Annotated in this window: 46 protein-coding genes (2 of these 46 running past the window's edge); 41 read left to right on the top strand and 5 right to left on the bottom strand. The window is 48.3% G+C overall.

Features of this window, described 5'->3' with window-relative positions:
* Both QNN86_RS01420 and QNN86_RS01415 read right to left on the bottom strand, forming a co-directional pair.
* A protein-coding gene (locus tag QNN86_RS01420) for an MdtB/MuxB family multidrug efflux RND transporter permease subunit (protein ID WP_115258087.1) crosses the window boundary here: on the bottom strand, window positions 1–1,276 show its 5' end (the start). The gene continues 1,847 nt to the left of window position 1, outside the view; only the first 1,276 of its 3,123 coding nucleotides appear in the window; it begins with the start codon at window positions 1,274–1,276; the stop codon falls past the left edge of the window.
* On the bottom strand, window positions 1,276–2,523 hold the full coding sequence (locus QNN86_RS01415) for an MdtA/MuxA family multidrug efflux RND transporter periplasmic adaptor subunit (RefSeq protein WP_181617278.1): 1,248 nt from the start codon (window positions 2,521–2,523) through the stop codon (window positions 1,276–1,278). The genes QNN86_RS01420 and QNN86_RS01415 overlap by 1 nt, the downstream gene beginning before the upstream one ends.
* 279 nt (window positions 2,524–2,802) lie before the next feature.
* On the opposite strand from QNN86_RS01415, the gene QNN86_RS01410 reads away from it, so the two are divergent.
* Entirely contained in the window at window positions 2,803–2,862 is a 60-nt protein-coding gene (locus QNN86_RS01410) for a type I toxin-antitoxin system Ibs family toxin (RefSeq protein ID WP_101741518.1), read from the top strand.
* A gap of 99 nt (window positions 2,863–2,961) precedes the next feature.
* Here the strand turns inward: QNN86_RS01410 and yegD are convergent, their stop codons facing one another.
* Window positions 2,962–4,314: a molecular chaperone gene (yegD, locus tag QNN86_RS01405; protein WP_181617277.1), complete on the bottom strand. Its 1,353-nt coding sequence runs from the start codon at window positions 4,312–4,314 to the stop codon at window positions 2,962–2,964.
* 136 nt (window positions 4,315–4,450) lie between these two features.
* Between yegD and alkA the strand changes: the two genes are divergently transcribed.
* The gene (alkA, locus tag QNN86_RS01400) at window positions 4,451–5,320 is read left to right on the top strand and encodes a DNA-3-methyladenine glycosylase 2 (RefSeq protein ID WP_181617276.1); all 870 of its coding nucleotides are present in this window, start codon (window positions 4,451–4,453) and stop codon (window positions 5,318–5,320) included.
* Here the strand turns inward: alkA and QNN86_RS01395 are convergent.
* Window positions 5,288–8,617, bottom strand: a complete 3,330-nt coding sequence (locus tag QNN86_RS01395; protein ID WP_414210524.1) for a diguanylate cyclase — start codon at window positions 8,615–8,617, stop codon at window positions 5,288–5,290. The two genes, alkA and QNN86_RS01395, sit on opposite strands and share 33 nt — an antisense overlap.
* 315 nt (window positions 8,618–8,932) lie before the next feature.
* On the opposite strand from QNN86_RS01395, the gene udk reads away from it, so the two are divergent.
* The 3 genes from udk to asmA all read left to right on the top strand — a co-directional run bounded on the left by udk (window position 8,933) and on the right by asmA (window position 12,126).
* The gene (gene udk, locus QNN86_RS01390; protein ID WP_005128328.1) at window positions 8,933–9,574 is read left to right on the top strand and encodes a uridine kinase; all 642 of its coding nucleotides are present in this window, start codon (window positions 8,933–8,935) and stop codon (window positions 9,572–9,574) included.
* 91 nt (window positions 9,575–9,665) lie between these two features.
* Window positions 9,666–10,247, top strand: coding sequence for a dCTP deaminase (gene dcd, locus QNN86_RS01385; RefSeq protein ID WP_096756576.1), 582 nt, complete (start codon window positions 9,666–9,668; stop codon window positions 10,245–10,247).
* 25 nt (window positions 10,248–10,272) lie between these two features.
* Window positions 10,273–12,126 carry an outer membrane assembly protein AsmA gene (gene asmA, locus QNN86_RS01380; protein WP_181617274.1) on the top strand — a complete coding sequence of 618 codons (1,854 nt, stop codon included), beginning with the start codon at window positions 10,273–10,275 and terminating at the stop codon, window positions 12,124–12,126.
* A 48-nt stretch (window positions 12,127–12,174) separates the two neighbouring features.
* Here the strand turns inward: asmA and QNN86_RS01375 are convergent, their stop codons facing one another.
* Window positions 12,175–13,761 (bottom strand): TerC family protein, encoded by a 1,587-nt coding sequence (locus QNN86_RS01375; protein ID WP_181617273.1) that lies wholly within the window; start codon window positions 13,759–13,761, stop codon window positions 12,175–12,177.
* A 655-nt stretch (window positions 13,762–14,416) separates the two neighbouring features.
* Between QNN86_RS01375 and QNN86_RS01370 the strand changes: the two genes are divergently transcribed.
* The 36 genes from QNN86_RS01370 to QNN86_RS01195 all read left to right on the top strand — a co-directional run.
* Window positions 14,417–15,556: a polysaccharide export protein gene (locus QNN86_RS01370; protein WP_181617272.1), complete on the top strand. Its 1,140-nt coding sequence runs from the start codon at window positions 14,417–14,419 to the stop codon at window positions 15,554–15,556.
* A gap of 5 nt (window positions 15,557–15,561) precedes the next feature.
* On the top strand, window positions 15,562–16,011 hold the full coding sequence (gene wzb / locus QNN86_RS01365; RefSeq protein ID WP_096756580.1) for a low molecular weight protein-tyrosine-phosphatase Wzb: 450 nt from the start codon (window positions 15,562–15,564) through the stop codon (window positions 16,009–16,011).
* Window positions 16,008–18,170: a tyrosine-protein kinase Wzc gene (wzc, locus tag QNN86_RS01360; RefSeq protein WP_181617271.1), complete on the top strand. Its 2,163-nt coding sequence runs from the start codon at window positions 16,008–16,010 to the stop codon at window positions 18,168–18,170. The genes wzb and wzc overlap by 4 nt, the downstream gene beginning before the upstream one ends.
* A 75-nt stretch (window positions 18,171–18,245) precedes the next feature.
* Window positions 18,246–19,088: a colanic acid biosynthesis glycosyltransferase WcaA gene (wcaA, locus tag QNN86_RS01355; protein ID WP_181617270.1), complete on the top strand. Its 843-nt coding sequence runs from the start codon at window positions 18,246–18,248 to the stop codon at window positions 19,086–19,088.
* Between the two features lie 2 nt (window positions 19,089–19,090).
* On the top strand, window positions 19,091–19,579 hold the full coding sequence (wcaB, locus tag QNN86_RS01350; protein ID WP_181617269.1) for a colanic acid biosynthesis acetyltransferase WcaB: 489 nt from the start codon (window positions 19,091–19,093) through the stop codon (window positions 19,577–19,579).
* Window positions 19,576–20,793, top strand: a complete 1,218-nt coding sequence (wcaC, locus tag QNN86_RS01345) for a colanic acid biosynthesis glycosyltransferase WcaC (RefSeq protein ID WP_181617268.1) — start codon at window positions 19,576–19,578, stop codon at window positions 20,791–20,793. Before wcaB ends, wcaC begins: the two co-directional genes overlap by 4 nt.
* Window positions 20,768–21,985 carry a colanic acid polymerase WcaD gene (gene wcaD, locus QNN86_RS01340; protein WP_182269618.1) on the top strand — a complete coding sequence of 406 codons (1,218 nt, stop codon included), beginning with the start codon at window positions 20,768–20,770 and terminating at the stop codon, window positions 21,983–21,985. The genes wcaC and wcaD overlap by 26 nt, the downstream gene beginning before the upstream one ends.
* Before the next feature lie 5 nt (window positions 21,986–21,990).
* The gene (gene wcaE / locus QNN86_RS01335) at window positions 21,991–22,737 is read left to right on the top strand and encodes a colanic acid biosynthesis glycosyltransferase WcaE (protein WP_182269619.1); all 747 of its coding nucleotides are present in this window, start codon (window positions 21,991–21,993) and stop codon (window positions 22,735–22,737) included.
* A 9-nt stretch (window positions 22,738–22,746) separates the two neighbouring features.
* A complete protein-coding gene (wcaF, locus tag QNN86_RS01330) occupies window positions 22,747–23,301 on the top strand; it encodes a colanic acid biosynthesis acetyltransferase WcaF (RefSeq protein ID WP_096756587.1) in 555 nt (184 codons plus the stop codon).
* 24 nt (window positions 23,302–23,325) lie between these two features.
* Window positions 23,326–24,447: a GDP-mannose 4,6-dehydratase gene (gmd, locus tag QNN86_RS01325; protein WP_181617264.1), complete on the top strand. Its 1,122-nt coding sequence runs from the start codon at window positions 23,326–23,328 to the stop codon at window positions 24,445–24,447.
* Between the two features lie 2 nt (window positions 24,448–24,449).
* A complete protein-coding gene (fcl, locus tag QNN86_RS01320) occupies window positions 24,450–25,415 on the top strand; it encodes a GDP-L-fucose synthase (protein ID WP_181540670.1) in 966 nt (321 codons plus the stop codon).
* A gap of 2 nt (window positions 25,416–25,417) precedes the next feature.
* Window positions 25,418–25,897 (top strand): GDP-mannose mannosyl hydrolase, encoded by a 480-nt coding sequence (locus QNN86_RS01315; protein ID WP_115258101.1) that lies wholly within the window; start codon window positions 25,418–25,420, stop codon window positions 25,895–25,897.
* On the top strand, window positions 25,894–27,117 hold the full coding sequence (wcaI, locus tag QNN86_RS01310; protein WP_181617263.1) for a colanic acid biosynthesis fucosyltransferase WcaI: 1,224 nt from the start codon (window positions 25,894–25,896) through the stop codon (window positions 27,115–27,117). Before QNN86_RS01315 ends, wcaI begins: the two co-directional genes overlap by 4 nt.
* 3 nt (window positions 27,118–27,120) lie before the next feature.
* Complete coding sequence (gene cpsB, locus QNN86_RS01305) at window positions 27,121–28,557, top strand: mannose-1-phosphate guanyltransferase (RefSeq protein ID WP_181617262.1); 1,437 nt, start codon at window positions 27,121–27,123, stop codon at window positions 28,555–28,557.
* A 149-nt stretch (window positions 28,558–28,706) separates the two neighbouring features.
* The gene (gene cpsG / locus QNN86_RS01300; RefSeq protein WP_181617261.1) at window positions 28,707–30,077 is read left to right on the top strand and encodes a colanic acid biosynthesis phosphomannomutase CpsG; all 1,371 of its coding nucleotides are present in this window, start codon (window positions 28,707–28,709) and stop codon (window positions 30,075–30,077) included.
* Between the two features lie 54 nt (window positions 30,078–30,131).
* Window positions 30,132–31,526, top strand: a complete 1,395-nt coding sequence (wcaJ, locus tag QNN86_RS01295; protein ID WP_181617260.1) for an undecaprenyl-phosphate glucose phosphotransferase — start codon at window positions 30,132–30,134, stop codon at window positions 31,524–31,526.
* A gap of 2 nt (window positions 31,527–31,528) precedes the next feature.
* Window positions 31,529–33,007 (top strand): MOP flippase family protein, encoded by a 1,479-nt coding sequence (locus QNN86_RS01290; protein ID WP_181617259.1) that lies wholly within the window; start codon window positions 31,529–31,531, stop codon window positions 33,005–33,007.
* Window positions 33,008–33,072: 65 nt separating this feature from the next.
* Window positions 33,073–34,353 carry a colanic acid biosynthesis pyruvyl transferase WcaK gene (gene wcaK, locus QNN86_RS01285; protein WP_181619495.1) on the top strand — a complete coding sequence of 427 codons (1,281 nt, stop codon included), beginning with the start codon at window positions 33,073–33,075 and terminating at the stop codon, window positions 34,351–34,353.
* Window positions 34,350–35,570, top strand: coding sequence for a colanic acid biosynthesis glycosyltransferase WcaL (wcaL, locus tag QNN86_RS01280; RefSeq protein ID WP_279277964.1), 1,221 nt, complete (start codon window positions 34,350–34,352; stop codon window positions 35,568–35,570). Before wcaK ends, wcaL begins: the two co-directional genes overlap by 4 nt.
* Before the next feature lie 11 nt (window positions 35,571–35,581).
* On the top strand, window positions 35,582–36,976 hold the full coding sequence (gene wcaM / locus QNN86_RS01275) for a colanic acid biosynthesis protein WcaM (RefSeq protein ID WP_181617257.1): 1,395 nt from the start codon (window positions 35,582–35,584) through the stop codon (window positions 36,974–36,976).
* A 164-nt stretch (window positions 36,977–37,140) separates the two neighbouring features.
* On the top strand, window positions 37,141–38,034 hold the full coding sequence (gene galF, locus QNN86_RS01270; RefSeq protein ID WP_181617256.1) for a GalU regulator GalF: 894 nt from the start codon (window positions 37,141–37,143) through the stop codon (window positions 38,032–38,034).
* Between the two features lie 440 nt (window positions 38,035–38,474).
* Entirely contained in the window at window positions 38,475–39,491 is a 1,017-nt protein-coding gene (gene galE / locus QNN86_RS01265; RefSeq protein WP_181617255.1) for a UDP-glucose 4-epimerase GalE, read from the top strand.
* 33 nt (window positions 39,492–39,524) lie between these two features.
* Entirely contained in the window at window positions 39,525–41,741 is a 2,217-nt protein-coding gene (locus tag QNN86_RS01260) for a glycosyltransferase (protein WP_181617254.1), read from the top strand.
* The gene (wzm, locus tag QNN86_RS01255; protein WP_181617253.1) at window positions 41,738–42,517 is read left to right on the top strand and encodes an O89/O101/O162 family O-antigen export ABC transporter permease subunit; all 780 of its coding nucleotides are present in this window, start codon (window positions 41,738–41,740) and stop codon (window positions 42,515–42,517) included. The genes QNN86_RS01260 and wzm overlap by 4 nt, the downstream gene beginning before the upstream one ends.
* Before the next feature lie 6 nt (window positions 42,518–42,523).
* Window positions 42,524–43,276, top strand: coding sequence for an O89/O101/O162 family O-antigen export ABC transporter ATP-binding subunit (gene wzt, locus QNN86_RS01250; RefSeq protein WP_181617252.1), 753 nt, complete (start codon window positions 42,524–42,526; stop codon window positions 43,274–43,276).
* A 16-nt stretch (window positions 43,277–43,292) separates the two neighbouring features.
* Window positions 43,293–44,372 carry a glycosyltransferase gene (locus tag QNN86_RS01245; protein WP_249417828.1) on the top strand — a complete coding sequence of 360 codons (1,080 nt, stop codon included), beginning with the start codon at window positions 43,293–43,295 and terminating at the stop codon, window positions 44,370–44,372.
* A gap of 9 nt (window positions 44,373–44,381) precedes the next feature.
* Entirely contained in the window at window positions 44,382–45,539 is a 1,158-nt protein-coding gene (locus QNN86_RS01240; RefSeq protein WP_181617251.1) for a glycosyltransferase family 4 protein, read from the top strand.
* 36 nt (window positions 45,540–45,575) lie between these two features.
* A complete protein-coding gene (locus QNN86_RS01235) occupies window positions 45,576–46,715 on the top strand; it encodes a class I SAM-dependent methyltransferase (protein ID WP_181617250.1) in 1,140 nt (379 codons plus the stop codon).
* A gap of 6 nt (window positions 46,716–46,721) precedes the next feature.
* The gene (locus QNN86_RS01230) at window positions 46,722–48,698 is read left to right on the top strand and encodes a glycosyltransferase (protein WP_181617249.1); all 1,977 of its coding nucleotides are present in this window, start codon (window positions 46,722–46,724) and stop codon (window positions 48,696–48,698) included.
* A 128-nt stretch (window positions 48,699–48,826) separates the two neighbouring features.
* On the top strand, window positions 48,827–50,233 hold the full coding sequence (gene gndA / locus QNN86_RS01225; protein ID WP_181617248.1) for an NADP-dependent phosphogluconate dehydrogenase: 1,407 nt from the start codon (window positions 48,827–48,829) through the stop codon (window positions 50,231–50,233).
* A gap of 278 nt (window positions 50,234–50,511) precedes the next feature.
* A complete protein-coding gene (locus tag QNN86_RS01220) occupies window positions 50,512–51,312 on the top strand; it encodes a glycosyltransferase family 2 protein (protein WP_181617247.1) in 801 nt (266 codons plus the stop codon).
* 1 nt (window position 51,313) lies between these two features.
* A complete protein-coding gene (locus QNN86_RS01215) occupies window positions 51,314–52,195 on the top strand; it encodes a lysylphosphatidylglycerol synthase domain-containing protein (protein WP_181617246.1) in 882 nt (293 codons plus the stop codon).
* The gene (locus tag QNN86_RS01210) at window positions 52,195–53,676 is read left to right on the top strand and encodes a hypothetical protein (RefSeq protein WP_414210523.1); all 1,482 of its coding nucleotides are present in this window, start codon (window positions 52,195–52,197) and stop codon (window positions 53,674–53,676) included. The genes QNN86_RS01215 and QNN86_RS01210 overlap by 1 nt, the downstream gene beginning before the upstream one ends.
* A gap of 9 nt (window positions 53,677–53,685) precedes the next feature.
* Window positions 53,686–54,084, top strand: coding sequence for a capsular biosynthesis protein (locus tag QNN86_RS01205; RefSeq protein WP_181617244.1), 399 nt, complete (start codon window positions 53,686–53,688; stop codon window positions 54,082–54,084).
* A 1-nt stretch (window position 54,085) separates the two neighbouring features.
* Window positions 54,086–54,820 carry a glycosyltransferase family 2 protein gene (locus tag QNN86_RS01200; protein WP_181617243.1) on the top strand — a complete coding sequence of 245 codons (735 nt, stop codon included), beginning with the start codon at window positions 54,086–54,088 and terminating at the stop codon, window positions 54,818–54,820.
* 23 nt (window positions 54,821–54,843) lie between these two features.
* Window positions 54,844–57,671, top strand: the 5' portion of a protein-coding gene (locus tag QNN86_RS01195) for a hypothetical protein (RefSeq protein WP_279277967.1). It continues 40 nt past the right edge of the window; the window shows 2,828 of its 2,868 coding nt (coding positions 1–2,828); it begins with the start codon at window positions 54,844–54,846; its stop codon lies beyond the right edge, outside the window.

Below are 57,671 nucleotides of genomic sequence, written 5' to 3'. Positions count from 1 at the left end.
CTTTTTCGATATAGCGCGAAATATTCTCGATAACCACAATCGCGTCATCGACCACAAACCCCGTGGCGATGGTCAGCGCCATCAGCGTCAGGTTATTGATCGAGAAATCGAGGAATACCATTACCGCAAAGGTACCTATCAGCGACAGCGGTACGGCGACCGCGGGAATAATCGTGGCCGGTATATTGCGCAGGAACAGGTAAATGATCATCACCACCAGCGCAATCGCCAGCATCAGTTCAAACTGGGTGTCGGAAACGGAAGCACGAATGTTGGTTGTACGATCCGAAAGCACCGTGACATTGACCGATTTTGGCAGGCTTTCTGTTAGCGCAGGCAGCATCTGGCGAATGCTGTCCGCGGTGGAGATAATGTTCGCACCAGGCTGGCGCTGAACGTTCATCACGATAGCTTGTTGCTTATTGGCCCACGCGCCCAGCCAGCTGTTTTCCGCCCCTTGCTCGACGGTTGCGACATCGCCGAGGCGCACTGGCGCACCGTTTTTATAGGCAATGATTAACTGACGATACTCATCGGCAGACTGCATCTGGTCGTTGGCGGACAGGGTGACGGCGCGCGTTGGGCCATCCAGGCTACCTTTGGCTGAATTGACGTTGGCGCCGGTGATGGCGGTGCGGACGGTTTCGCTGGTCAGCCCTAACGCGGCAATGGCCTGTGCGTTAAGTTTTACGCGCACGGCCGGACGTTGTCCGCCAGACAGTGTCACCAGGCCTACGCCGGAGACCTGGGAAATTTTCTGCGCCACGCGGGTTTCAACCATATCTTCCACCTGCGTCATGGGCATGGCGGTAGAGGTCACCGCCAGCGTCATGATCGGCGGATCCGCCGGGTTCACTTTGCTGTACACCGGTGGGTTGGGCAGATCGCTCGGTAATAAATTGGTGGCGGCATTAATCGCGGCCTGGACTTCCTGTTCGGCGACGTCCAGCGGTAACGTGAGCTGAAACTGCAATGTCACCACGGATGCACCACCGGAGCTTTGTGAGGACATCTGTTTTAGACCCGACATCTGCCCAAACTGGCGCTCAAGCGGAGCAGTCACGGCGGAGGTCATCACATCCGGGCTGGCGCCAGGGTAGAGTGTCACCACCTGAATGGTCGGATAATCCACTTCCGGCAACGCTGCGATGGGCAGGAAGCGATAGCCTATAATCCCGGCGAGTAAAATCGCCACCATCAGCAGCGTGGTGGCAACAGGGCGCAGAATAAACAGGCGGGATGGGCCGCCGGTGTTGTCCGGAGGTAACGCCTGCATCAGGAGCGTGCTCCTTTTTTGCCGTACTCGCGTGCGGTGGCTTTATCGTTTGTGGCCGTGGCGCTATGCGCCTCCACAACGTCAACTTTTGCCCCTTCCGTCAGGCGGTCAATACCGTCGGTGACGACGCGATCGCCCGCCGACAGCCCGGCAGTAATCACCACTTTTTGACTGTCCTGAATGCCCGGTTTGACCAGATGTTTACTGACTTTATTCTCTGTATTCAGCACCCAGACAAAGTGACCTTCATTGCCCATTTGTAAGGCGGCAGTGGGGATCACGATGGCGTTTTGTTCTGTGTCGACCAGCATGCGGGCGTTAACGAACTGGTTCGGAAACAGCGTGTCGTCCTGATTGTTAAAACGGGCTTTTGCTTTAATGGTGCCGGTGGTGGCGTCAATCTGGTTGTCGAGGCTCAGCAGTACGCCTTCGCTGAGTTTCTGCGAATTGGTGCGATCCCAGGCTTCGACCTTCAGCGAGTTGCCCGTTTTTTGCGCCCGTAGCACGGTTGCAATATCGTTTTCTGGCAAGGTGAAGATCAGGTCGATGGGATGGATTTGCGTAATGACGACAATCCCGGTGGTATCACCGCTGGAGATTTGGTTACCCACGTCGACCAGTTTCAGGCCGACACGGCCATCGACAGGGGCGGTGATGCGACTCCAGTCAAGCTGCAACTGGGCGCTGGCGACGCTGGCTTCATCGGCTTTGATCGTCCCTTGCGTTTCGTTCACCAATGCCTGCTGAGCATCCAGTTCCTGACGGGAGACCAGATTGGTTTTCACCAGTTGCTGATAGCGGGCCAGGTCGCGACGGGCATTTGCCAGCGTCGCGGTATCTTTGGCTAACTGTCCCTGCGCCTGGGCAAGGGCGACTTTGAACTGGCTGGGGTCTATTTCAGCCAGCAGGTCGCCGGCTTTGACCTGCTGTCCTTCCTGAAAGTGTAACGCGATGAGCTGACCGTCTACCCGGCTGCGAACCGTGGCGGTATTCGCGGCCGTCACGGTGCCCAACCCCGTCAGGTAGCGCGGAACGGCTTGTTCCGTGGCAGTGGCAACCTGCACGGGGGCTAGCGGACCAGAACGCATTCCACGCCGCCCTGAGCCTGCGGCGTGCTGTGCTTGCCCGGTTGCACCGGGGGCATTCCCCTGAGATTCACTGCGGCTGTGCCAGAACCAAAATGCGGCGATGGCCGCCACGACGGTCACGATTGCTATCACCCAGCGGGATTTGTTACTGCCTTTCATTGTTATAAGTTTCTCATCCTGAAACGTTTCGCGGAATGATACTAGTTTAGCCAGCTAACCAGGGAGAAAGATGGAGGAATTATGAAACACTGTCGGGATTCGTCTGAATGGCGGCGCGGCTTTGCGAGGCGTTACGCAACAATGGGCGGTGAAAATCGCCAATGCGGAAGAGTGCGCTAGAGTGCGGACAAGGCAAAAAGGAGGAAAGCCAGAGATTTCAGCGGGACGCTGGAACGGGAAAGCCCCTCCCGAGGAAGGGGCCAAAATAAGGAAAGGGTTATGATGAAGTACGTCATCATACTGGTGATACTCTTAGTGATTAGCTTCGCGGCTTACTAAGATACCAGAGGGAGGGGTAACCCTCCCTGACCCTCACTCCTGACCATAAGCCACAGTCACAATGATGTCAATACGCACACTTTTCAGCCTGCGAGCCGCTTAGCGGAAAACCACGTCTGCCCAGCGAGCCAGACCGGCAGTCACCGAGCCGAAATCATCGCCACCGGCGATAGGGATCCCCGGCAGCTGTTCGGCGAGCGCTTTTTTGATAAGCGGTGAGCGTGCGCTGCCACCGGTCAAATAAATAACATCCGGTTTTTCCTGGGCATTATCCAGCGCCAGCTGCACCTGCTCCAGAATACGTGCCAGTGGCTGATTGAGCGCCGCCTCCAGCCCCTGTTGACTGATTGCCGTCGCCAGTTCATCGCTGATAAACGGCAGCGCCGCCGTGACGTTAGCCTGTGCGGAAAGCGCAATTTTGCTTTCTTCTGCGCTGCGTACCAGCCGGTAGCTAAGACGCTCGCGCCAGACTTTGAGCAGTAACGCGACTTTGTCTGCTTCACGCGCGTCGCGGATCAGATCGTTTAACAAGCGTCCGTTGGCGGTACTGTAAAAATCACTTTGGGCAGGAACGTCGTTAATGGCGACGGCGTTCCACCACGGCAGAATAGGTAAGGCAATGCCTTTTTCGGTTTCGCCTCCCATGCCGAGTAATGGCATCAGGTGTTTAAAGGCCAGCGCGATGTCCAGATCGTTACCGCCCACGCGACAGCCACTGTGACCTAACAGGCTGGTTTCGCGATCGGCGCGCTGATGCCACTGCGGACCCATCAGCAGCAACGAGCAGTCGGTGGTTCCGCCGCCGATGTCCACCACCAGCACGCGTTTCTCGTTTTGCAGCGTGGCTTCATAATCCAGTCCAGCCGCGACCGGCTCGTACTGGAAGACCACATCCTGAAAACCGGCGCGTTTGGCCGCGCGCTCAAGAATACCTTGTGCCTGGGCGTTGGCGTCGTCGCCGCCTAACCCCTGGAAGTTGATCGGACGACCGATAACGGCCTGGGTTATCGCTTCAGGTAGCTGGTTTTGTGCCTGGTTGCGGATATGCAGCATCATCGCACAGACTAAATCTTCAAACAGCGCGACCTGCTGCGGCTTCAGACCGCTGGCACCCAGAAACGATTTCGGTGATTTAACGAAGTAGACTTCTTCCGGGTCATCAATATATTGGCCCAGTGATGCCAGACCAAACTGCACGCTATTGGCGTTAACATCAATGTCTTCTTCGCGGTTAAAGCGCACCGCACGACGCAGTAATGCCTGCGTTTCGTCATCCGTTGCCGGGACATCATGATGGCGATACAGCCACTCGCTGACCGCTTCACGCGTCGGGGCGCACAGCATGGAGGGCAGCAGCGTGCTGTCATTTTCCATTTTGAGCAATTGAGGCTGCCCGTCACGCATGACGGCCACTGAACAGTTTGCCGTACCGTAGTCAAAACCAATAAACACCGTGAAACTCCCCAGGGCAGTCAAGAAGGGGCGAGACTTTAGCGAAATGTAGTCGTCCCGACAACTGGAATATGAAAGCAAGGCGCATCGTCGGGATAGCGTTTATGCTGTAGTCTGGCAAAAAAAGGACGTGTATATGTTTACTCTGAGCTGGCAATCGCCCTATGACTGGCCCTGGATGCTGGGGTTTCTCGCTGACCGTGCCGTGGATGGGGTAGAAACCGTAGGCATATTGAAGTATGAAAGAAGCCTGGCGATAGGCCAGCATCGTGGGGTGGTGAGCGTTGTCCCGGATCTGGAGGCCAACGAGCTGCAGGTAATGTTAAGCCCGGGACTACAGCCCGTTGCCCGAGAGTGCCTGGCAAAAATGGCGCAGTTGTTCGATCTGAACTGCTGTCCGCAGCACATTGCCAGTGCGTTGGGGAGCCTGGGGGCGGCACGCCCTGGATTGCGTCTACCGGGATCGGTTGATGCGTTCGAGCAGGGCGTTCGCGCGATTTTAGGCCAGTTGGTCAGCGTGGCGATGGCAGCAAAACTGACGGCGAAGGTGGCGCATTTGTACGGTGATAGGCTTGCCGACGCGCCAGATTACGTGTGCTTTCCTACCCCTGAGGCGCTGGCCGCCGCACAACCGCTGGAGCTGAAAGCACTGGGCATGCCGCTTAAACGTGCGGAAGCGCTGATTCACCTTGCCCGGGCGGCGCTGGATGGCATGCTTAAGCCTGTTGCCCCGCCTGATATCGAGCAGGGGGTGAAGCAGTTACAAACGTTTCCAGGCATTGGGCGCTGGACGGCCAATTACTTCGCGCTGCGCGGGTGGCAGGCGAAGGACATTTTTCTTCCCGATGATTACTTGATTAAACAGCGTTTTCCAGGCATGACGCCGGCGCAAATCCGGCGCTACGCAGAGCGCTGGAAGCCCTGGCGTTCCTACGCGCTACTGCATATCTGGTATACGGAAGGCTGGCAACCATCAGTTGATGGCGAAATTGCTGGTGTTGAGTAGCAACTCCAGCGGTTGGGCGTCGGCAATAATATCGCCAAAAATCATATCAATACCGATGCCAGACAGGGCATCCATAATCAGCGGCATGTTTACCGGTCCGGCAATAGTTTTGATATCCAGGCGTTGTGCGTGGCTCTGAATAATGGAAACCCACATTTCATCCGTCAGATTGCCGTGCGCGCTGGCGCTCAGTTCGCTGTCAAGTAACAGGTAATCGGCGACGTGATACTTGAGATTGTCAAAGACCTCTAAATCGCGACCCACCTGGCTTAAAATGATGCGACAACCCGCCTGGCGTAATCGTTGCATGGCGGGCATGGCCTGCGCTGGATGCGTTTTCATCACTTCTCCCGGTACGCTCAGATGCAATAAACGAGGCGGAAGCGGACTGTTTTCCATCAATGCCAGCAGTTCATCAACCAGCACGGGATTGAGCAACCCGGCGGCGGAAAGGGGCAGGGCAACGCTAAGCCCTTTACCGGCAACACCGGAGGCAGAATGCTGGAAAAATTCAGTAAAGACCCGACGGTCGAGGGCATGATTCAGTGCAGGATCGACCAGACCGGCGCGGAAAGCCTGCTCCTCAATGATGTCGCCTTCGCTGCTCCATAAACGCAGCGACACCAGCCAGAAGCTAAAGCTCTCAGGAATACGCGGAGATGCGACGCCGTGGGCGATCATCAACATTGGGTTGTGGGTAATGATATTGCGCTGTTCCTCGGGCGAAGGTATTCCTCGCGCCGCATGCATCTGACTCTGCTGGGATTCATAGACACATACCCGTCCACGCCCGCTATTTTTGGCCGCGTAGCAGGCGATATCCGCCTGGGACATCACCTCGGTGGCGACATGATTTTTGTCATCGATCAGCGTGATCCCGGCGCTGGCGCCAATACGGTGTAAGCGGCCTTCCCATGTAAAGTGGTAATCATTGATGGCGCTAATGACGCGACCCGCGATAAACCGGGAACTTTCGATATTACAATCTGGCAGCAGCAGGCCGAACTCATCGCCGCCAAGACGAGCCAGTACATCGCTGGTGCGCAGCATGCTGAGCATCAGGGAGGATAGTTCACGCAGCAAGGCATCGCCCGCCGCATGGCCGGCGCTATCGTTGACGGCTTTAAAACGATCCAGATCGATAAAGACTAGCGCGTGACGCTGATGGGAGTTGTGTACCGTATGCAGCAATTGTTTCAGATGGTTTTCGAAGCTGACCCGGTTGGCCAGATGCGTAAGGTCATCATGCGATGCGCTGTAACTGAGTTGACGCAACATCTTGCGTGATTCGGTGACATCCTGAATCACCAACACGGAGCCAATGCTACCGCCGTCGAGGGTGCTGAGTGGCGTGATACTGTACTGAATATCGTAACTGGTGCCGTTACGGCAATGCAGGACTACCTCCTGCTCAATGGCCGTGCGCGATATGTCGGCGCTGTAGATATTTTCCATTAGCGGACCGTTATCACCGAAGGTGATGCGCAATACCGTGAGCAACGGGATCCCCAACGCGCTCTCCTGCGACCAGCCGCTCATTTTCTCGGCCACCGGATTCATAAAGGTAACGTTCAGGTCGACGTCGATACAAATCACCGCTTCACCGATGGAATCCAGCGTAATATGCAAACGTTCTTTTTCCTGATACAGCGCCTCGTTGAGTTGCTTCACTTCGGTCATGTCGAGATTGATGCCGAGCAAACGTTCCACTTCGCCGTCTTTATTCAGCACCCGGTTAGCCAGCGAGCGGATATGCCGAATACCGTCTTTGACCGCAATACGGAATTCAAGTTTGAAAGGAACACGTGCCGCCAGTGAATCGCGAATCACGCTTTCGGCATGCTCGCGATCTTCCGGGACCATGCAGTCATACCAGACTTGCCAGCTGGGTTTGATATGTGCGGGAACCTCATAAAGATCGAACATGCGCTTATCCCAGCTGATTACGTCAGGCTGCAATTCCCATTCCCAGATGCCAATGCCGCCTGCTTCATTCGCCAGCGTAATACGTTCCATTAACCGCTTATTGATCCACTCCGTGTGTTTCAGGTCGTTAATGTCCTCAACCTGGGCAATAAAGTAGAGCGGGGTGTTATCGCTATGACGTACCAGTGAAACGGCCAGCAGTGCCCAGACCACCTCGCCTGCACGGGTGTAATAGCGTTTTTCCATTGAATAACTATTGATTTCACCGCGCGACAGCATTTGCAACTGCTCAAGGTCGTTATTCAGATCTTCCGGCCAGGTTAACTGCTGGAAGGTCAGCGAGCGCAGCTCTTCCTGGCTGTAACCCAGAAAATGACACAAGGCTTTATTGGCCTGTAGCCATTGCCCCTCGGTGCCCACCAGCGCCATGCCGATAGCGGAGTATTCCATGGCGTTGCGAAAACGCGTTTCGCTCTCTGAAATGTGTTTACGTTCGGCACGAAACGCGTACATGACCATGGTCATCATGTTTGCCGGTAACAGAATCATCAAAAACGGCAGCCACGGCATGCTGGACATGACAAACGTTTTCGAGGTGGAGAGCAGTGAAGGGTCGGCGGCCAGCATTAGCGAGACCATCATTACGGTGCTGAGGAAAATCAGAAACGCTTCCATGCGCGGCAGACGCACGGCACTCCACATCAGCAAAACGATCACGCAGGTAAACGGCCATGGAAGATACATCATCGACAGCCAGCTGAACGCTAAAGTTACCAGTAGGGTGATGAGCGTTTCCAGCAATAAACGGGGATCGCGGTGACGCAGCAGATAGTGCGGCTTAAACAGCAAACCTAACGGTACCAGCGCGAGCGCGCCGATGGATTCTGAAAGCACCCAAATTAGAAACGTATTTAACGACGTTTCACCTGGAAGCAGCAGCCACATCAAAAAACCGCCCAGCAGCGGCGGGACCACGGCACTACCGAATGCCAGACGCGCCCAGTCGTTAAGATTTTGTAAGGGATTGTACCAGGGCAACAGCCTGCGCAATAACATGGCGCCCGCAACGGCCTCAATAATATTGATGGCAGTGTAGGTGAAATTCAGCGTGTCGGTCGGGAAGAATAACAAAGAGGCACCGATGCTGCCCAGGGAGCATGCCAGCGCGATCCCCGGCCACATCTTTCCTGCATGACGGTAAAAAGCCACCATCATAATTGAGGTCGGGAACCACAGTGGTGCCAGCTGCGTGCCGTAACGGGACAGCTCCAGCGAGAACAACGTAAAGATGAACGCCACCAGACCTAAACTGGCCAGGCGCAGTAGAGGATGCGGTAAGGTAACTAAAACATGTTGGGATGGTTTACTCATTACCGCTTTACCCGAATAGCCGATGTCGCCGTGGCGAAGATGCCGGACGCATCATGTTTAATCTGTGATTATGCTAGTACAAACATTTTACAATTTATACGCCAGCTGCTCATAAAATAACACTCTCAAGCTATTAATTCCTAAGGTGGGTGAATAAATTATGTGCCTGCTTTAAAACTGACCATTTTAATTTGCGACAGGGATTGCATTGGTGCAGCCTGGGCTGGCGTCGCGTCGCTGAAATCCCTATAATTGCCGCGTTTGGCGTTTCGACGCCCCCTTCCTAACATCCAGGTTAATCAGGTCGCTAAATTTATGACTGATCAGTCTCATCAGTGCGTCATTATCGGCATTGCCGGCGCATCGGCTTCCGGCAAGAGTCTTATTGCCAGTACTCTCTATCGCGAATTGCGTGAACAAGTGGGTGACGAACATATTGGCGTTATTCCCGAAGACAGTTATTACAAAGATCAAAGCCATCTGTCGATGGAAGAACGTGTAAAAACGAACTACGACCATCCGAACGCAATGGATCACAGCCTGCTGTTCCAGCATCTGCAAACGCTGAAACGCGGCTCGGCGATTGAATTACCCGTCTACAGCTATGTTGAACACACGCGTACGCAAGAGACCATTCATATTGAACCCAAGAAAGTGATTATCCTCGAAGGCATTTTGCTGCTGACGGATGCACGTTTGCGTGACGAGATGAATTTTTCTATTTTTGTAGATACCCCGCTCGACATTTGTCTGATGCGCCGTATCAAGCGGGACGTCAACGAGCGCGGCCGCTCGATGGATTCGGTGATGGCGCAATACCAGAAAACTGTGCGTCCAATGTTCCTGCAATTTATTGAACCCTCAAAACAATACGCCGATATCATCGTGCCGCGCGGGGGTAAAAACCGCATTGCCATCGATATTCTGAAGGCGAAAATCAGTCAGTTCTTTGAATAAGTTCAGCGAATTGTGTACCGTTCAGTAATAACCTGGTTCACCCTTAACGCACCTGGCGTTAAGGGGTTGAAGCACGAAAGGAGAAAGTGCCATGCGTTTATGTGACCGAGATATTGAAGCCTGGTTGGATGCAGGTCGTCTGTCGATCAATCCACGTCCTCCTGTCGAGCGTATTAATGGCGCAACGGTAGATGTGCGTCTTGGTAATAAATTCCGTACGTTCCGCGGTCATACGGCAGCGTATATCGATTTGAGCGGGCCTAAGGATGAAGTTAGCGCCGCGCTGGATCGCGTGATGAGTGATGAGATTGTCCTTGCCGAAGGCGAAGCATTTTTCCTGCATCCCGGCGAGTTAGCGCTGGCCGTAACCTTTGAATCCGTGACGCTTCCGGCAGATTTGGTTGGCTGGTTAGACGGACGTTCGTCGCTGGCGCGTCTGGGCCTGATGGTTCACGTGACCGCGCATCGCATCGATCCGGGCTGGTCAGGGTGCATTGTGCTGGAATTTTATAACTCCGGAAAATTACCGCTGGCCTTGCGCCCGGGTATGCCGATTGGTGCGCTGAGTTTTGAACCGCTCTCCGGTCCGGCTGCGCGTCCCTACAATCGCCGTCAGGATGCGAAGTATCGCGACCAGCAGGGCGCAGTAGCCAGCCGGATTGATAAAGACTGATTTTTTTCAGCCCTTTGGGGATAGCATGAGACGATTTCTGACGACGCTGATGATTCTCCTGGTCGTGCTGGTGGCCGGTTTCTCTGCGTTAGTAATGTTGGTGAATCCAAATGATTTTCGCGCGTACATGGTGAAGCAGGTTGCTGCCCGCAGCGGATATCAATTGCAACTGGACGGCCCCCTGCGCTGGCACGTCTGGCCCCAACTTAGCATCCTCACCGGACGCATGGTGTTAACGGCTGAAGGGGCCAGCGAACCGCTGGTGCGTGCCGACAATATGCGTCTGGACGTCGCGTTATGGCCGCTGTTGAGCCACCAGCTCAGCGTGAAGCAGGTGATGCTCAAAGGCGCCGTTATTCAGCTGACGCCGCAGACTGAAGCGGTGCGTGGCGAAGATTCGCCCATTGCCCCGAAAGACAATACGTTGCCGGATGTTGCTGAAGATCGCGGATGGTCGTTTGACATTGCGCGCCTGCGCGTTGCTGACAGCGTGCTGGTGTTCCAGCATGAAGACGATGAACAGATTACGGTTCGCGACATTCGCCTGGAAATGGAACAGGACGCTCAGCACCGCGGAACCTTTGACTTCTCTGGTCGCGTAAACCGCGATCAGCGCGATCTGGCGTTAGCCTTTAACGGTAGCGTTGATGCGTCTGACTACCCGCATAACCTGGCGGCCAATATCGAGAAGCTCAGTTGGCAGTTACAGGGCGCCGATTTGCCGCCGCAGGGGATCCAGGGGCAGGGTAAGCTGCAGGTTCAGTGGCAGGAAGAGAATAAACAGCTCGCGTTTAACCAGATTGCGTTGACGGCCAACGATAGCACGCTGGCCGGGCAAGCCCGTGTCTCGCTGTCTGATAAACCGGACTGGGGCGTCGATCTGCGCTTTGGCCTACTCAATCTGGATAACCTGCTGGTGCAACGTGACGCCGCGGCGGCAACGAACGTCGAGGTGCAACAGGGGCAAAGCCAGTCAACGCTCGCGCGACCGGTGATTGCCTCCCAGGTCGATGCCGTGTCGTATCAGGGGCTCAGGGGCTTTGCCGCTGACATTGCGCTACAGGCAGACAAAGTCCTGTGGCGTAACATGGCCTTTGATAACGTTTCAGCCAAAATGGCGAATCAGTCAGGCTTGCTGAGTATCACTGAATTGCAGGGGACGAGTGAGGGTGGGCTGATTTCACTGCCCGGCAAGCTGGATGCCAGAAAGGCGCAGCCTCACGCGCTCTTTCATCCGCGTCTGGAAAACGTCGAAATCGGTACCATCCTGAAAGCCTTTAACTATCCGATTGCGCTTACCGGCAAGCTGTCGCTGGCGGGCGATTTTTCCGGTTCTGATATTGACGCGCAGGCGTTCCGTCACAGCTGGCAAGGGCAGGCCCACGTTGATATGAGCGACACCCGCATGGAAGGGATGAACTTCCAGCAGCTGGTACAGCAGGCCGTTGAGCGCAGCGGCGGCGACGTGAAGTCTCAGCAGAGTCTGGACAACGTGACCCGACTGGATCGTTTTGTCACCGAGCTGTCGCTGGATAACGGCAAGGTGTCGTTGGATGAGATGGAAGGGCTGTCTTCCATGTTAGCGCTTTCCGGTAAAGGGACGCTGGATCTGGTTGAGCAGACGTGTGACACGCAGTTTAACGTGCGTGTGTTGGGCGGCTGGGATGGGGAAAGCAAGCTGATTGACTTCCTGAAAGCCACGCCGGTTCCGCTGCGTATTTATGGGCCATGGCAGGCGTTGAACTATAACCTGCAGGTGGACCAGCTGCTGCGTAAGCATGTACAGGATGAAGCGAAACGTCGGCTGAACGACTGGGCCGATCGCAACAAAGAGTCCCGTAGCGGCAAAGATGTGAAAAAACTGCTGGATAAACTCTGACGGATAATGCCGGATGACGGCGCGATTGCGCCTCATCCGGCACGTTACCTACACTTCGTAATCCATCTCTTCGTCATTATTGTGCAGCGGGATTAACTGGACCTTTTGCACCCGGTGGTTTTCCACCTGCAACGTTTTCAGTCGATAGTCGCCCACCTGCACTTCTTCCCCGGTTTTCGGTATACGCTGCAAATATTCCATCAACAGCCCGGCAATGGTGTGATATTCCCGTTTCTCATCGAGGGGAATCGGGACGTATTGCACCAGATCTTCCAGCGGCATATGCCCGTTAGCCGTCCATGAACCGTCAGCATTTTTCTGAATGTCGTGGCGGGCGTCGATCTCTTCCACTTCATTCGGCAGGTTTCCGGCGATGGTTTCCATCACGTCGCTCAGCGTCACAAGTCCCTCTACGGAACCAAACTCATCCGCCACAAACGCAAAGTGGGTTCGGGCATTACGGAACTGCTCCAGCGCCGGCAGTAGCGGCAGGGTCTCCGGGAATACCAGCGGTTGGCGGATCAAGGCGCGTAGATCGAGCGGTTCGCCGCGCAGCGACTGTTGCAGCAGGTCGATGACGTGCACCACGCCGAGCAGTTCTTCCTGCTCATCTTCTCCGGTGACCACCAGACGCGTGTGCTGGTTTTTCTCCAGCAGGGCGCGGATCTCCGCTTCGGGTGCGTTAAGGTCGATATGCTCAATATCATGGCGCGAGGTCATAATGCTGCTGACGGTGCGCTGATTCAGATTCAGCACACGTTCAATCATCCGGCGCTCCTGCGGGGCAAAAATCTGACCGTCATGATGATCAGCCAGCATGGCTGCTGTTTCAGCATCCAGTTCGGCATCTTCTTTTTGTCCACTCAGCAGACGCATCACCGCCTCAGCGGTACGCTGGCGCAGGGTATGATTGGCTGACAGAAAACGGCGGCGGTTGAAGATGGCCAGCTGATTTAATGCCTCAATCATGACCGAGAAGCCGATAGCCGCGTACAGGTAGCCTTTTGGAATGCGGAAACCAAACCCTTCGGCGACCAGGCTGAAGCCGATCATCAGCAGGAAGCTAAGACACAGAATAACGATGGTAGGGTGGCTGTTGACAAAGCGGGTCAACGACTTGCTGGCCAGCACCATCAGGCTAATGGCAATAATGACGGCGGCCATCATCACGGCCAGATGATCGACCATCCCGACGGCGGTGATCACCGAGTCGAGCGAGAAGATGGCATCCAGCACCACGATTTGTGCGACCACGCCCCAAAACTTCGCACCTTTACGCTGGGTGGGGTTATCGCTGTCTTTCCCCTCCAGCCGCTCATTGAGCTCCATTGTGGCTTTGAACAGCAGGAAGAAGCCCCCGAAGAGCATGATCAGGTCTCGTGCGCTAAAGCTCAGATCCCGAATGCTAAACAGTGGGGTGGTCAGCGTGACCAGCCAGGAGATTGAGGCCAGCAGCAGCAGACGCATCACCATCGCCAGCAGGAGCCCGGTAATACGCGCCTTGTCCCGCTGGGCTGGAGGTAATTTCTCCGCGAGGATGGCAATAAAAACAAGATTATCAATGCCAAGAACAAGTTCGATCACGATTAGCGTGACGAGTCCGGCCCAGATTGACGGATCGGCAATCCATTCCATAGTAAAAATGATACCCATAGTTGTATGACAATTGTCACAATTCGATCATGGATAAAGCCAGCGAAAAATGCAATGCCGGAAACGGATTTCTCTGTTATTGATATCAGGCGGGCACCGGGGAAATAGCCATAATGTTGCTGCAGGAAATAATTCTTTAACGCGACTTATATTTAAGAAATATCGCAGGTGGTCTGTTTTTTATATTAGCACTGTCAATATCAATAAAATCCTAAAAATATTCAAATTTCATTCTTAATATTAATCTTAAAAGCAAGAGGTAGCGGCGTTGTTATCTTGCCTGCTATTCCTTTAGCTGCAACAATTCTTTCCGTATATAACAAGAGGCCTATTTCTTCCTTGCTCCGTGCTGCATTTCCTGATGTGACGCGGAGAAGGGTATGGCGAAAATAAAGGGGAAGGTAAAAATTTAAATTAATCAGTGCATTGGTAGCTAACAAAGCCAGGGGCGGTAGCGTGTCTGGTCGCCTGAAACCCTGCCTGAATTATTGTGTCAACAGACCGCAGATGAATTCAATATTTTTAGGATTGATGCCAGTTAAATTTCGTTTCAATTAACGGCAAGGTAAATGTGAACAGGTGAAACTGCCATTTAGAAAGCACGTGATAATGACTCTGCCAAAGTGATAAATAATCAATGATGAAATCCAAAATTAAATTGATACCCGTCCTGGTGTCGGTGATCCTGATAAACGGTTGTACCGTACTACCGGGCAGCAATATGTCGACGATGGGTAAAGACGTGATTAAACAGCAGGACGCTGATTTCGATCTTGACCGTATGGTGAATGTTTATCCACTGACGCCCCGACTGGTAGAACAATTACGCCCACGGCCGAATGTCGCTCAACCCAATATGTCGCTGGACCAGGAGATTTCCGGATACCAGTATCGCGTTGGCCCGGGCGACGTCCTGAATGTGACCGTCTGGGACCATCCGGAACTGACCACGCCAGCGGGGCAATACCGCAGCTCCAGCGATGCCGGCAACTGGGTTCAGCCCGATGGCACCATGTTTTATCCCTACATTGGCAAAGTCAACGTGTCCGGGAAAACGTTGGCAGAAATCCGCAGTGATATTACCGGGCGCTTAGCGAAGTACATTGCTGACCCGCAGGTGGACGTTAATATCGCCGCTTTCCGCTCGCAGAAGGCTTACGTCTCCGGGCAGGTGAACAAATCCGGCCAGCAGGCCATTACCAACGTACCGTTAACCATTCTCGACGCCATTAATGCCGCTGGCGGCCTGACCGAGGCGGCGGACTGGCGTAACGTCGTGCTGACCCATAACGGTCAGGAGCAGCGAATTTCCCTGCAGGCACTGATGCAAAATGGCGATCTCAGCCAGAACCGACTGCTTTACCCAGGCGACATCCTGTTTGTTCCACGCAACGACGATCTGAAAGTCTTCGTAATGGGGGAAGTGAAGAAACAGAGCACCCTCAAAATGGACTTCAGCGGTATGACGCTAACCGAAGCGTTGGGCAATGCGGAAGGGATCGACCTGACCACCTCCAATGCCAGCGGCATCTTCGTCATTCGACCATTGAAAGGCGAGGGCGCACGCAACGGCAAGATTGCCAATATTTATCAGCTCGATATGTCCGATGCCACCTCTCTGGTGATGGCGACGGAATTCCGCCTTCAGCCTTACGACGTGGTGTATGTCACTACCGCACCGGTCGCCCGCTGGAACCGTTTGATCAATCAGTTGCTGCCGACCATTAGCGGTGTTCGTTATATGACGGATACGGCCAGCGACCTTCACAACTGGTAATCGACATGTTTAACAAAATCTTAGTTGTCTGCGTGGGGAACATTTGCCGTTCCCCAACGGCAGAGCGCCTGTTAAGGCAGTTTCATCCGGCGTTGACGGTCGCCTCTGCAGGTCTCGGGGCGCTGGTGGGCAAGGGAGCCGACCCGTGTGCGGTGAGCGTGGCGCAGGCACATAACCTGTCGCTGGAGAATCATTGTGCGCGGCAAATCTCAGGAAAAATGTGCCGGGATTACGACCTGATCCTCACCATGGAGAAGCGTCACATTACCGCGCTGTGTGATATGGCACCGGAGATGCGCGGCAAGGTGATGCTATTTGGTCACTGGGACAGTGAGCGCGAAATACCTGACCCTTACCGTAAAAGCCAGGATGCGTTTGACGCGGTGTACGCCTTACTTGAACAGTCTGCCCGCCAATGGGCTCAGGCACTGAACGCGGAGCAGGGAAAACAATGACAGAGAACGTAAAACAGTCTGCTGCGTCAGCAACCGGCAATGATGAAATTGATATCGGTCGCCTGGTCGGGACGGTGCTGGAAGCGCGCTGGTGGGTGCTGGGTATTACCGCGGCCTTTACGCTGTGCGCGGCCATTTACACGCTGTTTGCCACGCCTATCTACAGTGCCGATGCGCTGGTGCAGATTGAGCAAAACACCGGCAATTCACTGGTGCAGGATATCGGCTCGGCGTTATCGAATAAACCACCCGCCTCGGAAGCCGAAATTCAGCTGATTAAGTCGCGGCTGGTATTGGGGAAAACGGTGGACGATCTGGATCTGGATATCGCCGTCACCAAGGAGACGTTCCCGCTGTTTGGGGCAGGTTGGGACCGGCTGATGGGCCGCCAGAACGAAACGGTTAACGTGACGACGTTCGCCTTACCAAAGGCAATGAATGAATACACGTTCACCCTTAAGGTACTGAATGATAAAAGTTATCAGCTGGTCAGTGACGGCGGTTTTAGCGCCCAGGGTCAGGTTGGAAAGCCGTTAAACCACGGCGGCGTCACGATGCAGGTCAACGCTATTCATGCTGCTGCTGGCAGCGCCTTTACTGTCAGCAAATATTCCACGCTGGGCATGATAAACGCCCTGCAAAATAACCTCAGCGTGACGGAAACCGGCAAAGACACCGGCGTTTTGAGCCTGACGTTCACCGGCGAGGACCGCGAGCAGATCCGCCAGATCCTCGACAGCATCACCCGTAACTACCTTGAACAAAATATAGTGCGCAAATCCGAAGAGGCCGCCAAAAGCCTGGCATTTTTGGCCAGGCAGTTGCCGGAGGTGCGTAACCGTCTGGACGTTGCCGAAAATAAACTGAACGCCTTTCGTCAGGATAAAGATTCGGTCGATTTACCGCTGGAAGCCAAAGCGGTGCTGGATTCGATGGTTAACATTGACGCCCAGTTGAATGAACTGACGTTCAAGGAGGCGGAAATCTCCAAGCTGTTCACCAAAGCGCATCCGGCTTACCGCACGCTGCTGGAAAAACGTCAGGCGCTGGAAGATGAGAAAGGCAAACTGAACGGCCGGGTTACGGCGATGCCAAAAACGCAGCAGGAAATTGTCCGTTTGACCCGCGATGTGGAGTCCGGTCAGCAGGTCTATATGCAGTTGCTGAACAAGCAGCAGGAGCTGAAGATAACCGAAGCCAGCACGGTAGGGGATGTGCGTATTGTCGACCCGGCCATTGCTCAGCCCGGCGTGCTGAAGCCGAAAACTGCGCTGATTATTCTCGGCAGTATTCTGCTAGGCCTGATGCTGTCGGTGGTCGGCGTGCTGCTGCGTTCGCTGTTCAACCGCGGAATCGAAAGCCCGCAGGCGCTGGAAGAACAGGGAATCAACGTATATGCCAGTATTCCGCTGTCGGAATGGCAAAAAGCGCGTGATAACGTGCAGACCATTAAAGGCATCAAACGATACAAGCAAAGCCAATTACTCGCGGTGGGGAACCCCACGGATCTGGCGATAGAAGCGGTGCGCAGCCTGCGCACCAGCCTGCACTTCGCCATGATGCAGGCGCGCAATAATGTGCTGATGCTCACTGGCGTCAGCCCATCAATTGGCAAAACCTTTGTCTGTGCCAACCTGGCGGCGGTGATCAGCCAGACCAATAAACGCGTGCTGCTGATCGACTGCGATATGCGCAAAGGGTACACGCATGAGTTGCTGGGCACCAATAACGTCAACGGTCTGTCCGACATCCTTGTGGGTAAGGGCGATATGGCCACTTGCGCCAAACCGACGTCTATTCCTCATTTCGATCTGGTCCCGCGCGGTCAGGTGCCACCCAACCCTTCTGAACTGCTGATGAGCGAGCGTTTTGGCGAGCTGATTGCCTGGGCCAGTGCGCGCTATGACCTGGTACTGATTGATACCCCGCCGATTCTGGCGGTGACCGACGCGGCCATTGTTGGCCGTCATGTTGGCACCACGCTGATGGTCGCTCGTTATGCCGTCAACACCCTGAAAGAGGTGGAAACCAGCCTGAGCCGCTTTGAGCAAAACGGGATTCAGGTTAAGGGCGTGATCCTCAACTCCATCTTCCGACGCGCAAGTGGGTATCAGGATTACGGCTACTACGAATATGCATACACGTCGGATGCGAAATAAATAACCAACCCTGCCGGATGCGGCGTAAACGCCTTATCCGGCCTACAGAAATCTATTTATACCCTGGGAATGAAAATGACCACAGACAACCCGCTCATTTCAATTTATATGCCGACCTGGAATCGTCAGCAACTGGCGATCCGGGCGATTAAATCGGTCCTGCGTCAGGATTATCCGCACTGGGAGATGATCATCGTGGATGACTGCTCCTCTGCGTATGAACAATTAAAGCAGTATGTAGAAGAGCTGAACGATCCGCGCGTCACCTATACCCATAATGCCTTTAATTCCGGGGCGTGCGCGGTGCGCAATCAGGCCATTATGCAGGCCAGCGGGCAGTACATTACTGGTATTGATGACGACGATGAGTGGACGCCGAATCGCCTGAGCGTGTTCCTTAAAGATCGCCATCAGCTGGTGACGCGGGCGTTTCTGTATGCCAATGATTATATCTGTGAAGGCGAAGTCTATTCCCAGCCCGCCAGCCTGCCGCTGTATCCCAAGTCGGTGTACTCACGGCGTAGGTTCTATAAACGCAACATTATTGGCAATCAGGTCTTTAGCTGGGCGTGGCGGTTCAAAGCCTGCCTGTTCGATACCTCGCTGAAAGCGGCACAGGATTATGACATTTTTCTGCGCATGGTGGTGGCCTATGGCGAGCCATGGAAGGTCAATGAAGCCACGCAGATCCTGCACGTGAATCACGGCGAGATGCGCATTACCTCATCGCCGAAAAAATTCTCCGGTTACTTCCAGTTTTACCGTAAGCACAAAGGCAAATTTGACCGCGCCAGCAAAAAATATCAGCTGTTTACGCTGTATCAGATCCGCAACAAACGCATGAACTGGCGCACGTTACTGACCCTGTTGTCGCTGCGTAACGGTAAACGCCTGGCCGACGGTCTACGGGGGCGCTAAGTATGCTGGAAGATATCCGCGCCAATAGCTGGAGTCTGCGCCCGTGCTGCATGGTGATGGCCTATCGGGTCGCCCATTTTTGCTCTGTCTGGCGCAAAAAAAACGTGCTGAATAACCTGTGGGCCGCACCGGTGCTGGTGATGTATCGCCTGATTACCGAATGTATTTTCGGCTATGAAATCCAGGCGGCTGCGACTATCGGCCGTCGTTTTACTATTCATCATGGCTATGGCGTAGTCATCAACAAACGCGTGGTGGCCGGGGACGATTTTACCCTGCGTCATGGCGTGACCATCGGCAACCTCGGCGCAAACGATCTGGCCTGTCCGACGCTCGGGAACGGCGTTGAGCTGGGGGCCAATGTCACCTTGCTGGGCGATGTCGTCATTGGTCATAACGTGACGATTGGCGCTGGCAGCGTTGTCGTGGACAGCGTGCCGGATAATACGCTGGTGGTGGGCGAGAAAGCACGAGTAAAGGATGTAAAATGAATATCCTGCAATTTAATGTCCGACTGGCAGAGGGCGGCGCGGCAGGGGTGGCGCTGGATTTACACCTGCGGGCGATGGAGCATGGGCTGTCGTCGCGCTTCATTTATGGCTACGGCAAAAGCGGTAAGAAAAGCCTCAGCCACCCTCATTATCCGCAGGTGTTCAAGCATACGCCGCGCCTGACGTCGGCGCTGAATATTGCGCTGTTTCGCTTCGCTAACCGCGACCTGTTTGGCAATCTCGACAATCTGTATCGTACAGTCACCCGCACCGCAGGCCCGTTGGTGCTGCATTTTCACGTGCTGCACAGCTACTGGCTGAATCTGGAACAGGTGGTGACGTTTTGTCAAAAGGTGCAGGCGCATAAACCGGACATCACCTTTGTCTGGACGCTGCACGATCACTGGAGCGTGACCGGGCGCTGCGCGTTTACTGACGGCTGCGAAGGCTGGAAAACCGGCTGCCGGAAATGCCCGACGCTGAGTAATTATCCGCCGGTTAAGGTTGATAAAGCGCATCAACAACTGCCCGGCAAACGCCAGATGTTTCGCGCCATGCTGGCGCTGGGTTGTCAGTTTATCTCCCCCAGTCAGCATGTGGCTGACGCGTTTAACAGCCTGTACGGTGCGGGGCGCTGCGCCATTATCAACAACGGGATCGATGTCGCGACCGAAGCCATTCTCAGTGATTTGCCGCTAAACGATGAGCCTCACAGCCGGCCGAAAATCGCCATTGTGGCTCACGACCTGCGCTATGACGGTAAAACCAACCAACAGTTGGTGCGACAGATGATGGCGCTGGGCGACAAAATAGAGCTGCATACCTTCGGCAAATTCTCGCCGTTTAGCGGCGCGAACGTGGTCAATCATGGATTTGAAACCGACAAGTGCATACTGATGAGTGCGCTTAACCTGATGGATGGACTGGTGTTCAGCTCGCGAGTGGATAACTACCCGCTGATTTTATGCGAAGCGCTTTCTATCGGCGTACCGGTGATTGCCACGCACAGTGAGGCCGCGCAGGAAGTGCTGGCGAAATCGGGGGGAAAAACCTTCAGTGAAGAGGATGTCCTGCAGCTGGTGCAGTGCAATAAAACGGCGATCGCGCAGGCGGTATTTGGTACGTCGCTGGCGGCCTTTCGCCAGCGCAGCCGCAGCGCTTACAGCGGCCAACAGATGCTGGAGGACTATGTCTCGTTCTATCAGAATCTGTAGCTATTTGATACTGCCGCTGCTGTACCTGCTGGTCAACGTCAAGCTTGTGCAGTTGGGGGAAAGTTTTCCGGTCACCGTGGTCACGTTTTTGCCGCTGCTGTTGTTGCTGTTTGTTGAGCGTATCAATATCAAAAAACTGCTGATTGCGCTGGGGATTGGCGGTGGGCTGACGGCCTTTAATTACCTGTTTGGTCAGTCGCTGGATGCCAGCAAATATGTGACCTCCACCATGCTGTTTGTCTATACGGTGATCATTATTGGCATGGTTTGGAGTATTCGCTTTAAAACCGTCTCCCCGCATAACCACCGTAAGATTTTACGTTTTTTCTGGCTGGTGGTGGGGCTGGTGGTGGCGCTGGCTGCGGTTGAGATGGCGCAGATTATTCTCACCGGTGGCAGCAGTTTAATGGAAGCAATTTCGAAATATCTTATTTACAGCAACAGTTATGTTCTGAACTTTATTAAGTTTGGTGGTAAACGAACTACCGCGCTTTATTTCGAACCGGCATTCTTTGCTCTGGCATTAATCTCAATTTGGCTCAGCATCAAACAGTTTGGTATCAAAACGCCTAAGACCGATGCTATGATTCTGGCAGGGGTGATATTATCAGGATCATTTTCAGGGGTAATGACCTTTATTTTATTTTACCTGCTGGAGTGGGCATTTCAGTATCTGAACAAAGAAGCGATAAAAAAGAAGTTACCGCTGGCGATAATCTCACTTAGCGTGTTTATGGTTGGCGTAATATTTGCTTTCCCCTACATTGCCGCACGACTTGGTGATTTAGGCACGGAAGGGTCGTCATCGTATTACCGTATTGTGGGGCCGCTGGTGATGGTCGGTTATTCATTACTCAATATCGATGGCGTAGTCAGATTTGGCTCACTTTATGAATATGTAGCGTCATTCGGAATCTTTAACGGTGCAGATGTCGGAAAAACAATAGACAATGGTTTGTATCTGCTGATTATTTATTTCTCATGGTTCGCTGTGATATTAGCGGTGTGGTACATGGGAAAGGTTCTGAAAATGATGTTGAATGCGTTTGGCGATAATCCGAATTATCAGGTACAGCTTTATCTTTTTACGCCGCTGTCGCTGTTTTTTACCGGTTCAGTATTTAGCCCGGAATATGCGTTTTTAATTGTTTGTCCGTTTATTATGCGCAAGGCGCTAAATATCGCGAGGTAATTCCTATGCTGCTCACTATTATCACCGTCGCCTTTCGTAATCTGCAGGGGATCGTCAAAACCCACGCATCGCTAGCCCATCTGGCGCAGGCGGGCGACATCAGCTTTGAATGGATTGTGATCGATGGCGGTTCTGCGGACGGTACGCAGGCATTTCTGGAAAATCTCAACGGTGAGCACCGGTTACGGTTTGTCAGCGAACCGGACAACGGTATTTATGATGCGATGAACAAAGGCATTGCCCTGGCGCGAGGGCGGTTCGCACTGTTTCTGAACTCCGGTGATATTCTGCATGCGGATGCTGCGTCATTTATCCGCCAGCTCAAAACGCAAAGCGACAAGGCGATGGTGATCGGCGATGCGCTGCTGGATTTTGGTGATGGAAACAAAATTAAGCGTCGTGCCAAGCCTGGTTGGTATATTTATCACAGCCTGCCGGCCAGTCATCAGGCGATATTTTTTCCGGTCAGTGGATTGCATACCTGGCGCTACGATCTGCAATTTAACGTGTCGTCTGATTATGCGCTGGCCGCAAAATTATATAAATCTGGTTATGCCTTTAAAAAATTAAGCGGACTGGTCTCTGAGTTTTCTATGGGCGGCGTATCGACGACAAATAATCTTGAGTTATGTCGGGATGCAAAAAAGGTCCAGCGTCAGATATTACATATGCCGGGCTTTTGGGCCGAACTGTCCTGGCATTTGCGCTTACGCACCACCGGTAAGACCAAAACCTTATATGGCAAAATGTAAGGGGTAACTATGCAGGATTTAAAAGGCTTCACGATGCCGAAAGGCTTTCGCGGAGGTGGTGCAATTAAAGTGCAATTATGGTGGGCGGTACAGTCAACATTATTTCGACTATCACCGCAGGTGATGTACCGCTGGCGCGCATTTTTATTACGTTTATTCGGCGCGAAGATAGGAAAAAACGTCGTTATTCGACCTTCAGTAAAAATAACCTATCCGTGGAAATTAACCCTGGGTGATTACGCATGGGTGGGTGATGACGCGGTGTTATATACGCTGGGCACGATTACGATTGGTGCCAATGCTGTTATCTCGCAAAAAAGTTATTTATGTACCGGTAGCCATGATTATGCCAGCCCGCACTTTGATATTAACGCCACGCCGATTGTGATCGGCGAGAAATGCTGGCTGGCGACAGATGTATTTGTCGCACCCGGCGTGACGATTGGGGCGGGCACCGTCGTCGGGGCGCGAAGCAGCGTTTTTAAATCGCTGCCCGCCAATGCCGTTTGTCGGGGAAATCCTGCGGTCGTAACGCGCGAACGCGTTGAGAAAGTTACTCCCTGAGGGGATCATTTAAGAGGTGTAAACATGTCAAAAGTCGCTCTCATTACTGGCGTAACCGGGCAGGATGGTTCTTACCTGGCAGAGCTTCTGTTGGAAAAAGGGTATGAAGTTCATGGGATTAAACGTCGTGCGTCGTCGTTTAACACCGAGCGAGTGGATCATATTTATCAGGATCCGCACTCGGGTAATCCAAAATTTCATCTGCATTACGGCGATCTGACGGATACCTCCAACCTGACCCGTATTTTACAGGAAGTTCAGCCGGATGAAGTCTATAACCTCGGGGCAATGAGCCACGTGGCAGTATCGTTTGAATCCCCGGAATACACCGCGGACGTCGATGCGCTTGGTACGCTGCGCCTGCTGGAGGCGATCCGCTTCCTCGGTCTGGAAAAGAAAACCCGCTTCTATCAGGCCTCCACGTCTGAACTGTACGGCCTGGTACAGGAAACGCCGCAGAAAGAGACCACGCCGTTCTACCCGCGTTCTCCGTATGCTGTCGCCAAGCTGTACGCCTACTGGATAACCGTCAATTACCGTGAATCCTACGGCATGTTCGCCTGCAACGGCATTCTGTTTAACCATGAGTCTCCGCGCCGGGGCGAAACGTTCGTTACCCGCAAAATTACCCGGGCGATTGCCAACATTGCGCAGGGGCTGGAGTCGTGCCTGTATCTCGGCAACATGGATTCCCTGCGCGACTGGGGCCACGCCAAAGATTACGTACGCATGCAGTGGATGATGCTGCAACAGGATCAGCCGGAAGATTTTGTTATTGCCACCGGTGTGCAGTATTCCGTGCGCCAGTTTGTCGAAATGGCGGCCGCGCAGCTGGGTATTAAATTGCGTTTTGAAGGGCAGGGCGTTGAGGAGAAAGGCATTGTCGTGTCGGTGACCGGACACGATGCGCCGGGCGTTAAGCCGGGTGACGTGATGATTGCGGTCGATCCGCGTTATTTCCGTCCGGCAGAAGTCGAAACGTTGCTCGGTGACCCGGCAAAAGCGCACGACAAGCTAGGCTGGAAGCCGGAAATCACCTTGAGCCAGATGGTCAGTGAAATGGTTGCCAACGATCTGGAAGCGGCGAAGAAACATTCTCTGCTGAAATCTCACGGCTATGAGGTCGCCATCGCGCTGGAGTACTGAGGATGATGAAACAACGTATTTTTGTGGCGGGCCATCGCGGGATGGTGGGGTCCGCCATCGTCAGGCTGCTGGCCACGCGCGACAACGTGGAGCTGGTGCTGCGTACCCGTGATGAACTGAATCTGCTGGATGCCCGTGCGGTGCAGCATTTTTTTGCCACCGAACGTATCGACCAGGTGTACCTGGCGGCGGCGAAGGTGGGTGGAATCGTGGCGAACAATACTTACCCCGCTGATTTTATTTACGAAAATATGATGATTGAGAGCAACATCATTCACGCGGCGCACTGCCATAACGTGAATAAGCTGTTGTTCCTCGGCTCATCCTGCATTTACCCGAAGCTGGCCAACCAGCCGATGGGTGAAAGCGAACTGTTGCAGGGAACGCTCGAGGCCACTAATGAGCCCTACGCGATTGCCAAAATCGCCGGGATCAAACTGTGCGAGTCGTATAACCGTCAGTACGGTCGTGATTACCGCTCGGTGATGCCCACCAATCTGTACGGGCCGCAGGATAACTTTCATCCGAGTAACTCGCACGTGATCCCGGCACTGCTGCGCCGCTTTCATGAAGCCTGCGCACAAAATGCGCCGGATGTAGTGGTGTGGGGGAGCGGCACGCCAATGCGCGAGTTCCTGCACGTGGATGACATGGCTGCCGCCAGCATTCATGTGATGGAACTGGACCGCGAGGTCTGGCAGGAACATACCCAACCGATGCTGTCGCACATCAACGTGGGAACCGGCGTGGACTGCACCATTCGCGAGCTGGCGCAGACGGTCGCGAAGGTCGTGGGCTACAAAGGTCGCGTGGTGTTTGACGCCAGCAAACCGGACGGTACGCCACGCAAATTGCTGGATGTTACGCGTTTACACCAGTTGGGCTGGTACCACGAGGTCTCGCTGGAGGACGGGCTTGCCAGCACGTATCAGTGGTTCCTTGAAAATCAGCAGCGGTACCGGGGGTAAATATGTTTTTACGTCAGGAAGAATTTGCCACGGTAGTACGCTGTACACCGCTGATTTCCATTGATTTGCTGGTGGAAAATGCGCGCGGTGAGTACCTGCTGGGCCAACGCCTCAACCGTCCCGCCCAGGGACTTTGGTTTGTGCCGGGTGGACGGGTGCAGAAGGATGAACGGCTTGAGAACGCGTTTGAGCGCCTGACGTTGGCGGAACTGGGGTTACGTTTGCCGCTGTCTTCCGCGGAGTTTTACGGCGTCTGGCAGCACTTCTATGACGATAACTTTTCGGGCACCGATTTCACCACCCATTATGTGGTGCTCGGTTTTCGTCTGAAGGTGAGCGAGGCAGACCTGCGTCTGCCCGATTCCCAGCATGACGACTACTGCTGGCTGACGCCGCAGGCGTTGCTGGCCAGCGATAACGTTCACGATAACAGCCGGGCGTACTTTATGCCGCAACGTCAGGCCGGAGTGCCGGGCTTATGAAAATTCTGGTGTACGGCATTAATTATTCGCCGGAACTGACCGGGATCGGCAAATACACCGGCGAAATGGTGGAGTGGATGGCGCAAGCCGGGCATGACGTTCGGGTGATCACCGCGCCGCCTTACTACCCGCAGTGGAAAGTGAACGGCCGTTATTCCGCCTGGCGTTATCGTCGGGAAGAAGGCGATGCCACCGTCTGGCGCTGTCCGTTGTATGTGCCAAAGCAGCCCTCAACGCTGAAACGTCTGCTGCATTTGGGCAGTTTTGCCGTGAGCAGTTTTTTCCCGCTGATGGCGCAACGACGCTGGAAGCCCGATCGCATTATTGGCGTGGTGCCGACGCTGTTTTGCACACCGGGGATGCGCCTGTTGGCGAAACTCTCCGGGGCACGCACGCTGCTGCACATTCAGGATTATGAAGTTGACGCCATGCTTGGCCTCGGAATGGCCGGGAACAGCAGGGGCGGCAAAGTGGCCACATTGGCCAGCGCGTTTGAACGCAGCGGCCTGCATAACGTCGACTATGTCTCAACCATCTCGCGTTCGATGATGAATAAAGCGCAGGAAAAAGGGGTCGCTGAAGAAAAGGTCATCTTCTTTCCTAACTGGTCGGAAGTGGCGCGATTTCGCGACGTGACCGCGGATGATGCCCGGACGTTGCGGCAAAAACTCGGTGTGCCTGAAGGAAAAAAAATCATTCTTTACTCGGGCAACATCGGTGAAAAGCAGGGACTGGAGAGCGTGATTGATGCCGCCGACGAGCTTAGTGCTCAGCCCTGGCTGTTTGTGATTGTCGGGCAGGGCGGCGGCAAGGCGCGACTGGAAAACAGGGTTCGCGAGCGCGGCCTGGAAAACGTTAAATTTTTTCCCCTGCAATCTTATGACGCACTGCCTGCGCTGCTGAAGATGGCCGACTGTCATTTAGTGGTGCAAAAGCGCGGTGCGGCGGATGCGGTATTGCCCTCCAAGCTGACCAATATTCTTGCCGTGGGTGGCAATGCGGTGATCACCGCGGAGCCTGATACCGAACTGGGCCAGCTCTGCGAGGACCATCCGGGGATTGCGGTATGCGTGGAGCCGGAGTCGGTGAGCGCGCTGGTGGCCGGAATTACCCAGGCGCTAATTATGCCTGACATCAACACGGTGGCACGTGACTATGCCGAACGCACGCTGGAAAAAGACCGCGTGCTTAGCCAATTTATTGCAGATATACGGGGATAAATCATGCGTCAACGCACACTCTTTCCGGTGGTGATGGCCGGTGGCTCCGGTAGCCGGTTGTGGCCGCTGTCCCGCGTCCTGTATCCCAAGCAGTTCCTGTGCCTGAAGGGCGAACTCACCATGCTGCAAACCACGATATGCCGTCTGAACGGCGTGGAGTGCGAAAGCCCGGTGGTTATCTGCAACGAGCAGCATCGTTTTATCGTTGCCGAACAACTCAGACAACTCAACAAGTTGACCGAAAATATCATTCTGGAACCCGCCGGACGTAATACCGCCCCGGCGATTGCGTTGGCCGCGCTGGCGGCAAAACGTCACAGTCCGGACGCTGACCCGCTGATACTGGTGCTGGCGGCAGATCATGTGATTACCGACGAAGAGGCGTTTCGCGAGGCGGTTCGCAATGCGATGCCTTATGCCGAGGCGGGCAAGCTGGTGACATTTGGTATCGTGCCGGACTCGGCACAGACCGGCTACGGCTATATTCGTCGCGGTGACGTTTGCCCCGCAACTACCGATACGGTTGCCTTTGCGGTGGCACAGTTTGTGGAAAAACCGGATCAGGACACCGCACAAGCCTACGTGGCAAGCGGAGACTATTACTGGAACAGCGGCATGTTTCTGTTTCGTGCCGGGCGCTATCTGGAAGAGCTGAAAAAGTACCGCCCCGATATTCTGAGCGCCTGCGAAAAGGCAATGAGTACGGTCGATCCCGATCTCGATTTTATCCGCGTCGATGAAGCGGCATTTCTCGCCTGCCCGGAAGAGTCGGTGGACTATGCGGTGATGGAACATACCGCGGACGCGGTGGTGATGCCAATGAGCGCGGGCTGGAGTGACGTGGGATCGTGGTCTTCGCTGTGGGAGATCAGCGCTCATACCGCCGAAGGCAACGTGCATCACGGCGACGTGATCAGCCATAAAACCGAAAACAGCTACGTGTACGCGGAGTCCGGGCTGGTGACCACAGTCGGAGTGAAAGACCTGGTGGTGGTGCAGACCAAAGACGCGGTGCTGATAGCCGATCGCAACGCGGTCCAGGATGTGAAAAAAGTGGTGGAGCAGATTAAAGCTGACGGCCGCCATGAGCATCATATTCACCGCGAAGTGTACCGCCCGTGGGGCAAGTATGACTCCATCGACGCCGGAGAACGTTACCAGGTTAAACGCATTACCGTAAAACCTGGCGAGGGATTGTCGGTGCAGATGCACCATCACCGCGCAGAGCATTGGGTGGTGGTGGCTGGGACGGCGAAGGTGACGATCGATGATGACATCAAACTGCTCGGCGAAAACGAGTCTGTCTATATCCCTCTGGGAGCGACGCACTGTCTGGAGAACCCCGGAAAAATCCCGCTCGATCTGATTGAAGTGCGATCGGGATCCTACCTCGAAGAGGACGACGTAGTGCGCTTTGCCGATCGCTACGGTCGGGTGTAGGCACTGAATATCTTGCCGGATGGCGCTGCGCTTATCCGGCCTACAACACCGTAGGCCCGGTAAGTGAAGCGCACCGGGCAATGCATTTAACACTCATTAAAAGGCTCATTAAGAGTCAGGGCCAACTGTTGCCTGAAGAAGGGTAAAACATGACGACATTAACCTGTTTCAAAGCCTACGACATTCGCGGCAGGCTGGGCGAAGAGCTCAATGAAGACATCGCCTGGCGCATTGGCCGCGCCTGCGGTGAGTATCTGCAACCGAAAACCATGGTGCTGGGCGGTGATGTCCGCCTGACCAGCAACGCATTGAAGATGGCGCTGGCAAAAGGGCTGCTGGATGCGGGCGTGGATGTGCTGGATATCGGCATGTCGGGTACCGAAGAGATTTACTTCGCCACCTTCCACCTCGGCGTGGACGGCGGTATTGAAGTGACCGCCAGCCATAATCCGCTGGATTACAACGGCATGAAGCTGGTACGTGAGGGCGCGCGGCCCATCAGCGGCGATAGCGGTCTGCGCGAGATCCAACGGCTGGCGGAAGCCAACGACTTCCCGCCTGTGGATGCGTCCCGACGTGGCCGTTACACCGCCATCAATCCGCGCGCGGCTTACATTGACCATCTGCTTGGTTACATCGACGTCAAAAACCTTAAACCGATGAAGCTGGTGCTTAACGCCGGTAACGGCGCGGCAGGCCCGGTGCTGGACGCCATTGAAGCCCGTTTTCAGGCTCTTGGTGTCCCGGTTGAATTGATAACAATCCACAACACGCCTGACGGCACCTTCCCGAACGGTATTCCCAACCCACTGCTGCCGGAATGCCGGGCGGATACCCGTAATGCGGTGATTGAATACGGCGCGGATATGGGGATTGCCTTTGACGGCGATTTTGACCGTTGCTTCCTGTTTGATGAGAACGGCCAGTTTATTGAGGGCTACTACATTGTCGGCCTGCTGGCGGAGGCGTTTCTGGAGAAAAATCCGGGCTCGAAGATCATTCATGACCCGCGTCTGTCGTGGAACACGGTCGATGTGGTGACGGCGGCGGGTGGTAAGCCGGTGATGTCGAAAACCGGTCATGCCTTCATTAAAGAACGAATGCGTCATGAAGATGCCATTTACGGTGGCGAAATGAGCGCCCATCACTATTTTCGTGATTTTGCCTACTGCGACAGCGGGATGATCCCGTGGCTGCTGGTAGCGGAACTGGTGTGCCTGAAAGGACAGCGGCTTGGCGAACTGGTTCGCGATCGCATGGCGGCGTATCCGGCGAGCGGGGAAATCAATAGCACTCTGGCAGAACCGAAGGTGGCGATTGACCGGGTAGAGCAGCATTTCTCCGGCGAGGCGCTGGCGGTGGACAGAACCGATGGTATCAGCATGTCGTTTGTCGACTGGCGCTTCAATTTACGTTCCTCCAATACCGAGCCGGTGGTGCGCCTGAACGTGGAATCGCGCGGAGACATTCCGTTGATGGAAGCGCGAACGCGCACTCTTCTGGCGTTGCTGAATCAGTAATGCCGGTGCTTCCCTTGCCCTACAGTGGGCAAGGGGTGACTAACAGGAACCACGATGACACATCTAAAAAAGCGCCAACGCGCGAAAACCAATGCGTCGTTAATCTCAATGGTGCAACGCTTTTCAGATATCACCATCATGTTTGGCGGACTGTGGCTGGTCTGTGAACTGAGCGGTTTGCCCTTCCTGTACATGCACCTTCTGGTGGCGTTGATCACGCTGGTGGTTTTTCAGATGCTGGGGGGGATCACCGATTTTTACCGTTCCTGGCGCGGGGTCAAAATTTCCACCGAGCTGGTGCTGCTGCTGCAAAACTGGACGCTGAGCCTGGTCTTCAGCGCGGGGTTAATTGCCTTTAACAACGATTTTGATAACCGACTCGCCGTCTGGCTGGCGTGGTATCTGCTGTCCAGCGTCGGTCTGCTGCTGTGCCGTGCGTTTATTCGCTACATTGCAGGGTGGCTGCGCAATCGTGGATATAACACCCGTCGGGTGGCGGTAGCGGGCGATCTCCCTGCCGGACAGCTGCTGCTGGACAGCTTTCGCCATGAACCGTGGCTGGGCTTTGAAGTGGCAGGCGTCTATCACGACCCAAAACCCGGACGCAATTCCCGGGATTGGGCCGGAAATCTGCAACAGCTGGTGGATGACGCTAAAGCTGCCCGCATTCACAATGTCTATATCGCCATGTCGATGAATGACGGCACCCACGTAAAAAAACTGGTGCGCGACCTGGCCGACACCACCTGTTCGGTGATCCTGATCCCCGACGTCTTTACCTTCAACATCCTGCATTCACGCATTGAAGAGATGAACGGCGTGCCGGTGGTGCCGCTGTACGACACGCCGCTGTCGGGTATTAATCGCCTGCTGAAACGCGCGGAGGATATTGTGCTGGCTTCGCTAATCCTGCTGCTGATTTCCCCGGTGCTGTGCGGCATTGCGCTGACTGTGAAGCTCACCTCAAAGGGACCGGTGATTTTCCGCCAGACCCGCTACGGCATGGACGGCAAGCCGATCAAGGTGTGGAAGTTTCGCTCGATGAAGGTGATGGAAAACGACGCGGTCGTCACCCAGGCGACGCAAAACGATCCGCGCGTCACCCGCGTGGGTAATTTCCTGCGCCGCACCTCGCTGGATGAGCTGCCGCAGTTTATTAACGTGCTGACCGGTGGCATGTCGATCGTCGGGCCACGCCCGCACGCGGTGGCACACAACGAGCAATACCGCACGCTTATCGAAGGCTACATGCTGCGCCATAAGGTGAAACCAGGCATTACCGGCTGGGCACAAATCAACGGCTGGCGCGGGGAAACCGACACGCTGGAAAAAATGGAAAAACGGGTGGAGTTTGACCTCGAGTACATTCGCGAATGGAGCGTGTGGTTCGATATCAAGATTGTTTTTCTGACGGTGTTTAAGGGTTTTGTTAACAAAGCGGCGTATTAAACATGAGCTTAAGAGAAAAAACCCTTAACGGTGCCAAGTGGTCGGCGATTGCCACAATTTTCATCATTGGCCTCGGGCTGATTCAGATGACCGTGCTGGCGCGCATTATTGACGCCCATCAGTTCGGTCTGCTGACCGTGTCGCTGGTGATTATCGCACTGGCCGATACGCTCTCCGACTTCGGCATTGCCAACTCGATTATCCAGCGCAAAGCGATTGGCTATCTTGAACTTACCACCCTGTATTGGCTGAACGTCGGGCTGGGGATGCTGGTGTGCCTGGCGATGTTCCTGCTCAGTGAGGCGATTGCTGATGTCCTGAATAACCCCGAGCTGGCACCACTGATTAAAACGCTGTCGCTGGCGTTTGTGCTGATCCCGCACGGGCAGCAGTTTCGTGCGCTGATGCAAAAGGACATGGCGTTCAACAAAATTGGCATGATTGAAACCAGCGCGGTGCTGGCCGGGTTTACCGTGACCGTGATCGGCGCCCATTTCTGGCCGCTGGCGATGATTGCCATTCTGGGGTATCTGGTGAACTGCGCGCTGCGTACGCTGCTGTTTGGTTATTTTGGCCGCCAGATTTATCGCCCCGGTCTGCATTTTTCACTCGCATCGGTGACGTCAAATCTGCGCTTTGGTGCCTGGCTGACGGCGGACAGCATCATCAATTATGTTAATACCAACCTTTCCACGCTGGTGCTGGCCCGAACGCTGGGCGCAGGCGTGGCGGGCGGATTTAATCTGGCCTGGAACGTGGCGGTGGTCCCTCCCATCAAGCTGAACCCGATTATCACCCGCGTGCTGTTTCCGGCGTTCGCCAAAATACAGGACGACAGCGAAAAACTGCGGGTGAATTTTTACAAGCTCCTGTCGGTGGTCGGCATTATCAACTTCCCGGTGCTACTGGGCCTGATGGTGGTGGCGAACAATCTGGTGCCGCTGGTGTTCGGTGAGAAATGGCGCGCTATCGTCCCGATCCTGCAACTGCTGTGCGTCGTTGGGCTGCTGCGCTCCGTTGGTAATCCGATAGGTTCGTTACTGATGGCAAAAGCCCGCGTTGATATCAGCTTCAAATTCAATGTCTTCAAAACCTGTCTGTTTATTCCGGCCATTCTCGTTGGCGGACATCTGGCAGGCGCGATGGGCGTGACGCTGGGCTTTTTGCTGGTGCAGGTAGTCAACACCATTCTCAGCTACTTCGTGATGATTAAACCGGTGCTGGGGCCGAGTTACAGGCAGTACATGCTCAGCCTGTGGCTGCCGTTTTATCTCTCCATACCGACGCTGGTGATTAGTTATGGGCTGGGCATTGTGCTGCAGGGCCAACTGGCGTTAAGCCAGCTGCTGGGTCTGCAGGTAGCGGCGGGCGCGCTGGCATTTGCGGTGACGATTGTGCTGTCGCGCCACCCGCTGGTGGCGGAACTCAAACGCCCGTTTTGCCGCAGTGACAAAATGAAAACCTTGCTCCGCGCAGGCTGAATTGGGTTTGTTGTAGGTCGGGTAAGGCGACAGCCGCCATCCGGCAATGATTGAAAGAGGTTATGATGAAAGTATTAATTCTCGGCAACCATACCTGCGGCAACCGTGGCGACAGCGCCATTTTGCGCGGTTTGCTGGATGCCATTAACACGCTGCAACCGCAGACGGAAGTGGATGTGATGAGCCGTTATCCAGTGAGCTCTTCCTGGCTGCTCAATCGCCCGGTGATGGGCGATCCGCTGTATTCGCAGATGAAGCAGCACAATAACGCCGCCGGCGTAGTGGGGCGGGTGAAGAAAGTCCTGCGTCGGCGCTATCAGCATCAGGTTTTGCTCTCGCGCGTGACCGATTCAGGTAACCTGCGCAATATCGCCATCGCCCAGGGGTTTACTGATTTTGTCCGTCTGCTGTCGCGCTATGACGCCATCATCCAGGTGGGGGGATCGTTTTTTGTCGATCTGTACGGCGTGCCGCAGTTTGAACATGCTCTGTGCACATTTATGGCGAAAAAGCCGCTGTACATGATCGGTCACAGCGTCGGACCGTTCCAGGATGCACAGTTTAACCAACTGGCGAATTACGTCTTCGGCCACTGTAATGCCCTGATTTTGCGTGAGTCCGTCAGTCTGGACTTGATGAAACGCAGCGAAATCACCACCGGGAAAGTGGAGCACGGCGTCGATACCGCCTGGCTGGTAGATAGTCATCAGGCCGATTTTGAACCCAGCTATGCCGTCCGGCACTGGCTACACACAGTGGCACAGCAAAAAACCGTCGCCATTACGCTACGGGAGCTGGCGCCGTTTGATAAACGTCTGGGCACCACGCAGCAGGCCTATGAGCAGGCGTTTGCCGGGGTGGTGAACCGTATCCTCGACGAGGGTTACCAGGTGATGGCGCTGTCAACCTGTACCGGCATCGACAGTTACAACAAAGATGACCGTATGGTGGCGCTGAACCTGCGCCAGTACGTTAACGATCCGGCCCGGTATCACGTGGTGATGGACGAACTGAATGACCTCGAAATGGGGAAAATTCTCGGCGCGTGCGAGTTAACCGTGGGCACCCGTCTGCACTCCGCCATCATCTCAATGAACTTTGACACCCCGGCGATTGCCATCAACTACGAGCATAAATCAGCGGGGATTATGCAACAGCTGGGGCTGCCGGAGATGGCAATTGATATCAGCCATCTGCTGGACGGCAGTCTGCAAACGCAGGTGGCCGACGTGCTCGGGCAGTTGCCAGCCCTCAGTATACGGCTGAAAGAGGCCGTGCAGCGTGAGCGTGAACACGGCATGCGCATGGTGCAATCGGTACTGACGCGCATTGAGGAGCAAAAATGAAGGTTGGTTTTTTTCTGCTTAAATTTCCGCTCTCATCTGAGACCTTTGTGCTGAATCAGATAACCGCGTTTATCGATATGGGTCATGACGTCGAAATTGTCGCGTTGCACAAGGGCGATCTTGAAAACACACATGCCGCCTATGAGGCGTACCGATTAGCAGACAAAACGCACTGGCTACTCGACGAGCCGCAAGGCAAGCGAGCCAAGCTGCAATACCGGGGCGTTGCGGCGTGGCAGGGCATTAGCCGGGCTGCGACCTGGAAAGCGCTGAATATCTCTCGCTATGGCGAAGAGGCGCGCAACCTGATTCTGGCGGCGATATGCGGGTTAACCCGTAAAACGTATCATGCCGACGTGTTTATTGCCCACTTTGGACCGGCGGGCGTGACGGCGGCAAAGCTGCGTGAACTGGGCGTGTTAAGCGGCAAAATTGCCACGGTGTTTCATGGCATTGACATTTCGCACCGGGAGGTGCTCGCCCGCTATACCCCGGAGTACCAAACGCTGTTTCAGCGCGGCGATCTGATGCTGCCCATCAGCCATCTGTGGGCCGGACGGTTAAAAAATATGGGCTGCCCGCCACAGAAGATTGCCGTATCGCGCATGGGCATTGATATGACGCGCTTTACTCCCCGGGAGGTGAAAGCGCCTGGAGAAACGCTGGAAATTCTTTCGGTTGCACGACTCACCGAGAAAAAAGGGCTGCATGTGGCTATCGAAGCCTGTCGTCAGCTAAAAGCGCAGGGTGTGGCGTTTCGGTATCGCATTCTGGGGATTGGCCCGTGGGAGCGGCGCCTGCGCACGCTGATTGAGCAGTATCAACTCGATGATGTGATTGAGATGCCCGGCTTTATGCCCAGTCATCAGGTCAAAGCGATGTTAGAACAGGCGGATGTATTTCTGCTGCCCTCCATCACGGGAGCGGATGGCGACATGGAGGGGATCCCGGTGGCGCTGATGGAGGCGATGGCGGTGGGGATCCCGGTGGTGTCTACTGTTCACAGCGGTATTCCTGAGCTGGTGGAGTCCGGTAAATCCGGCTGGCTGGCGCCTGAAAACGATGCGCAGTCGCTGGCTGAACGGCTGGCGGCGTTCAGCCAGTTGGATAGTCAGGAGGTGACACCGATTGTGCTGCGCGCACGTGAAAAAATTGCCACGGAATTCAATCAATCCGCCATCAATAAACAGTTAGCAAGCCTGCTGCACGCGCTGTAAACCGAGGTTGTATGCCAGAGAAAAAACTCTCCCGACGTACCTTTATTACGGCAGGCTCTGCGCTTGTCGTACTCCATTCTCCCGCTGTAAGGGCGCTGGAAGCCGCGCGCAGCGTCAATATTCAGGATTATAACCCGAATGACTGGGTCGCTTCTTTCCGCCAGGCCTTCGCTCAAGGGCAAACCGTCGTGGTCCCTGCGGGTGTGGTCTGTGAAAACATGAATACCGGCGTATTTATCCCACCGGGCAAAACGTTACGCATACTCGGGCGCGTGAGCGGCAACGGGCGCGGGCGGTTTGTTCTGCAGGAGGGAAGTCAGGTAACCGGGGAGGGCAATGGGAGCCTGCACAATATCACCCTCGACGTGCGGGGTTCAGATTGTGTTATCAAAGGACTGGCGATGAGCGGTTTCGGCCCGGTGACACAAATTTATATCGGGGGCAAGACCCCGCGGCAGATGCGCAATCTCATCATTGATGATATCAGCGTCAGCCACGCGAACTATGGCATCCTGCGCCAGGGATTCCATAACCAGATGGACGGCGTACGGATCACTAACGGTCATTTTAGTGATTTGCAGGGCGATGCCATCGAGTGGAATGTGGCGATTAACGACCGCGACATTCTCATCTCGGATCATGTTATTGAGCGCATTAACTGTACCAATGGCAACGTGAACTGGGGAATTGGCATCGGACTGGCGGGCAGCACGTATGACAATAGCTACCCGGACGCGCAGGCGGTGAAAAACTTTGTGGTGGCGAATATCACCGGTTCTGATTGTCGCCAGTTAGTCCACGTGGAGAACGGCAAGCACTTTATCATTCGTAACGTTAATGCCCGTAACATCACTCCGGATTTCAGTAAGAAAGCGGGCATTGATAATGCCACGATAGCTATTTATGGTTGTGACAATTTCGTGATTGATAATATCAATATGAAACAGAGTGCAGGCATGTTAATTGGTTACGGCGTCATCAAAGGGCGATATTTATCTATCCCGCAAAACTTTAAGCTAAATAATATTCATCTGGATAACAGTCAGCTCGAGTCTACATTACGCGGTATTCAAATTTCATCAGGCAATGCAACGTCGTTTGTCGCCATCACCAACGTGGAGATGACGCGGGCGACGCTGGAACTGCACAATCAACCGCAACATCTTTTTTTACGCAATATTAAGGTGATGCAAAAATCCGCGGTTGGGCCCGCGCTGAAGATGCACTTCGACCTTCGTCAGGACGTGCGCGGCAAGTTTATGGCTAAACAGGACACGCTGCTGTCGCTGGCCAACGTCCATGCGGTGAATGAAACCGGGCAAAGCTCGGTTGATATCGACAGAGTGAATCATCAGGTGGTGAACGTCGAGGCGGTGAATTTTCGACTGCCGGAACGGGGAAGGTAATTTTACGACCATTCCTGGCTAAAGGGCTGCAGCTTGGGATTATGATTACTGCATTCTGGGGATAAGCGGCGTAACATACTCGCCAACTGAACGATGTAATTCATACTGGCTAAAACACGCTAAAAAGCTATAATTCAGCAACTATAAAATAGGTGAATGACTTAATGGTTAATTTGAAAGCAGTTATTCCGGTAGCGGGTCTGGGGATGCATATGTTGCCTGCCACGAAGGCCATCCCTAAAGAGATGCTACCGATCGTCGACAAGCCGATGATTCAGTACATTATCGACGAGGTTGTGGCTGCTGGGATCAAAGAAATCGTTCTGGTGACGCACGCATCCAAGAATGCCGTTGAGAACCACTTCGACACCTCTTATGAATTAGAATCACTTCTTGAGCAGCGCGTGAAGCGTCAACTGTTGGCAGAAGTACAGTCCATCTGTCCGCCGGGCGTGACCATTATGAACGTGCGCCAGGCGCAATTGCTGGGTCTGGGCCATTCTATCCTCTGCGCGCGCCCCATCGTCGGTGACAACCCATTTGTGGTGGTGCTGCCTGATGTCGTGCTTGATACGGCGAGTGCCGATCCGCTGCGTTACAACCTTGCCGCGATGGTGGCACGTTTTAATGAAACCGGGCGCAGCCAGGTGCTGGCCAAGCGTATGGATGGCGATCTTTCTGAGTACTCGGTCATTCAAACCAAAGAAGCGTTAGATAACGAAGGTAAAGTCAGCCGCATCGTTGAATTCATTGAAAAACCCGACCAGCCGCAAACGCTGGATTCCGATCTGATGGCAGTAGGGCGCTATGTGCTGTCAGCTGATATCTGGGCTGAACTGGAAAAAACGGAACCTGGTGCCTGGGGGCGTATTCAGTTAACGGATGCTATTGCTGAACTGGCGAAAAAGCAGTCTGTTGATGCCATGCTGATGACCGGCGATAGCTACGATTGTGGTAAGAAAATGGGCTACATGCAGGCATTTGTGAAGTACGGACTGCGCAACCTGAAGGAAGGGCCGAAGTTCCGCAAGGGCATTGAGAAGCTGCTCGGGGAATAATCAAGACGAAAGATTATTTATACTGGTAATACCTTATATTAAATGGCAGGGGAAGACTCATGATGCTATCGGTAGGCTAGCATGTCTTCACTGCCTTTTTTATGATAAAAATCAAGCATTAAAAAGATCAATGTCCTACCTTTTCTTGTAGCAAAAATCGATTTCTCCTTGTTTCTTAGTGAGATTAATACGACAATATTCGGGATGTTCTGGGGCCAAATGTGTCAAAATGTAATCGAGAATTAGTAGGCTAAGCCACGCAAAAATTAGAGTGTACAGTACACTGGTAGCTGTTGAGCCAGGGGCGGTAGCGTGCCTGAATAAATATTTAGCTGTTAAAATAAGATAACTTTATATTAAAGGCTAATTTACAAAACATATAAGATCAAATAATTGAACACGTAATTAGCATAAAAGATTAATACAATTTCGGAGACTACATGACTATACTTGTGACAGGTGGCGCTGGTTATATTGGTTCACATACCGTTTTACAGTTAATTCAGGGCGGGTATGATGTGGTTGTGCTTGATAACCTGAGTAATTCATCCCAAGAGTCACTTCATCGTGTTGGGTCTTTGGTTTCTAAAAATATTCCATTCATTGAAGCTGATATTAACGATAAACAAAAAATTAAAGAAGTTTTTCAAAACTACGATATTGAAGCAGTGATTCATTTTGCAGGATTAAAATCTGTGGGTGAATCGGTAAAAAAACCACTGGAATATTATATTAATAATGTCAGTGGAACCCTCACCCTGCTTGAAGTTATGAAGCAAGCAAACGTTTATAAATTCATTTTTAGTTCATCTGCAACTGTTTATGGTAACCATTCTCCGGTTCCCAACCTGGAGGAATATCCTATTGGAAATGCTTCCTGCCCCTATGGAACTACTAAAGTCATGCTGGAGCAGGTTTTATCAGACTATGCGAAATCAGATGATAAATTAAAGATTATCGCACTTCGTTATTTTAACCCTACAGGCGCACATCCTAGTGGCCTTATTGGGGAGGACCCGAACGGTATTCCAAATAATCTCATTCCTTATATTTCTCAGGTTGCTATTGGAAAATTAGAAAAACTGTCCGTTTATGGTGGCGATTATGAAACCATTGATGGAACAGGAGTACGCGACTTCATCCATGTAGTAGACCTTGCCGCAGGCCATGTTAGTGCTTTAAGGCATATTGATAAATTACAAGGATATGACATCTTTAATCTTGGTACCGGAAATGGCGTCTCGGTTTTACAAGTAATTGATGCCTTTGAAAAGGTAAGTAAGCGGAAAGTTAATTATCAAATTATCGCCAGACGCGAGGGCGATATAGGATCTTCTTGGGCTGATGTATCTAAAGCAGAAAGGATTTTGGGCTGGAAAGCCAGGTTCAATATTGAAGATATGATGGCCCATACCTGGAATTGGCAAAAGCAAAACCCTAATGGCTATGGAAGCTAGTACTTATCTATTTAATATTATAATGGCGTATCAATGAATTTATTTTTCATAGTCGATAAGTTAGATTGGGCATTTGGAAGAATAGCCCAAAATATAGCAACAAAACTAAGTAACTTTAATGTAAAAATAATTTGCACCGATGACTTTAAAACGGTAGCAGACTTAGTTATATACTTGGATAAAAACGTAAAAGAAAAAAGCATCTTACACTTCTTTTGGCGTGACTATCTAATGGAAGTGATGAACTTCACTCAGCATAATCCCCAATATAAAGAAATTTTGATCAGTAATATTGTGACAACACATATTCCGGATCATCTTTTCACGTATGATGATATTGCGAACTATGAGAGAAGAATTCCTCTTTTGAATTTTGTGGATGGGTATTTCGTCACATCCGAAAAATTGAAAGAGTTATATTCTGAATTGTCTGATTTTCCACCTCCTCATAGTGTTATCTATGATAATCCAGAAATTCCAATGAGTGAGGGAAATAGTTATGATAATAGTGATAGAAAAAAAATCGTATGGATTGGAAATAGTAAATGGGGTGAATACCTCGGTTATAAAGATTACAAGGGCCTGAATACAATAGTTTTGCCGGCGCTGGATAAATTAAAGAAATCTGGTTATACGTTTGATTTTATTGAGTTTGATAGTTCTAAGGGCAAGACCGATCGTGAGGTAATTCTTAAAACACTGTCTGATGCAGATATTCTGCTCATAAGTTCTGAATGTGAAGGTACGCCATTGCCGCTTCTTGAAGCAATGGCAAACAGTTGTGCTGTTGTGTCGACAGATGTCGGCATAGCTAATGAAGTATTACCTGAAAAGCAGCAACAATATATTGTCTCTCGGGATGCAGAGGCATTTTATGATTCATTGAGAAGTCTACTTGACGATCAATGTGGCCTTGAAGAATTACAAAGATTGAATTATTTGACATATCGCCAGCAATTTGTAGATGATGGCCTTATAGCTGATAAATGGGCATTGTTCTTCAAAGACATGTGTTCAAAATCGCAAAATGAATTTAAAAAAATATTTCTTCGCGAGCAGAAAGTTCCACCGTTTAAAGAACGATTGATATCAAAAACAATTTATAATTTAAGCAGGCTTGCTCTCCGTTTTAATTTGATGAATACGTTGAAGCAATACAGCCTGTTACGAAAAATATATTATAAGGTTGCTGGAACAACTACAAATCAAGTTGATTATGACTTGTTGGAAGAGTTCTATAGTAATGCAATAGCGGATAAAAAAGTATTAGCATTTTACTCCGCATATTGGTCAGGTGTTGCCACATCAACTGCTAGTTTCTTTAAAGATGATAGTATCCAATATCCATACTATTCATATGAGTTCCCACAAGTTTCTAACCATGTCTATCTAAACAGGTTGACAGAAAAACTTGCTGCTTCTAAAACACTAAAAAGTGTGATCATGAGCGGTGGAACACAATTACAAATGGAACTTGCCAAAAAGATTAAGGTATTAAATCCAAAAATAAAAATATTTTTTGCATGGCATGGTTCACCTGCTCAGTGGGTTGACTCCTCGCAATATTCAACGTTTGATGGATGGTATGAACTTTACCGAGAGCGAATTGTTGATGGGGTCATCTCGTTTAAGCCTGAGCTAGATGAAATACTCAATGCATACGGTATTCGTGCATTTTCAGTATCGAATTATGTTGTATCAGGCGCTTCATTTTCTAAAAAGTTAGATGCACCTGATTCGGCCAATTTCCGCGTAGGTTTGTTCGCCGCAATGTTCAGTTGGTATAAAAATCCATTTCCTCAATTACTGGCGATTGGTTCATTAAAAGGGTGTGAGTTAGTTACCAACTTGCATCTTGAAAATAATATGAAGTGGGTTACTTCAAACATCAAACTTACGGCATTATCAGAGAATTTAAATAATAAGCGGTTTATCGAACTGCTATCTCGTTTACATGTTGTGTGTTATGTAACGAATACGGAATGTTCACCAATGATAGCGTTGGAATCAGCAAGTGTCGGAACGCCATGCGTTGTGGGGCCGGCCGGGAACATATATAAAGGTTTTCCTGAGTTAGAATTGTATTTGGTTGAAAAAGAGGTTGATAATCCAACTGCAATCAGGAATCGGTTACAATTAGTTCGTGATAATTACGCGGAAGTAAAAGCTTTGCTTAACGCATTTGTTTTGGAATACAATTCCCGGTTAGAACTAATTAAAGAGAAGATGTATAAAGAGCTAAAGAAATGAAAGAATCATTAACAGATATATATTCGTCAATAAAATCCTGGCATCTTTGGACTACTCTAGGTTGGTTGGAATTAAGACAGAGATATAAAAGATCCATTGTTGGACCGTTTTGGATTACATTAAGTATGGCGGTCCTTATTATTGCTTTAGGGGTGATTTATGGAGAGCTATTTAAATTAGAAGTTAAAGAATATCTCCCGATGCTAGCAGTGGGTTTGGTTTTCTGGAACTTTATTAGTGGCGTTATAAATGAAGGATGTGTAACTTTCATATCGTCAAGTTCCTTTATAAGTCAGTTACCAACTAAAAAATTCATATACATCATGCAAATGTTATGGCGAAATTTTATGATGCTTTGCCATAATATAGTAATAGTGATTGGTGTGTTGATTATATTCAATGTTTTTTCGTTGAAGAGTTTTCCTCTTTTTATACTTGGGTTTATGATCGTAGTTGTTAATCTGATCTGGATTGCAACTTTATTTGCAGTGGTCTCTGTGCGTTTTAGAGATTTTCCGCAAATGGTCATGAGCTTTATGCAGGTTGTCTTTTACATAACGCCGATATTATTTTCGGGAACAATGCTGGCTAAATATAGCTTACTGCTGAAGTTAAACCCATTTGCTTGGTTTATCGAGATTATTCGTTCGCCTTTAGTAGGGAAAATGCCAGAGTTATACTGCTATTATAATTCCATTATCCTTGCATGCGTAGGTACCGTTATCTCACTAATTACATTTGCAAAATGTAGAAACCGCATTGCATATTGGGTGTAAAATATCATGTCTCATTTGATTGACTTAAAAGATGTGGGTGTCGAATTTCCCATTTACGACGCTAAAAGTAGATCGTTTAAATCGCAGGTGGCAAACTTAACCCGCGGTGTTATTTCTTCAAAAAAAGAAAGCAGCACGGTTACAGTTAAATCATTAGACGGGTTGACGTTTAGTCTGAAAGAAGGTGATAAACTCGGACTTATTGGAAACAATGGCGCGGGAAAATCAACGCTGCTTAAATTATTGGCTGGTATCTATGAACCGACCTCTGGCACTATTAAAAGAAAGGGTAAGATAGTTCCGTTGTTGGACATCGCTCTCGGAATGGATGATGATTCCACAGGATACCAAAATATAAAACTACGCGGTTTATTACTAGGTATGACGAATGCAGAAATCGAATCCAAAATAGAAGAAATCGCTTGCTTCACAGAACTAGGGGATTACCTGAATCTACCCATTCGTGTCTACTCTACCGGTATGCGCGTGAGATTAGCATTTGCAGTATCAACTTCAGTTGATCCAGATGTACTTTTGCTCGACGAAATTATTGGCACTGGCGATGCTTCTTTCTTAAATAAAGCAAAGAAAAGATTCGAGGAATTGCAGGAGAGGGCAAAGGTTGTTGTACTTTCTTCTCATGACAACAATGTCATTCTGAAAACTTGTAATAAGGTTCTGTGGTTAGAGGGTGGTAAACCAAAGATGATCGGAGAACCGGAACAGGTATTAAATAAATATATGGATAGTGTTGTCTAAAAAACAGGTGGTATGAGTGAAGATTGATTATGTCATTACAGGCATGGATGTCGGAGGCGCTGAGATGCAGGTGGTCGAATTGCTTCTCCAGCTTAAAAAATGTGGGCATTCTGTTCGGCTAATTTCACTTACACCACCAGTCGATTTGATTGATAAGCTAATTAGGAACAACATACCAGTTGTTTCATTGGACATGAAATCCAAATTAGCTTTACCAATGGCTGCGTTCGAATTAGCTATATTGGTCAGACAAAACTCTTCAGATATTGTGCATTCGCATATGTTTCATGCCAACATTTTGGTGCGTCTTGTAAGAGCATTCCTCGGTGGTAGGACATCAATTATTTGTACTGCGCACAGCGTTCGCGAAGGTGGCAGCGCCAGAGACTGGCTCTATCGTTTGACTAATAAATTAAGCGACTTGAATACAGTTGTAAGCGATGCTGCACGGCAGCGATTTATTAACGACAAAGTATTTCCACCTGAGAAAACACTTACTGTTTATAATTGTATCAATATTGATCATTTTTGTATCAACGATAGACAGACTAGGAAACGATTTCGCTGGATAACCGTTGGGCGGCTTGTAAAAGTAAAAAATCAACTGTTGATTTTGCAAGCGATGATGCAGTTGCCACATAGTGAACTCATCATAGTTGGAGAGGGTGAGGAACGGTTCTCATTACAAAAATTTATCGATCAAAATTCTCTAAGCGAGCGAGTAACTCTCTTGGGAAAAAAGGATAATGTTGTTGATTATTACCATGATTCTGATGCTTTTGTGCTTGCCTCTGACTATGAAGGATTTGCACTCGTCGTCGCCGAAGCTATGGCATGTGGATTGCCAGTGGTCGCAACAGACTGTGGTGGACCAGCTGAAATTATTGGAAATGGGCTGGATTTTGGCATAACAATTTCGGTTAATGATGTACATCACTTAACCGCTGCGATGCAACAAATTGAATCACTAGATGTTGAACAGCGTAGAGGAAGTGGCTATCGTGCTCGGGAAAGAATCATTGAGAAATTTTCTGCTAAAAAAATCGTATCTCAATGGGAAAATATCTACCAGCATATACAGAAAAACAGAATTTAGAACTCACCTATGAAAATAGCATTAATCGGTACTACAGCAGAAAGTCTAATCCAATTCAGAAAAGAGCTGATTAATTTATTACATAAAAATGGCCATGTTGTGTATGCATTTGCAATTGACTATGATGATGTAACAAAAGAAAAAGTTAAATCATTTGGCGCTATACCAGTACATTACTGTTTCAGTCGAACAGGGCTAAACCCATTTTCTGATATTATTAATACCTATAAATTATATAAGATTCTAAAATCACTTAAGTTGGACCTGGCATTTTCATATTTTTCAAAGCCAGCTATTTTTGGTACTTTAGCAGCAAAATTCGCAAGAATACAAAAGCGTTATGCGATGCTTGAAGGTCTTGGTTTTTTCTTTACCAATTCGGGAGGGCAGGTTTCATTACGGACAAAATTGCTAAAGAAAATATTAGTATCGCTCTACAAAATAAGTTTCAGACATATTGAAAGTCTTATCTTGCTTAATGCAGATGATAAGCGAGACCTTTTAGTTAATGAAAAAATTCAAGTAAAAAAAGTTCATATATTAGGTGGGATTGGATTAAATATGTCTGATTACCCCTACAGTCCACCTCCTGTTGATCCTGTCTCTTTCATTTTTGTCGCCAGATTTTTGCAAGAAAAGGGAGTTTATGAATTTATTGAGGCTGCAAAAGTAGTCAAAAAGAAATTTCCTGAAACTCATTTTTGCATGCTGGGTCATCTGGATCTACATAACCCGGGGAGCTTAACTATAGAGCGACTTAATGATTTGAAATGTAATAATATTATTGAGTTACCGGGCCATGTTGATAACGTGCAGGAGTGGCTTGCGAAAGCAAGTGTATTTGTATTGCCTTCCTGGCGTGAAGGGTTTCCGAGGAGTACACAGGAGGCTATGGCCATGGGCCGCGCAGTTATAACCAGTGATGTGCCTGGTTGCCGAGATACAGTAGTTGATGGTGTTAATGGATTTTTGATTAAGCCTAAATCTGCAGAAGAACTTGCTGATAAAATGATTTATTTTTTAAATAAACCTGATGAAATTAAAAAAATGGGTGAAGCAAGTTATAATATTGCAAAAATGAATTTTGACTCAACAATTGTCAATATAAATCTATTATCTATTTTGGATATCCCCATTAGCACTATCACAAAAATTCTAAATACATGAAACAACATGCCTACAGCATACTAGACAGGATATTTTATGGAACGATTAGATCTCGATATGAAGCCTGCCCACCCATTAGAAGAGGCTGCGATTCACCTTGCCAGATATGCAAATATACTTAACCATATTAAAGATAAAACTGTGTTGGATCTTGCATGTGGTGAAGGATACGGTTCCGCGCTTCTCACGCAATATGGTGCTAAAAAAGTTGTTGGCGTGGATATTTCCGTCGAGACTATTGAAAAAGCAAAGCATTTATTTTCCTCAACTGGTGTCGAATATATAGCGGGTGATGCGCAAACGGTAGCACAGTTGCTTGGTGAAAATGTATTTGATGTTGTTGTTTCAATTGAAACAATTGAGCATGTTCAAGACCCTGAAGCTTTATTGAAAACCATGAAAAAAGTAGCTAAAGAAGATGCTATTTTTTACATTACATGTCCTAATGATTATTGGTATTTTCCTACTGAAAATGAGTCTAATCCTTTTCACATTCGTAAATACACGTTTGAAGATTTTTCAAATTTAACGCAATCAGTATTAGGTAATGATGTTTCTTGGGGGCTTGGGAGTACTGTATGGGGGTTTGGAACAGCTCCATTAGATAGTAATGAGTACCAGTCGCTTGGGAAATCATGGATGAGACAATATCGTTCTGAAGGTGGCTTGATAATTGAGAATGATAGAACCGAAGCACTAAATACATCAAACTGTAGTTTCTACTGCGGTATATGGAATGCTTCCAATATTTCATTCTCATCTGGAATATTTCCGTTCGGAATGGATGCCTATAATAAGATATTTGAGGCTATTGAATATGACATTATATCTCAGCTTAGAGACTATAATGATGCTCTAAGAAATAGGGTACAAGAATTGGAAGTCGAATTCAGAAGAAAAACACTTTTATTAATGGCAGCTGATTCTGAGAATAAGATTTTAAAAGAAAGTGTTTCAAAACTGGATCGGCAAAAAGATATATTACAGCAACAAATTCATGAAAACACACAACAAGCAGAAGAAAAAGCTATAGACTTAAGTAAGAAGATAATTGAATTAAATTATAATATCGATGTGATGAAAGTTGGTTATTATCGTTATCTAAGAATGTCAAAACATGTTCCAGCATTTGCTAAAAAGTTAGCTCTTAAAATTTATCGTAAATTTCACGGATGAGTGATAATGACAAGAAATCATGCTCCCTCAATTAAACCTACATTTCTTTATGAAGACGATATTGGTATTTTAACTCAAGAAGAAAAAACATTAGGGAAGAACTTTAAAAATTTATCTATTATAATTATAACTGAAGAAAATGCTAAGAATGCTGTGGAAGAAATCAAGCAGCATGGATATTGTAGCGAAAGTTTTCTAGGGAAAGTGTATTTAGCAGTAAAATATAATAAAAATGATACCCATGAGAACCTGGTTGCACATTCATTTGGTCACGAAAACAATATCCATATTTTTTATTTTGAAGACTCTACTACTGATTCAAAAATCAAGAATACGTTACTAGAAGAGATAAATACTCAATGGGTGTTATTTATCGCTTTAAATTACTTATTCTCCAAGAATGAATTAGTATTAGTGAATGATGATATAAAACATCAACCTTGTATTTGTTACAATTTTCCTATTTTGATTAGTAAAGAGTCAAATCGAATATCAATGAATAGTGGTTTGACACTAGAATATAGTGATTATCAGATTAGGATTGATAAAAAAATTACGGAAATTGTCTTTGAAAGTTCGATTGAGCAACAACCTTATTATTTTTCTGGATTCCTAGAAAACAAAGCTCATTTAATTAACCATATTGTTATTTCAAATGTTGGTTATTTTGATGAAGACCTAAGCTTTGGTATTGAACTAATTGATTTCTCAATTAGGTTACGCAATAGTGGGTTGTTCATTGGTAATAGTCAAAATAGTATAATTGAAAAGCATAAGATAGCACAACATGACTATAAAAAAATAGTGAAGACCTTTGACACTAAATTGTTAACGCATTCTCTAAACTCTTTTCAAAATAAACATAACGTGTTGCTTAATGACAATATAGTTAGTTCGATTTGTGGTAAAAGTCTCGAAGAGTTATCAAAATCAAATGCGACGATTGAAGAATCTCATGTTCCGATCAAGAAGCCTAAAATTGCACTGATCATTGATGCTGAAAACTGGGCTTTTGCGAATATAGCAAATCAACTAAAGAAAAATTTGAGTAGTTATTATGACTTTATGATCATACCTACTCAATTAATTCCAAATTTGCATCACATTTTAATGATGACAGAGGGTTTTGATCTGGTTCATTTTTTCTGGCGTGAATTTATTAGAGCGCAGAATAATCCTTATTATACACTTTACAACAAAGAGATAGGTATTAGTGATATAGAATTTAATGAGCGTTTTGTTAAAGGGCGGAAATTTACAACAACTATCTATGATCATCTTTTTTTATCACCTGATGAAATTCTGGAACGGCAATCATTCTATAATGAAAAAATAGCTGATTATAGCGTTTGCTCATCTAAACTCTTTCAGTTATATAATGATATAACTTGTTACCCTAGCCCTAAAATAATTACAGAAGATGGAGTGGATCTTACTCTATTTAAGCCAGTTAATTTAACTCGTTTCAACAATATACAAGATCGTGAACTCGTTGTAGGTTGGGCTGGTAATTCAAAATGGGCCGGTGATATTGAGGACTTTAAAGGTTTTCATTCAATATTAAAACCAGCGGTTGAGGAACTCCAAATGGAAGGGTTAAATATCAGACTAGAACTAGCCGATCGGCAGAATGGTTTTATTCCTCATACTGAAATGGTCAATTATTATGCAAAAATTGATCTTTATGTATGTCCTTCAAAAATTGAAGGGACACCTAACCCTGTATTGGAGTCAATGGCTTGCGGGGTACCTGTAATATCAACAGATGTTGGTGTCGTTAGTGATGCTTTTGGCCCCCTTCAAAAGGAATGGCTACTCGCTGAGCGTTCACAGAAATCATTAAAAGAAAAATTAAGAAAATTCTATTTCGAAAGAGAATCATTGGTCAGTAACTTGTCAAATGAAAATCTTGAGACTATTAAAAAATGGGATTGGAGTATTAAGTCTCAAAATTTTAAATCTTTTTTTGATTCAGTACTCTAAACCGCCAGTTTTAACACGAATCTTAATATCAGAGTTGGTAACGTAGTAAACTTAAAGTGAAGTATTGTGTTGCCACCAGTAAAAGTGTATTACACCTATACACAATAAACACCTGACAGGAGTATATAATGTCTAAGCAACAGATCGGCGTCGTCGGTATGGCAGTAATGGGGCGCAACCTGGCGCTCAACATTGAAAGCCGTGGTTACACCGTTTCCGTATTCAACCGCTCTCGTGAAAAGACCGAAGAAGTGATCGCTGAGAATCCGAGTAAGAAATTGGTTCCTTATTACACGGTTAAAGAGTTTGTTGAATCACTTGAAACTCCTCGTCGTATCCTGTTAATGGTGAAGGCGGGCGCGGGTACAGATGCTGCTATCGATTCCCTGAAGCCGTATCTGGAAAAAGGTGACATCATCATTGATGGCGGCAATACTTTCTTCCAGGATACTATTCGCCGTAACCGGGAACTGTCTGCCGAAGGTTTCAATTTTATCGGCACCGGAGTATCCGGTGGTGAAGAGGGAGCGTTGAAAGGCCCGTCTATTATGCCTGGCGGTCAGAAAGAAGCGTACGAGTTAGTTGCGCCAATATTGACCAAAATCGCTGCCATTGCTGAAGACGGCGAACCGTGCGTGACCTATATCGGCGCTGATGGTGCTGGTCATTACGTGAAAATGGTCCACAACGGTATTGAGTACGGCGATATGCAGCTGATTGCTGAAGCCTATTCTTTGCTAAAAGGTGGTCTGAACCTGTCTAACGAGGAGCTGGCAGATACTTTTACCGAGTGGAATGAAGGTGAGCTGAGCAGTTACCTGATCGACATCACTAAGGACATTTTCATCAAAAAAGATGAAGAGGGTAAATACCTGGTCGATGTGATCCTAGATGAAGCTGCTAACAAAGGCACCGGTAAATGGACCAGTCAGAGCTCTCTGGACTTGGGTGAACCGCTATCTCTGATCACCGAGTCCGTATTTGCTCGCTACATCTCCTCCCTGAAAGACCAGCGCGTAGCAGCTTCTAAGGTCTTGACTGGACCTAAAGCTCAGCTTGCAGGTGACAAAGTAGAATTTATTGAGAAAGTACGTCGTGCATTATATCTGGGGAAAATTGTGTCTTATGCACAAGGATTTTCACAATTGCGCGCTGCTTCTGATGAATATAAGTGGGATCTGCAATACGGTGAGATCGCGAAGATTTTCCGTGCTGGCTGTATCATTCGTGCACAGTTCCTGCAAAAAATCACTGACGCTTATGCTAACAATGATAAAATCGCGAACCTGCTTCTGGATCCTTACTTTAAGAATATTGCTGATGAATACCAGCAAGCTCTGCGTGATGTGGTAGCCTATGCGGTACAAAATGGTATACCTGCACCAACATTCTCAGCTGCAATTGCGTATTACGATAGTTATAGAGCAGAAGTTCTCCCTGCTAATTTGATTCAGGCTCAACGTGATTATTTTGGTGCGCATACTTATAAACGTATAGACAAAGATGGTATATATCATACTGAGTGGATTAATTAATCACTTTTTTAACAAGTAAAAATGTGTATTAAATTAAATGCTTGCTGTCTTTTTGAAGTAAGCATTTATAACAGTCTTGATATATAGATATCATTGCTGTGTTATTTAAATTTCGTTTGGCTAAACCAATTTTATTTATTTAACACCTACATGCAATGTTATCTTTGATGTCTTCAGCTAAAACTTGAATTATAAATAACACGATCATCTTATGGGCTTTTGGTAATAGTTTGTTTACTATTGATAATTATAAATTCTGATATTATTAGGGCAAATCAATGCAAGACAAAATTCTTTTGTTTATTCCTGCTTATAATTGTGAAAAACAAATCCCTCGCGTGCTTAATCAGTGTCTAAATACAAATAATATAATAAATGAAGTTATTGTTGTTGATAACCAAAGTACGGATAATACTTTACTTGCGGCATCTGAAGCAGCGCAAAAAATCGAAACTCCAGTGACAATTGTACGTAACAATGATAATTATGGATTGGGTGGTTCTCACAAAGTAGCATTTCAATATGCTCTAGATAATAAGTTTGATTACATCATTGTCTTGCATGGTGATGATCAGGGAACGCTTTCTGATCTTCTACCACTAATTATCGAAGGTAAACACAGAGACAAAGATTGCCTTCTTGGGGCAAGATTTATGCCGAAATCAAAATTAGAAGGTTATTCTTTGTTTCGGACTTTTGGTAATCACATTTTTAATATTTTATTTTCAATGGCATGTGGGAAGAAGCTCCTTGACCTGGGTTCCGGTTTAAACATGTACAGCGTTAAAGCTTTAACCTCAGTAAATTATCAAGGTTTTGCTAATAATTTGACATTCAATTACTTTATGATTTTAGCAACAGTTAATTGGAAATGGGATTTGGAATTCTTTCCAATTACTTGGCGTGAAGATGATCAGATATCTAATGTCAAATTATTTAAACAGTCTCATGAAGTATTAAAAATATTACTCCGATATATATTTATGCGTAATAAATTCCTGACTAATAATTATTCAGGGCGCGAATTTAATAGTTATAATTTTACAATTATGGAACAGCATCACCGCAGGGATTTTTAAAATGACTTTCTCTCGAAGAGTACTATTAAAGCTATGCCCCACAATAGTTGGCAGTCTCGCATTTGTATATTTTTCAATTAGTTCTTTAACGAAATATGACTTCAGCAGTTTCGCGATAACTCTAATTATACCCACTATTGCATATATCATCGCCCATTGTCTCCGCGCAATACGCTTAGGTGTATTATTAAAGGCGCAAAAAATACGGAAATTGCTTTCTTTGCATTTCTATACAGCAGCATGTTCTGCTGTAATACCATTCAAACTAGGTGAGTTAGTAAGAATAAATGAAGTATCTCGATGGAAAAAAAATTACTGCAAAGGTATTTTAATTGTATGGATTGAGAGAATATTTGATGTAATTGCTTTGAGTATTTTAGCTCTATTAATTTTTATTTCTGGCGGTGCACAAGTTTTAGAAGGTATGTGGGGACTATTGTGGATAATGCTTGCGTTTGTCTTTTTTAGCATTGTTATGTTCTTTATTCTCCCGGAGCAGTTAAGTGCGTTAAATCTACATGTCATAAGATCTTACAGTGGTCGTAAGGCTATCAAAATACTTCATTTACTTGATATTATCTCAAGTATTTTAGAAAAAGTAAGGCCAATTGTTTCAGAAAGAATTTTGACTCTATCGATATTAACAATTTTTATCTGGATTTTTGAATTAGTATCATTAATGCTTTTCTTAGATCACACACAAATTATACCAATTGTTAAGGATCTGTTAGCGCAATTTTCGTTTGTTCTCACGGACTCACCTAAATCGATAGTGCAGCTAATAACTATTGATGCAGTGAAAAATACTCTATTAATTATTTTTGGTTTCGTCTCAATATTTTTCTACATGCAGATGTATTATAAAAATAAAAGGAATAAATAATGTCAGTTGTAATGGTATATGATAACTCGATACCTGTTCCCCAGGATATATCAAATCTTTTAGGTGTCAGCAAATTTTCTGATATTTATTATCGCAAACGCTCACTGGATACATGGGTTAGTGATATTTGCGCGGAAGCTAATATTAAGTTTGTGGAGATATCAGGTGATGTTCAAAGCGATGTCGAGAAAATAAGGCAACTCGGTTATTTGAATACACAAAAATTAGTTGTTATGTATATGCCATCTTATGTCGCATTTGGATGTGATGAGACAGATGCTTCACTTTTTCTAAAAAAAATAAGTTATACAAGGTCTTCCGTTGCTATAGTCGGAAATGAATCTTTAACCAGCGTTAAAGATATTTATCTTAGTGCGGTTGTTGGGCAAACAGCACGAGAACTTTTAAATGCTATCGAATATAACTCTAAACCTAGAGACTTTATATTTAACTTTATCGATAATCTCAAATTACTGAAAAGCGATGTCGAACTTATCGATATGTGTGACCCCTTGCGATTCACAGATTATCTTACCAGTAATTTCGATGTCCGCTTTTTTAATTCCGTTCAACCCATTGATAATTTCACTTTAATCAAGTTTTCAACTGATTCTAAAAAACTTGAGCGGGAATGTAAGTATTACGATCTGTTACCTCCAGAATTGAAGATGTTCTTTATACAGACTTATGATTTCAGATTGGAATCAACTGGAGCGAGCTATAAAATGGAACGCCTTTTTGTGCCTGATATGGCACTTCAATGGATCCATGGGTCGATGAATGAACTCAATTTTGAACGTTTTATTGATAAAGTACTTCACTTTATAAAACTTCGACCAGGGAAAAAGGTAGATAGCGTAACAGCACAAGAAATCCATAATGACGCATTTTTCGACAAGGTAAAAGAACGTCTTTTACAGTTGAAGTCTTTACCTGAATATCCATCGTTGGAGCCGTATATCAATTCTCGCTTTGGTGACATTGATTTATTATTCCAGCGCTATTATTCTTTATTTGATAAATATGGTCGTGCGCAATCTTCTAACGTCTTAAGAATTGGACATGGAGATTTGTGTTTTTCTAACATCTTATACAGTAAAACAACAGGGTTGATGCGATTCATTGACCCTCGCGGGGCCAATACTGAAGATGAACTTTATGTCAGCCCATACTATGATCTTGCTAAACTATCACACTCAGTATGCGGGAATTATGATTTTATTAATTATGGTCTCTGCTCGCTATATTTAGAAAAAGATCTCAGTGTAAGACTTACGCTTGATAATAGTAGTCCATTGTGGGCGAAAAATATATTCCATGATAAATTAAGAGAAATAGGTTATAACCCTGTATTCATTCGTTTATTTGAAGCTTCACTATTTCTAAGTATGGTGCCGCTGCACATTGATTCACCTAAAAAAGTTATCGCATTTTTAATTAATGCCGAAAATATCCTAGATGAAATCGAAAAACAGCTTTAAGGAACTATAATGATTAATAAAACGAAAAGTATTGTATTTGATGTTGATGGTACATTATGTCCAATTCGTAAGCCTGATGAGGATTATTCAGAACTTGAACCATTTGAGGATATGATTAGTTTACTTCGTGAGTACAAAACAAAAGGTTTTTATATCATATTATATTCTGCAAGAAACATGAATACATTCCAGGGGAATATTGGACGTATTGCAGCAGTTACGGGTAAGCAACTTATGGAATGGCTAGAACGCCATAATATTCCATATGATGAAATGCACCTGGGAAAACCCTGGCCCGGTCGTGGCGGCTTCTATGTAGATGACAAAAGCATACGCCCTGATGAATTTTTAAAGTTATCCTATGAAGAAATTCTGGCATTAATTGGTGATGAGCCAGGAGGCCAATAATATGAATATTGTAATTACAATGGCTGGGTTAGGTAAGCGTTTTAGGGATGCTGGATATACATGCCCTAAGTATGAGATAGTTGTTCATGGACATACGTTATTTTATTGGTCAATGTCCAGTTTGAAAACATTTATTGATGCAGGTGCCAATTTTATTTTTGTTGTTAGAAAAGAAGATAACGCTAAGTGCTTTATTGAGGAGCAATCCCGTATAGCTAATATTAAATCATGCCAAATACTTGAAATTGATGTACTTACTGATGGGCAAGCCACTTCAGCATTGCTTGGTGGTGATTTGATTACTGAATCAGAACTTCCTTTTATTGTATACAATATAGATACCTTTGTTCACCCTGACTCACTACCTGTAAGTGCTGTACAGGGTGACGGCTGGATTCCTTGTTTTCCCGGGAAAGGTGAGGGATGGAGTTTTGCGCAAGTAGATGCTAATAATCGTGTTATTGATTTACGGGAGAAAGTTCGCATTTCTGAACATGCGACTATTGGTCTCTATTGGTTCTCTTCCTTTAATCTTTATCGTGATACTTATTCTGAATACTATAAAGATTCTTCAAACATGGAAAAAGGTGAGAGATATATTGCACCAATGTACCGTGAGATGATTAAAAAAGGGCTTGATGTTTATATTCATGAGGTACCATTTGATGCCGTTTCTCCGCTTGGAACACCAGCAGAAGTCCAATCTTTCATGTCTGCTAAAAAACCTCAGGTTTAACTAACTTAGTGAATTTCTTGCAAATGCGAAATGCTAAAAACTTATTCCCCGCATGTTTTTTCCTTGCGTTGACATTGATGTTTCTTGCCCCACTATATAATTCGTTGTCTTTGGGTAATGTAATTGCCTCTCTGATATTGTCTGTTGGTGGTGCTGTTTCTTTATTTTTTATTGCAAGAGACAAAAAATCAATATCTATATGGGGAATCGCGCCACTAGTGGCTGCTCTCTTTTTCACTTTATCAGTTCCATTAGTTCAGAATGATTTTCCCGTTGTAAGTATTACTGCTACGGGGCAGAAAAATCCTGAGTCGATATCTTCTGAGGTTTTTGTTCAATTCGTTACAAATCCTAAATCACATATTTCTGTTTCATATCCTGGTTGGGAAAAAAGACCCGGAGTATATGTTTCTTATCAGAATCAGCCGAATACAATCACATTTTCCGGCCAATGGAGCAATGATTCACATCTCAGTTTAACTAGTCATTCATACTCTGGTATTGCTAAACTAAAAATGGGTAATGATGAGCGAGTAATTGATCTGTATTCTTCCAACGCGCATGCAATTGACATCCCACTTCCTAATGGTGCTGTTTCTTGGGCGAGTTGGCTGCAGAGGCTTTCAATATTTATATCACTTAGCCTACTTTTTTTTGCTATTACAACGCCAAGCGGTGGGCAACAGACTGAAATTGCGAAATTGTTGGCCCTGTGTTTGGTAGTAACTGGCGCCTCTCTGTGGTACGTCAAGGATATCTCTTATACAGGTGACTTAGAATTAGTAGTCCTTTCTGGGAATGGCTCACCGGAGACAATGTCATTTGATGCTGGTTATGGTTTTACTAACTCCTTAACATTCCCAGTGAAAACTGGCTCTGTTCATACCGAAAATTACCCTAACTCAAGTTCATCTGAGTGGCATCTGGAAGTGAGTGATGGTTCATTCTCTCGTGTACTGATTGACGGTGAAGCTATTAAAACAGAGGAACTCTGTGATTTTTCTAAAGAAAGTAAAGGATGTGTATATCAAATTTTCGGTGACAACCCTAATATATGGTTAACAGATGGGCATATAAAATACCAATTAGAAAATGTTGAGCGAAATAAAAATACAGATAAGTATTTTGTTTATATTTCAAAAAATAAGGATGTGCTTACGGTTACTCGTTCGCGCGCAGTAATCTATGCCGCCGCATGGGAACGGTTCTCCCAATGGGTTAATTCAGTTTTGATAACTGATAAAAATAACACAGAATTCTCAACCCTGATCCGTATCAGTGCTCTTAAACCTGGCATGTATAAGGCTTTGAGTGTAAATGAAAAAGGTGGAGGTGTAAAATTAGCCTCTTTCAACTACCCTGACTTTGGTAGCTTTACCGCTATGAAAGTGGCATTTGTACTCGTTTGTATCAGTTTCGTACTTTTAATTTATTTTTTATTTGCAATAATTCGTAGCCTGATTAATTCAGCGAAAGATGCCCAAACTAAAAAGGTTTTGATAGTGGGCTTTGGCATCCTTGGGTGGTTGCTCATAGCTATGGTGATCGGATGGCCAGCTGTTTTGGGGTGGGATGGTTTTTCTCCTTATATTCAGGCGCAAGGAGGTCAAATTACTCTTTGGTACGGAATTGGCTATCCCCTCATCGTAGGTGGATTTTTATTGTCAAATCTGCCACAAGTCATAACAGTATGGTCCTTTCTGGCTACATCTGTTGTTTTACTTGGTTCCTGCTCTTTATTTCTCCGTTATTTCCAGGGTAAGTTGGCGTGGTGGGGTGTCGTCTGGGCTATTGTTTATATACCATTGACAGTAATTATGTTGGGGATGCTTACTCATCTACGTGATGCTTTAAATGGTTTGACTCTTGCTCTATTCATGCTAAGCAGTTTTTGCCTGGCAATTTATTGGCGAAAATTTAATTTAAATACCAAACTGTTTTTCACAATCGCACTTTTTGTTCTTGGCATTGCATTAGCATTATTACGTATTGATAACGTTCCTTCATTAATTTGTATCGCCATCGGTCTTAGCCTGCTAACGTTTAAACCGAGTGTAAAATTGTTCTCGGTTTTACTACTTATAGCATTGAGTTGGGGGGCTATAAATAAGGCCGTAGAACCATTGGTGTACCCGGATCGTCATCGCGCAGAGGAAGAGAAGCGTCTTTATGCCTCAACTGCTGTTATGAATCCTCTTACGGGTATGTTGGTCTATGGTAAAGATACGTTGGATCCTCAGTTGTATAAAGATATTTATGCGTCGCTAAATAAAATTATGGATGTCGAGTATGCTTTAAAAAACTGGTCTCCTTATAATGTAGTATATTGGCATCAGACCGCCTCAGAAAGGCCTCTACCAACATCTGAAGTGTCTAAAAAGCTTACGGAATTGTATTTTATAAGTGCTATAAAGGAGCCTGTACTTTTTCTACACCTCCGGCTTTCAGCTTTTACAGCTATACTGGGCAAAGATGTTTTTCCTTTGCCTCCTATAGCCTCACCACAGTTTAATATTCTTCCTGGATTATCTGACCATCTATTAACTACCACTAACCCGTGGAAACAAACAGTTGAGCTTATGGGGTTTGGCCCACATCCTCATTTATCTGTTGATGTAATGAAAAGCTTAATGAAATGGTCTGATTACATTTCAAGTAATTTTTTGCAAATACTAATATGCTTAATGGCTATAGTGTTTTTTAAACGAGCGCCGTTTTCTGCAGTTATTGCTTGTGCCGCTCTCATTAGAGCCACGGTTTTCTTTTTCTTTGCTCCTGCATCGGTCTTCCTCTATCTCTACGAATTACAACTTATAGGTTTCATGTTGCCTATGCTCATATTGATAGAATA

The sequence above is a fragment of the Citrobacter sp. C348 genome (assembly GCF_047467975.1).
Lineage (GTDB): Bacteria > Pseudomonadota > Gammaproteobacteria > Enterobacterales > Enterobacteriaceae > Citrobacter > Citrobacter gillenii.
This window is presented reverse-complemented; position numbering and strand designations above follow the sequence as displayed.

Bases quoted from the DNA above. Each gene is read 5' to 3' on its own strand.
- QNN86_RS01415 (WP_181617278.1), bottom strand. From the start codon at position 2,523: ATGAAAGGCAGTAACAAATCCCGCTGGGTGATAGCAATCGTGACCGTC.
- alkA (WP_181617276.1), top strand. From the start codon at position 4,451: ATGTTTACTCTGAGCTGGCAATCGCCCTATGACTGGCCCTGGATGCTG.
- QNN86_RS01395 (WP_414210524.1), bottom strand. From the start codon at position 8,617: ATGAGTAAACCATCCCAACATGTTTTAGTTACCTTACCGCATCCTCTA.
- udk (WP_005128328.1), top strand. From the start codon at position 8,933: ATGACTGATCAGTCTCATCAGTGCGTCATTATCGGCATTGCCGGCGCA.
- dcd (WP_096756576.1), top strand. From the start codon at position 9,666: ATGCGTTTATGTGACCGAGATATTGAAGCCTGGTTGGATGCAGGTCGT.
- asmA (WP_181617274.1), top strand. From the start codon at position 10,273: ATGAGACGATTTCTGACGACGCTGATGATTCTCCTGGTCGTGCTGGTG.
- QNN86_RS01375 (WP_181617273.1), bottom strand. From the start codon at position 13,761: ATGGAATGGATTGCCGATCCGTCAATCTGGGCCGGACTCGTCACGCTA.
- QNN86_RS01370 (WP_181617272.1), top strand. From the start codon at position 14,417: ATGATGAAATCCAAAATTAAATTGATACCCGTCCTGGTGTCGGTGATC.
- wzb (WP_096756580.1), top strand. From the start codon at position 15,562: ATGTTTAACAAAATCTTAGTTGTCTGCGTGGGGAACATTTGCCGTTCC.
- wzc (WP_181617271.1), top strand. From the start codon at position 16,008: ATGACAGAGAACGTAAAACAGTCTGCTGCGTCAGCAACCGGCAATGAT.
- wcaA (WP_181617270.1), top strand. From the start codon at position 18,246: ATGACCACAGACAACCCGCTCATTTCAATTTATATGCCGACCTGGAAT.
- wcaB (WP_181617269.1), top strand. From the start codon at position 19,091: ATGCTGGAAGATATCCGCGCCAATAGCTGGAGTCTGCGCCCGTGCTGC.
- wcaC (WP_181617268.1), top strand. From the start codon at position 19,576: ATGAATATCCTGCAATTTAATGTCCGACTGGCAGAGGGCGGCGCGGCA.
- wcaD (WP_182269618.1), top strand. From the start codon at position 20,768: ATGTCTCGTTCTATCAGAATCTGTAGCTATTTGATACTGCCGCTGCTG.
- wcaE (WP_182269619.1), top strand. From the start codon at position 21,991: ATGCTGCTCACTATTATCACCGTCGCCTTTCGTAATCTGCAGGGGATC.
- wcaF (WP_096756587.1), top strand. From the start codon at position 22,747: ATGCAGGATTTAAAAGGCTTCACGATGCCGAAAGGCTTTCGCGGAGGT.
- gmd (WP_181617264.1), top strand. From the start codon at position 23,326: ATGTCAAAAGTCGCTCTCATTACTGGCGTAACCGGGCAGGATGGTTCT.
- fcl (WP_181540670.1), top strand. From the start codon at position 24,450: ATGATGAAACAACGTATTTTTGTGGCGGGCCATCGCGGGATGGTGGGG.
- QNN86_RS01315 (WP_115258101.1), top strand. From the start codon at position 25,418: ATGTTTTTACGTCAGGAAGAATTTGCCACGGTAGTACGCTGTACACCG.
- wcaI (WP_181617263.1), top strand. From the start codon at position 25,894: ATGAAAATTCTGGTGTACGGCATTAATTATTCGCCGGAACTGACCGGG.
- cpsB (WP_181617262.1), top strand. From the start codon at position 27,121: ATGCGTCAACGCACACTCTTTCCGGTGGTGATGGCCGGTGGCTCCGGT.
- cpsG (WP_181617261.1), top strand. From the start codon at position 28,707: ATGACGACATTAACCTGTTTCAAAGCCTACGACATTCGCGGCAGGCTG.
- wcaJ (WP_181617260.1), top strand. From the start codon at position 30,132: ATGACACATCTAAAAAAGCGCCAACGCGCGAAAACCAATGCGTCGTTA.
- QNN86_RS01290 (WP_181617259.1), top strand. From the start codon at position 31,529: ATGAGCTTAAGAGAAAAAACCCTTAACGGTGCCAAGTGGTCGGCGATT.
- wcaK (WP_181619495.1), top strand. From the start codon at position 33,073: ATGAAAGTATTAATTCTCGGCAACCATACCTGCGGCAACCGTGGCGAC.
- wcaL (WP_279277964.1), top strand. From the start codon at position 34,350: ATGAAGGTTGGTTTTTTTCTGCTTAAATTTCCGCTCTCATCTGAGACC.
- wcaM (WP_181617257.1), top strand. From the start codon at position 35,582: ATGCCAGAGAAAAAACTCTCCCGACGTACCTTTATTACGGCAGGCTCT.
- galF (WP_181617256.1), top strand. From the start codon at position 37,141: ATGGTTAATTTGAAAGCAGTTATTCCGGTAGCGGGTCTGGGGATGCAT.
- galE (WP_181617255.1), top strand. From the start codon at position 38,475: ATGACTATACTTGTGACAGGTGGCGCTGGTTATATTGGTTCACATACC.
- QNN86_RS01260 (WP_181617254.1), top strand. From the start codon at position 39,525: ATGAATTTATTTTTCATAGTCGATAAGTTAGATTGGGCATTTGGAAGA.
- wzm (WP_181617253.1), top strand. From the start codon at position 41,738: ATGAAAGAATCATTAACAGATATATATTCGTCAATAAAATCCTGGCAT.
- wzt (WP_181617252.1), top strand. From the start codon at position 42,524: ATGTCTCATTTGATTGACTTAAAAGATGTGGGTGTCGAATTTCCCATT.
- QNN86_RS01240 (WP_181617251.1), top strand. From the start codon at position 44,382: ATGAAAATAGCATTAATCGGTACTACAGCAGAAAGTCTAATCCAATTC.
- QNN86_RS01235 (WP_181617250.1), top strand. From the start codon at position 45,576: ATGGAACGATTAGATCTCGATATGAAGCCTGCCCACCCATTAGAAGAG.
- QNN86_RS01230 (WP_181617249.1), top strand. From the start codon at position 46,722: ATGACAAGAAATCATGCTCCCTCAATTAAACCTACATTTCTTTATGAA.
- gndA (WP_181617248.1), top strand. From the start codon at position 48,827: ATGTCTAAGCAACAGATCGGCGTCGTCGGTATGGCAGTAATGGGGCGC.
- QNN86_RS01220 (WP_181617247.1), top strand. From the start codon at position 50,512: ATGCAAGACAAAATTCTTTTGTTTATTCCTGCTTATAATTGTGAAAAA.
- QNN86_RS01215 (WP_181617246.1), top strand. From the start codon at position 51,314: ATGACTTTCTCTCGAAGAGTACTATTAAAGCTATGCCCCACAATAGTT.
- QNN86_RS01210 (WP_414210523.1), top strand. From the start codon at position 52,195: ATGTCAGTTGTAATGGTATATGATAACTCGATACCTGTTCCCCAGGAT.
- QNN86_RS01205 (WP_181617244.1), top strand. From the start codon at position 53,686: ATGATTAATAAAACGAAAAGTATTGTATTTGATGTTGATGGTACATTA.
- QNN86_RS01200 (WP_181617243.1), top strand. From the start codon at position 54,086: ATGAATATTGTAATTACAATGGCTGGGTTAGGTAAGCGTTTTAGGGAT.